Genomic DNA, 47,057 nt, shown 5'->3' on the forward strand with positions numbered 1-47,057 from the left:
TGTATAAGAGACAGCCCATAGACACCAGCCCATGCACTGTGCGCACACCCGTTCCGGACCGGCACGGCTCACGTCACACCCCGGGCAGGGGGCGATGGCGTCGCCGGCCGGCCCGTAGCCGGGCGCGCCGGCCGACGCCTTCACCGCCGAGCATCCGGGGGTGGCCCGCTCCCGTCCGCGTCGTCATCTCCGTCCTCGTCCGCGTCCTGACCCTTGGCCCGGACGTTCCTGGGAGTGGGTGCAGGGACGTTCCGCTGCTCTGCAGACCGCTCCCGTACTTCCTCGTCCGCCTCGGGGCTGTCGTTCTCGTCAGAGGTGCTCATGGCCCCATCCTCGCCCCATGCGTCGGGCCCGTCGCCTGCCACTGGGCCGATCGCACGACGCCGGCCGACCCGTCGTGCGGGACCGCGGGCACGGACCGGGGGCGAGGCTGTCCAGGACGGCCGGAGGCCTGCACGCAGCACTTCCCCAGGCGCCTCCGCCATCCGACACCTTCGAGCCCACCGGCGCAGGTCTGGGGACCGTAGACACCACGCCCTTCCGACCAAGGCCGCACGTCCCAGGTGTGGGCCGCCTCCCGAGGTCCCCGGTGATCCACCGAGGCAGACTGCAGGCATCACCCCGGGGCCGGGAAACGGACACCGCGAGATCACCCTCCTATCGGCCTAGGGCACCCGCTCCAGCGAGTGGACGAGGACACCGGAGATCGTCCTGGCCGACGGCTACACCGAGGCCATGAAACGGCACGGCCTCGGCGACGAGACGACGGTCTGCCGTACCGCCTGCTCCGACGAAGGCGGCTACAAAGCCGGCATGAGCCTGCTCACCGGTGAAGACCGGCCCACCGCCGCGCTGGGGTTGTCCTGCTGACGTGTCTCGTCCACATCACGGGACCAGCCATGCTGTCCCGTGCCCTTGCGGCGGCTCGGGCTCTGCCCCTGCGGCGGCTCGGACGATTGAGGTTCCCTCGCCATGGGGAGACCTGCCTGTTCGACGAGGGCAATGCCCGCACATCGCCGCAGTGAGTAAAATATCCTGCTTCATCCGTCATATATATGCTGCACCTACTCTGGGATGCCGTGTTTCCCCAAGGGGTGGACCGGCGCACCCCGAAGCACCCGCCCGTCCGCGCAGAGTGCGACCCGTGGCAGGGCCACTCCCAGGTCTGCTCCACCTTGCCTTTCAGGCAGGGTGGACGCTGCCGGGCAATTTGCGTGGGGCGGTTCAGATGCGTTGGGCACGATGGAGCAGGGTGCGCAGTCCGCAGTGCCCGAGCGCGGCCCGGGCGGCGTTCGCCCCGGGAGCACCGTGGACTCCTCCCCCGGGGTGGGCGGCCGCGGAGGCGAGGTAGAGGCCCTTGACGGGGGTCTCGGGGCGGCCTGTACCGGGGACGGGACGGAAGATCGCCTGCTGGTGCAGGGCGGTGGTGCCGTTGTTGATGGCGCCGTTGTGGAGGTTCTCGTCCATCGCCTGGAGCGTGGTGGGAGCCAGGATCCGGCGGGCGAGGATCCGTGTACGGAAGCCGGGCGCGAACCGTTCCACCTGGGCCTCGATACGGTCCGCCATGGCCTCCTGTTCGGCCGCGTCCCAGCGGCCGGTGATGCGGTCGGGGCCGGCGTCGGAGGTGATGTGCTGCGGAACATGGGTGTACGACCAGGCCGACTCCGTACCGGCCGGCGAGCGGCTGGGATCCGCGGTGGTCATCTGCCCGAACAGCGCGAACGGCTCGTCGGGGACCTGCCCCATGGCGATCTGCGAAGCAAACCGGGTCAAGCCGTCGACACCGTCGGCCACGTGGACCGTCCCTGCTCCGGCGGCTTGCGCGGCCGTCCACGGCACCGGGCCGGTCAGCGCCCAGTCGACCTTGAAGGTCGCGAAGTCCCACTGGAAACGTTCCAGGTCCCGCAGGAGGCGGCCGGGGAGATGTTCCTCGTCCACGAGCTCGCGGTACAGGACGGGCGCCGAAGTGTCCGCCAGCACGGCGCGCCGCGCGATGACGCTCTCCCCGCCGGCGGTCCTGACGCCCACGGCCCTGCCGCCTCGTACGGCAACGGACGCGACCCGCTCCCCGCAGCGCAGAACACCCCCACTGCGCTCCAGGCGGCTCACGAGCGCCGCGGTCAGGGCACCGGCTCCGCCGACGGGCACCGGGAAGCCATGGCTCTGGCCGACCATCGACATCAGCCAGCCGAATGCCCCACTGCCCGCCGCCTCGGGAGCCACGTCCGCGTGCAAGGCGTTCCCGGCCAGTAGAAGTCGACCGCCGTCGCCACGGAACTCCTCGTCGCCCAGGCGGCGTACCGGCAGTGCCAGGGTCCGCGCCAACCGCAGCCCGCCCGCGGCCCGGAATTTCGCCGCCAGGCGGAGCGCGGGGCGGACCGGGGGGAAGGGCGTGAACAGGGCTTGCACCAGGTCCGACCCGACGCGGCTCCACATTCCGTACATGTTCAGCCAGGCAGCACCGTCACCCGACGCGAACGCTTCCAACCCGGATACGGTCTCCTGCACACGCCGCTCCAGCAGGGCGCATCTGCCGTCCCGCAGCGGGTGGGCCACCACCGACGGGGCGTGACTCCAGCGCAGTCCCTCCGCGGCGAGATCGAAGCGGGCGAGGACCGGAGATACGGCGGCCAGAGGGTAGAAGGAGCTGAAGAGATCGGAGACGTATTCGGGGTGCACACCCCGGTCGCTGCGCACGGCCCCTCCAGGCTCCGGCTGTGCCTCCAGCACTTCCACGCTCCACCCGGCGTACGCCAGCAGATTGGCCGCCACCAGCCCGTTGGGACCCGCGCCGATCACCACTGCGTCAGGCATGCCGGGCCCCGGCGCACTCCTGCTCCACAAGGCCGGCCAATCGGCCCAGCATGCCCCGGTGCCGCAGCTGGAGCAACGCTTCACTCGCAGCGTTGTGGAGGGTGCTTCCCAGGCCACGCAGGGGGTGCTCGTCGCATACGACGAGGGTTTCCTCATCACCCCACTGTCTGAGCTGGAGGAAGATCCTCGCGGTGCCCAGCGACTTAAACGAGGCCTCCAGTTCCAGCTCTCGTCCGGATTCCTTGTGGCGGACGGTCGTCACGCCGTCGGCCGACCAGGGCCCCAGTCGCACGGTGTAGCGGAGCCGGGATCCCACATCGGGCCAGGCGTCGTCGAGGGGCGTGGACCCGGAGGGCCCCACCACCCACTCCCCGTACCTGGTCGGATCGGCAAGCACTGCCCAGACCGCAGGCACAGGACGCCGGACCAGCTGATGACGTACGGCCATGGAAGGAACCCCTTCTACCGGAATGGACGGTGTGCGGCACAGCCACGCCCTGCGGCACTCGGAACGCCTGCTCGTCCCCCGAACGATGCGTCTTCGCGAGCTGCTGCTGCTGCTTGGTCAGTGGAACAGCGTTCCATGCCGCAGAGGAACCGTTTCTCTCACTCAGTGTTCCGATATATCAGACCTATCGCCCGACTCTCCATGGTGCGCGCACTCGAATGCCCTCGCATCTCGCTTGCACCGGAGGAGAGTCCGACTTTCGGTGTGCACCTGGCGATCTTCGACTACGCCTGGGCCGAGGGCTCCGCCTGAGGCGTTGGGACGGGGTCCGGCCGCCGTGGAGGCGTGGGGGTCGTGCCCCCTCACCTCTCGAGCAAGCCCGTGCGCGGCGTGGTGAGCCGCTGGTCCCAGAACCTCGTAGCGTACGACCTGCTCGCGGACGGCGTCGGCCTCGACGAGGTCGGCGCAGAAGGACGCACTCGATGTGACCTGGCGTCACCTGGCCGAGGTGGCCAATCTGTCCTCGTCGTCGGTGCCGCATGTGCTGCGCGACACCCTGGCCTACTGGTCGGCTGCCGGACCGAGGTACGCCAGCCGCCCGACCGTTCTTGCCTGCCCTGGCCTGGCCGGTACCGGCCGTGCCGGGGGGCGCTCATGCGCTGCTGTGGTGGTGCATCAACTCCCTGGGACCCCGTTGGAACACCCGGGTGATCGTCGCATTCGGCCGGCCACTGGTGACGAGTCGCCCCTACTGGTGGCGGTGGCTACGGCATCCGAACTACGTGGCCGTCGTCGCAGAAGGCGTGGCCCTGCCGCTGGCGCACAGTGCCTGGGTCACCGCGGCCGGTGCGAATGACCTAACTCCGCCGTGCAGCAGTCTTCTTGGCGGTCGACTTCTTCGCTGGGGTCTTCTTCTTGCCCGTCGTTGTCTTCTTCGCAGGAGGCGACGACTTCTTCGCCGTCTTCCTCGCCGTCCGCGGCTCCGCAGCCTTCCTTGCCGGAGCCGCCTTCTTTGCCGCCGCCTTCTTTGCAGCCGCCTTCTCGGCCGCAGGCCGCTGCGCTGCCGCCTTCTTCCCCGACGCCCCCTCCCCAGCAGGAGTAGCCTTCTCGGCAGCAGACTTCTTCGCAGGAGGCGACGATTTCTTCGCCGTCTTCCTCGCCGTCCGCGACTCCGCAGCCTTCCTTGCCGGAGCCGCCTTCTTTGCCGCCGCCTTCTTGGCAGCCGCCTTCTCGGCCGCAGGCCGCTGCGCTGCCGCCTTCTTCCCCGACGCCCCCTCCCCAGCAGGAGCAGCCTTCTCGGCAGCCCCCTTGCGGGGATGGGGTTCGGTCGTCCGCTCGCTCGTAGCAGTGCCCTTGGGACCGCGGCGTCGCGGCCGCTCCGCCTCGGCCCCGCCCTCCGGCTCTTCCGGCTCTTCCGGCCCTTCCGGCTCCTGATCCTCTTCCCCCTCCCCCTCTTCGTCCTCGTTCTCCTTCCCCCCGCTCCGCGAGCGTTCACGGAGGGAATCGGCAAGGTCACCGAGGCGTCGATCGGCGGTAGCAGCAAGTGCTTTGCGTCCAGCGCCCAGCAGTTCGTCGCGCAGCTGCTCGCTCAGCTCGGCCACCCCTGGCACTTCTCCAAGTGTCTTCAGGCCCTCGGTCGCAAGCTGTCGAGGATCGAGTCCGAATTGCCGGCCGGCGAAATAGGTCGCTACAGCAAAGGCAAGACGTGCCTTCTTCGTACGCCCGAGCACATAGCCACCAGCGAGCCCAGCGGCGAGAGCGATCTTGGTCGTGTTTTTCATGAACCCGTTCCCTTCGGAAAGGGCGAGAAGGAAGGCTCCGGCATCCAAGCAGACACCCCCGGCCCGGTCGGCACGGTCGAGAAGGAGCGGAATCACACGCGCGGTGTCGCCGGCGCGGTGCGAGCGCGCGGCTGTCGGACACGGTCGCCGAGCGGGCTTCCGCAGAGCCACTCTCCACCAATGGGGGCTATGCCCCTATATGATGGAATTGTATGTTCGTGCGTGGCATCTGGCGCCCGATCCGACCACCGGAGAGATCATGGCCCCAGCAGAACCCGCCAAGCGACGTGCCGCCGGCAGCCGGAGCAGCAGCCGAAGTTCCGCCGATCCAAGCCGACGCCGTCCTGTTAAGCGCAACGCGGCCTGGGCCATGCGCACCGCGGCGGAACAGCTCACGGAGCTGCTCGGGCGGATTCCCGAGTCGGTCTCGGCACTGAAACCCACGAATGACGGATGGGAGGCCGACATCGAGGTACTCGAACTGGAACGCGTCCCCGAAACCACGAGCGTGATGGCCACCTACCGGGTCACGCTCGACGAAGAGGGCGATCTCGTGGCGTACGAGAGAACGCGCCGCTACACCCGGGGGCAAATCGACCGGCGGGGCTGAAAGTTGGCCGACGTGGCCGGCGAGGGAAGGAGGCACCATGACTGTGGTGCCGCAAGGTGGAGGCGGTGTCGCGCGGGGCGGTGGCGGCGGCAGTCTCTACGACGTCCTGGAGCTCATTCTTGATCGCGGACTCGTGATCGATGTCTTCATCCGCGTGTCGCTGGTGGGGATCGAGATCCTGAAGATTGACGCTCGCATCGTCGTGGCCAGCGTCGACACGTATTTGCGCTTTGCCGAGGCGTGCAACCGTCTCGATCTCGAATCCGGAAGAAAAGCACCTGCTCAGTTGACCGACATCGTCGGTGACACGATGGAGAGCGGAGCCAAGGGCAAGTCCAAGGGCGCCCTGACCGGCGCCGTGGAAGCGGTCACCGATTCACTCAAGGGCGTCACCGAACGTGACACCGGTGACGAGGAGGAGGACGAAGACGAGGACGCGGAAAGGGAACCCGTGGAGAGGCGACGACGTCCGGCTCGGCGTACTGCCTCTCGGCATGAGACGGGTTCGTCCCGCAAGAAGGAATGAGCCATGGCCGTATACATCTATTCCATCACGGGCAAGCAGCACCCTCTGCGCCTCGACGATCTGCACGGGGTCGGTGAGTCTCCGGCCGATCTTCGAGTTCTGAACGCCGGGCCACTGTGTGCCGTGGTCAGCGACGCGCCAGAGGATCTGCGTCCCAAGCGCCGTGACATCACTGCGCACCAAGAGGTGCAGGAGCGGCTCATGGCCGACGGCACCGTGCTGCCCCTGAGATTCGGCCTCATCGCAGCGGACGACGCGTCCGTCCAGGCCGTCCTGGAGGAGCGTGCCGAGGAATATACGAACAGGCTCGATGCGCTCGACGCTTGCGCTGAATACCACTTGAAGGCGTCACAGGACGAGGAAGCCCTGCTGCGCGAGATCCTCCTGGATTCGGCCGAGGCACGGCAGCTCAACGATGCGATCCGCGCGGGTACCGCGGATGCCGAGGCCCCCGTCAGGCTCGGCGAGCTGGTGGCCCAGGAGGTACAGGCACGCCAGGAGGCACTGGCCGCGGGTGTGATCGAGGCACTGCGCCCGCTCACCCGGGAGCTCGATTCCTCCCAGCCGACCGGATCGGACTTCCTGAGCGTCTCGTTCCTGGTGGCAGACGATCAGGAAGAGGCTTTCCTGACAACGGAGTTGAGTGTCGCCAACCAGCTGGGCGACGACTTCGAGTTCCGGCTCAACGGTCCCCTTCCTCCCTACAGCTTCGTCTGAGGAGTCCTCATGGGCCTGTTCACACAGCTCGTCACACTCCCCCTGGCGCCGGTGCGCGGAGTCGGGTGGGTCGTCGACCGCGTCCTGGAAGCAGCCGAGAACGAGTACTACGACCCGGCGCCCGTGCATCGCGGCCTCGCCGAGCTCGAACGGCAACTACTTGCGGGGGAGATCGACGAAGAGACGTTCGACAGGCGCGAGGACGAACTGCTCGACCGGCTGGACGAGATCCGGGCCCATGGGCAGGGCGGACAGCCCTGATCCGGCACGAGGGAACACGAGGCCAGCACCGTGACTGAACCTTTGGCCAACAGGCTCGGCTCCTACCCTTCCAGAGCAGCACCGCCGTACGGACAGGGCTCCTCCGCCAATCTCGCCGACATCCTTGAGCGGGTACTCGACAAGGGCATCGTGATCGCGGGCGACATTCAGATCAATCTCCTCGACATCGAATTGTTGACGATTAAGATCCGCCTTCTGGTCGCTTCGGTCGACAAGGCGAAGGAGATGGGGATCGACTGGTGGGAGCATGACCCCTCGCTGTCGTCACGGAGCAGGGCCGAGCCGCTGCCGTCACGGAGCAGGGGCGAGCGGTCACTCGCCGACGAGAACAGACAACTCCGGGCCGAGATCGATGCGTTGCGGCGGAACGAGGAGGCCATCCCCGAGGAGGAGGCCATCCCCGAGTACGAAGAAGAGCCGCGCGACGGGCGCCGCCGAGGACGTGCCCGCGATGAATGACCTGGTCACCTACGCATACGCCGTGGCACGCGCTGACGACATGCTGCACGTGCGCGCCGCCGTGCTCAAGGGAGTCGCCGACTCCCCGGTCCACCTCGTACCCGGCAGCCACGACGACACCCTGGTGCTCGTAGTGAGTCATGTACCCGCGCAGGACTTCCAGGAAGACGCCCTCAAACTACATCTCGAAGACCTGGATTGGCTCGAGGCGGTGGCGCGCGCGCACCACGGCGTCATCGAAGCCATGGCCGTGCACACCACCGTGCTCCCACTGCGCCTGGCAACGGTGTACCTCGACGACACCAGGGCTCGGGATGTCCTGGATGCCCGTCGGGCCCTCTTCGCGGAACGTCTGGCCCACCTGGCCGAGCACGTCGAATGGGGGGTCAAGATTCACGTCGAGCCGTCCTCGGCCCCAGCCGCGCCCGCTCCCCAGCGGGGGGAGGCCCTCTCCCCGGGGCGCGCCTACCTGCGCGACCGCAGGCAGCAGCAGAGCGTCCGGGACAGCGTCTACCAGGATGCCCGGCAGGCCGCCGAGACGATCGAGGCACTGGGGCGCAGATACGCCGTCGAGAGGGCCCGACACCGGGTGCAACAGGGTGTCCTCGCCGGCCCGGTGGGCGAGAACGTCGTCAACGACGCCTACCTCGTACCGAGGGAGCACTGCGAGAAGTTCCGGTCCGAGGTCCTGCATGCCGCTGACGGACTGCGGGGCGTCCGCATAGAGGTCACCGGCCCATGGGCGCCGTACTCCTTCGCCATGCCATCCGTGGTAGCCGACGACGCAGCGGCAGGTACGGAGCCATGACCACGCCCAGCCCGTCGTCCTCGGCCGAGCCACTGGCGCAGCGCCAGGTCGCTCTCATCGATCTGCTGGACCGCCTGCTGAGCGGTGGCGCCGTGCTCACCGGCGATGTGGTGCTGTCCATCGCCGACATCGATCTTGTGCGGGTTTCGCTGCGGGCTCTGATCGTCTCCATCAGCGCGCAGAACCCCTCACCCTGGGCAGAGACGATGTCGCCGCGAGGTACCCATGGCGGATGACGGGACGAGAAGCCCGACCCGCCGCCTTGACGAGGTCGCGGAGGCCGCCGAGCGGGCCTTCCGCCTCCTGCCCGCGGCGCCCGGCGAGCTGTCGATGTCCGGCGAACGGTCACGTTCGCCCGCCCGTCGGATCAGCTCCGATCCCGACACCGTGGAGCGGGACCTCATCCGCCTGGTCCTCACTCTGGTGGAACTGCTGCGCCAGCTCATGGAGCGCCAGGCGTTGCACCGCGTCGACCAGGGAGATCTCAGCGAAGAGCAGGAGGAACGGCTGGGAGCGACACTCATGATCCTGCATGACCGAATGAGCGAGCTGTGTACGCAGTACGGCCTGACCATGCAGGACCTCAACCTCGACCTCGGTCCGCTGGGCACACTACTGCCGCCGGGCGACTGAGGAGACCTCGCCGCGCAGACCTCCGAGCCGTTCTCGCTCTCAGCGCACCGTTCTCGCACCGGGCAAGAAGCATCGGTTCGCACGGCCGGTCCGGAGGGATACCGGACGGGAAGGCCGTCAAGCCACGCGGTGGGCCCGGTGGCGGACTGTGCGGAGGCAGACCGTGGCCGGGAGGCTGCTCAGGCTCGCGGACTCCCGGGCGTGGCGCAGCGCCTGCCGGCTCAGTTGCTGCACGGCCTTCGCCGGTTCGGCGTGTGCTTCGAGTTCTAGATTCACGCGCGCGACAGGTCGTGTGGGCCTGCCCGTCAGTCGTACGTGTGACTGCGCGATGCCATCCGTGGCTTCCGCCTCGGCAGACAGGGCAGTCTCCAGGGCACTCCCGAGCAGTCGTGCCGACTCCCCGTCATCGCTGTCGACGAGCGTCACGGCGAGGTGGTGCCTGCGCAGTTGGCTCAGCAGCCACCACAGCAGAAGGATCAGCAGCAGGCTCAGTACGGCGATGACAACGGGCCACCACCACCAGTCGTCCTGGAACCGGGTGCGCCCCTCGGCTCCGATCACCACGTCCCGAGGTCCCCGGAAGGGCCACCACGTGGGCACTTCGAAGTCCCACCGGCGCTGGAGGTCCAATCCACCGAGCAACACCGCAGCGCCCAGCGCGAACAGGCCGGCACCGATCAGCCCCAGGAGCACCCGGTTGACCGTCCTGACCATGTGACATCACCTCTTCCTCGGGCGCCGGACACGGAGGGACAGCGCTGGTGTGCGCGCGAGGCCGAGTTGCCGCACGCCGTTCTCCAGTGCCGTTTCCAGGTCGGCCCGGACCTCTTCGAGATCGCGGAAGTGGGACCGCACCCTTGCTCTTATCCTGTGGCGACCCACATCGACCCGGGCCGACTGAACGCCCGCTATCTCCATGGCCCGGTCGCGCAGTATGAGTGCGGCGGCGGAGCGGTCGAGTCCGGCCCGAACCTCGCCGGCGCGCCCGTCAGCGGGCGGCTGCATCGGCAGCAGCCGGCGTAGCCCGGGGGTCACCGCGAGGATCAGCAGCACCAGGCCGACGGTCATCGCCAGCGCGGCACCACCGATCATCCAGCCGGTCCCGAGGGGGCGGGTCGCCAATTCGTCAGCCAGACGGCGCCGCCAGCTCATCGCGGGCCGGCCGGCCCGGACGGCCACCACGTCGTACAGAAGGAGTCCGGTGCCCGCAGCGGCAAGCAAGGCCACGATGGCGGCAGGCACACGCCGTGCGGACCAGAACCGGCGCACATGCTGGCCACGACCAGAAGCCGGTACGCCCGGTCCGGGCCGGTCCGCCCTGGTGGCACGGTCCTCCTCGGTCTCGCTGCTCGTCACACGCTGGGTGGCAGCCTCCGCGTTCCCTTCTCTCACCTCGTCCTCCCCGTGATCACTCCCCGCGAGTGCCTCGGGTACAGCCGCTCGACCGTTACTACGACCTCCTGCACTTTCATGCCTGCCAGCCGGCTCACCTGATTGCTGACCGCGCGACGGACTGCGCCGCATTGGCCGCCGATGTCGGACGGATACCCCAGCTCCAGCCCGATGCGCACCCCCGCCTGACCAAACGCTTCCTCCCTGTCAGGCGCGGGACGTACCGACACACTCGCACGCGGCCTCGACTGGCCGCGAGGAGCGGACGGTTCGGATCCGCCGGAACTGCGCAAGGCCTCACACGCCGCTTGGGCGGCAATCTTCGCGACGACTCGATCGGCAACGCGGGTCGCACCACGAGCGCCTCTGGGCAGCCGCGAGGAGGCGGTCTCTGGCTGCGACACGGTTCACCGCCGCCGGTCTACGCGATCACGAGTCCGGACGAAGTGTCCGACTTCAAGGTCGCCTTCCAGCAGCCGCCCGGCGACGAAACCGACGGCGCCGAGCGCGGCTACCAGGAGAAATGCTCCGAAGCCGCCGAAATAGCCGGCGAAGCCAAGCCCCATTCCGGCAATCAACCCCAGCGCGGCCATACTCATCACGGCCTCCTCAGTGGTTCATCAGGCCGCCTATTGCAGCCGCGGCTGTTCTTCCTCTGCGTCCTCTTCATCGGGAAGCTTCACGTCGCTGACCGCGATGTTGACTTCAACGACTTCCAGGCTCGTCATCCACTCGACGGCCGAGATCACGCTCTCTCGCACGGCGCCCGCCACATCCGCGACCGAGACCCCGTAGTCGACGACGATTTCCAGGTCAATGGCCGTCTGAGTCTCACCCACTTCGACCTTGACGCCGCGGGAGACGGACTTGCTGGTACCGGGCACGCGTTCCCGCGCGGCACCCAAGGCCCTGGAAACCCCGCTGCCCATCGCGTGAACTCCGACCACGTCGCGGGCGGCTATCCCGGCAATCTTCTCGACGACACCATCGGCGATGGTGGTCCGGCCCCGAGTGCCGGGGTCTCCACGCCCCGCCACAGCGTTCTTCCTGGCGGTTCCCTCCGCGACATCCGCTCCGAACGACCCGGGCTGGTTCTGCTGTCCCGTTTCGGTCATAACCGTCGCCCCTTCTCAGATGAAGTACCCTTTAGCCGACTTCCCACGTTAAGGTCCATTAGTCGCCAATATGGGCACATGGGGCACATCTAGCTCTCTCCACGCTCCGCGAGGGCGTCAGGACTGGGCAGCACCAGAGCGACTCGACGGCCTGGACACGACACGGAATTCGGGGTGATGACCAATGGCGCCCGAGAGGCAGACGGCAACCATGCGGCAGGTCGGCCTCGGCCGCCTGCTCCCGCTCGGCAGGCTCGAGCACGGCACCTGGATCACCGAGAGCGCCGCGTGCGGGGTGCTGAGCCGTGCCACCAACGGCCTATCCGGAATCCGAGTGGGCACAATGCGCATCCGCCTGGTGGACCCGCAAGCAGCGTCGGAGCCTTCCGTTCCTGCACCCTTCACCGCGCTCCCGCCAGGACTGCTGCGCATCGAGGCGGAATTCTCCGCCCCCGCCTCCCAGCCCCTGCCAGACTCCGCGGAGGGGCTGCGCGAGGCACTGTTCACAGCGGCAAGCGAGCGCCTCGGACTGGAGGCTGGTGCGATCGACCTGCACGTGACAAACCTGCTGGAGAACCCGACCCCGAAGGCCGGGCCGCGCCCCGACACCACTTTCCCGCCGCCCATGCCGGAACCAGGCACCCCGGGTCGCAGCCACCAGGGCCATGCGTGCATCGCCGGTCAGCAAGCCAGCACGAGCACCGGCCACAGGCTGGCCGCTCTGGCAGCGGCCGTACCAGGCGTGAGCCTCATGCCCGGCCTTGCCGGAACGCCCATGCCTCGCATCGGGCAAACCTCTGCCCCCTCTGTCCGCATCACGGACAGCAACGATCCCCCTGGCCGACACGTCCAGATCGAGTTGGCGACCGACGAGACGCATCGCGCCCTCGATGTCGCGCTGTCCGTCCGCACGGCCGTGGCCACGGCGGCGACGGCCGACGCTCCTGGTCCTGTGACGGTCGCCATCCTCGTCACAGCAATTGAACCTGCCAAGGAATGACGAACGTCGACAAGGCCCGCTACCTCGACCTCGCACCGTTGCCCTTTTCACCCTCGTCCTCTTCGTCCTCTTCGTACTCCTCGTCCTCGTCCTCCTCGCTCTGGTCCTGGTCCTCGCCCTCGACCTGGTCCTGGTCCTGGTCCTCGACCTCGTCCTCGTAGTTCTCGTAGTTCTCGTCGTCCTCGTCGTCCTCGTAGTTCTCGTCGTCCTCGTCTTCGGGGTATTCGTCCTCAGCGCCTTCCTCGTCGGCGGCCTGCTCCTGCTCCTCCTCGTCGGCAGCCTGCTCCTGCTCCTCTTCCTCAATGGCCTCCTCGTGAGTGCGCACCACCTCCCCGTCACGCACCTCCCCGCGCCAACCCTCCGGTTCCTGGTCGGTCAGAGTGACGTAGCGTTGGAAGTTCTTGAAGTCCAGCCGCAAGCGACGTCCTTGAGCCCGCCAAATGTTGCCGGTCTTCTCGAACAATCCGGAGGGGTAATACTCGACGACGAGCACGATGCGGGTGAGCGTGGGGGTCAACTCGTGAAAGCTGACGCAGCCACGAGTGGTGCCCTTGGCGCCCTCCGAGGTCCACACGATTCGTTCGTCCGGCACCTGTTCCTGGACCGTCGCCTTCCAACCTCGGGTCGACGGGCCCACCTTGACCTTCCAGTCGCTGTCGGTGTCCTTGCCCTTTGACACACTGCGGACACCTTTGGTGAAGGTGCTGAACTTCTCGTACTGAGTCCAGTGGTCGTAGGCCGTACGAAGCGGTATCCCGACGTCCAGTACTTCGATGATGTTCATGACCTTGGGGGTGCCGGACCCACGGCCTTTTCCGCCTCCCCCGCCGCCGAACGCCCCCTTGACCTTGTCGACTACGTTGTCCTTGATGCTTTTGGCCTTCTCGCCGATCAGAGCCTTGACCGGTGAGTCACCTTGAAGCATACGCAGACCCGCCTTGGGGAGGACGCCGCCGCTTTCCGCGACGTCTGTGAGTCCGTCGGTGATGTCACCCAGTTTGTCGCCGGCCTTGTCGGCCAGGTTTCCTATCTGTGCTCCCAGGAAGCTCATGAACTCGTCGCGCAGCCGGTCCAAGCCCGAGCCCTGATCGCTTTCGGTGTCGCGTGTTGTGCTGGGCATGGGTTCACCTCCGCCGTGCGGTTGCCTTCCTCGCGGGCGTGGCCTTCTTGGCAGCCGTCTTCTTCGCGGGCGCTGAAGACCTCTTCGCCGGGGACGACTTCTTCGCGGGCGCCGTCTTCTTCGCAGCCGCCTTCTTCGCAGGGGCCGGGGACGACTTCTTCGCGCGTGCTGCCTTCTTGGCGGCTGTCTTGCGCGCAGGTGCCTTTTGGGTGGCAGCCGGCTGTCGCGCTTCACGCCGACGCCTGGGAGCAGGCTCTTCCCTCTCTTCCTCTTCCGGTTCCTCCTCTTCTTCCGGCTCTTCCTCCTCGTCCTCTTCGTACTCTCCCTCGGGCTCCTCCTCTTCCTCCTCTTCCTCCTCTTCCTCGTCGTACTCGCCCTCGGGCTCCTTCCCGTTCTCTTCTCCTTCTTCCTCTTCCTCCTCGGGCTCTTCCTCCTCCGGCTCTTCCTCCTCGCCCGCTTCGTACTCGCCCTCGGAATCCCCCTCTTCTTCCTCACCCTTGCTGCCTATGCGGGCCGTGCGTTCGTGGAGCGAGTCAGCCAACTCGGAGAGTTTGCGGTCGGCCAAAGCACCCATCGCCTTGCGTCCGGCCTCGAGTACCTGACCGCGCAGCTGCTCGTTGAGCTCCTCGAACTGAGGAAGCTCGCGCAGCTTCTTGACCCCTTCCGTCAGCAGCTGTTGTGGCTCCAACCCGAACCGACGGCCGGCCAGGTAAGTTGCCATCGCGAAGGCAGCCTTTCCCTTTTTCGTTCGGCCGAGGACATACCCCCCGGCAACCGCGGCGGCAAGAGCGACCTTGGATACATCATTCATCAGCTTTCCCTTCGAAGGGCTGCCGAGCAGCCTTTCCGCCTGGCGCGCGTGCTGGCCTCAGATGAGCCAAGTGCCGCCTGGACAGAGCTTTTCATTGAAGCAGCGACCAGTGGCGCGCTGACCATACCGGCCCCTTCTTCCAAGTCTGGGCCGTGCTTCCAGTGGTCGCATGCGGAGGGCAGTAGGCCACCGGTTGGACATTGATCCTCGTCACGGCAGCGAGGGAAACTCCGTGAATGAGTGAGCACGCCCCATGATCCGTGCAGTCAGTCCGCGTCGGTACGGACCGAACAGGGATGACGCGCAGTGGCCGGATAGACACCGGGGCCCCGTCTGCGCCGTGCCCACCGGCGACGCTCGCACTGCAATCCTGGCGAAAGCGGTCGACTTGAGGCGATGGAGCCGTTCACGCCGCAGCAGCGCCGGCTGCATACACGCAGGACCTTTCTTCGCCCCACTGATCGCCGACATCACCTGGCTCGCGAATTTCGCGGGAGTGACCTGTCACCCTGGAAGGGACGGTTACCAGTAGTGTCGACGACCACCCACGGCGTGGCCAACAGAGCCAAGCACCCAGAGGATGACTCCAATGACCAACAGGACGATTCCGATCGTCCACAGGATGCCGATTCCCAAGAGGAATCCGACGACAAGCAGGATGACCCCAAGGACAATCATCTTGGCCTCCAGGAGAGATAGACCCTTGCGACCCGACTACCCCGTACTGGAGAAGCAACACGGTCAGGGCCCGTCACTCACCAGGTCAGAGGAGCGGCCCCTGCACAAGTGGGGGTCCTGTACGTCACCGGCATAACCTTCGGTCCTGGCCGCTCCTCGGGGCCCGCACAGGCTCCGCGGCCGCGAGCGGAACCCCGCCGCCCAGACAAGGTCTATACGTTCAGTCGAAGAGTTGGCGTTGTCACATGCCACGCAGCCGGGACCAAGGACAGGGCAAAGACGCCGACTCGCATCGCAACGGTCGCAGCCAAGCTCTTCCCTGAACACTGTGCGAGGACGTTAACAACGAGGTTCCCTGGCTCGTTGGTTGAGGCGGCGGTTAGCAACTGGCGTTCTTCAATTACGCATAGGTGGCGGTTCTCTGCTTGAGGCGATCGCAAGGGGTCTGTCCGCCGTGGGAGCGACGGTAGTTGCAGTAGTCGTCCGGCTCGCGCAGTTCGTCGTTGAAGACCTCGCCGTCGTCTGCCGCCCCCTTTGCCGCGGCCCCGGCGCCGCAGAATCGCGGACGCCCGGCAACCGGTCAGGGTGCGTCGTGATCTTCGACGGCCGACGCCGCGGGCCGCTTGGAGTCGTGTCGGACCAGGATCGAGAGCAGGTCGGCAACGGTGGCCGGGGTGTCCGCGGGATGGCGCAGGAGCGTGTCGGGGGCGACGCGGTACACGTTCGAGCGGCCTTCCCGGACGTGAGTGAGATACCCACCCTCTTCCAGGTCAGCGATGATCTTCTGTACGGCCCGCTCGGTGAGTCGGCAGCGGGCAGCGATGTCGCGGACGCGTGTGGTGCGGTCTTCGGCGATGGCGGCCAGCACCCGGGAGTGGTTGGTGACAAACGTCCAGCCTGAATGCGGTTCCGGCACACGATCCATGACACCAGGATACGAGTCAAGATTCACGCATTCAAAATGCTGAACTGCTTTTCATGTTTTGATTGACGGGTAATGAGCCACGGGGAGATCCTGGGGGTACCCGAAGATGACGGCATGCGCGGGAGCCTGAAATGGTCCATCACCCGACGCCTCCCTCAGGCAAGGGGCCACGCTCTGAGTGCGGCACCGCATTCGCAGCAGCACGGACGCCGGTCTCCTTGAATGTCACCTCGGCCGGCGACCGGCTCGTGGTCACGGTGTCCGGTGAGCTCGACCTGGACTGCACACAGCAGCTGCACCGGACGTTGAGTCATGCGCTCGAGCACGCCGACGCAGACCTGGAACTGGATCTTGCAGGCGTCGCCTTCTGTGACTGCTCCGCGCTCAACGTACTGCTGCACATACGCCGTCTCGCCCACACGGACGCCAAGAGCCTCATCCTGCGCGCCACCAGGCCGGCCGTGAAACGGCTGATGACCCTCACCGACACCCTCCCGCTCTTCGCCCCGGACTCCGCAGGGTCGGACGAAGGTCTGGCCGCCCCCTCAAAACCCGCACATCCGACATATTCATCCAGCGATCTCGCAGCGGAGAACGCGCAACTGCGCCGGGCGCTGCGGACCCGGGCAACGATCGACATGGCCAGAGGCATGCTCATGTCTTCTTTTCATCTGACCCCCCAGCAGTCCTGGCAGGTCCTGGTGACGACATCCCAGCACAGCAACACGAAACTGCACCTCATCGCCAACGCCCTCCTGCAAACCGCCGACGGCCGGACGCTGCCAGACCCCCTCGCCGGGCACCTCGCCACGGCGGTACAGGCACACGGCAACCCGGCGGCTTAGACACGTCCGGATCCGGGCGAACATCCCCTCCAGCGGTCGCGTCCGGGCCGGATCTATTCCGTCCGGCAGTCAGTGATTCCCCACCCGGAAGCGCCCGCACAACCGTCGGCAGAGTCCACCCGCCCGGCCGTCGAGACGCATTTGCACGAGGTGCTCACCCCTTCATGACACCGGGAGACAACCTCGGCCGCGAACCGATGGGGGGCGTGGAGGAGGTGGGCTCCGGCGTACCCGACCTCTCTGTGGGCGACCGGGTCGTGGCGCCGTTCCAGGTCGCCTGCGGCGCCTGGTGGATGTGTCTGCTCGGGCTGCCGACCCAGTGCGAGGCCACACAGGTGACCGGTGAGGCCATGGGCGCCGCCCTCTTCGGCTACACCCGCCTGTACGGCGCGGTCCCGGAGTAACTGCGCGTCCCGCAGGCACAGTACGGCCCGACGATCAAGATACTGATGCGGCCGTGACCGTAACCTGATCCGGGTCACGCTGCCCACCCGCGCAGGCACGTCGTCGCGCGCCGGGGCCGCTACCCACGTATCGCTGCCCGGTACCCGGGAAGGGCTTCGCTCTCCACGACGGCGGAGAACACCGCGCGCGTCGGCCCGCCTTCGAGACCGCGGTCACCTTCGACGCACTCGCACCGTGAAACTCCGGGCACACAGCGTTGCGGAACCGGTGAAGCACCCCACATGACGCACGTCACCCACTACTCACGATAGTGGACGAAAAGCGACATGTTTAGACGCGCATCCATGCCTTGACCTGCGGATTGAGAGCCAGCTCACATAGGGCCTGGACACCCAGAATGCGGTCACAACTAGTAAAAGAGGTCATTGCGGACATCGGTCGGGGCTGGTTGTCTTGAGGACGTCGCCAGGCACCACGGCCCCCCAGGGGTCACGGTGCCTCCGCATGCCAGGACCGACGAGCACCACACGGTCCCCCGCCCGGCGAGCGAGCGACCCCCTGTCCCCGAAGAACGAGGTTCTCTGTGTCCGTCTCCGCCATCCGCCGCATCGCCAGCCCGAAGAAGGCCCTCTCCGTCGTCGCCGTCGCCGCCGCAACCGCGGGCATGGCCCTCGCCGCGGCCCCGGCCCAGGCCAGCACGACGTCCGCCTCCTCCGCCCAGGCGATCGCCCACCGGATGATCCCGGACACGGCCCAGTACAACGCCTTCAACCAGATCGTCACCCACGAGAGCGGCTGGAACCACACCGCCACCAACTCCTCCTCCGGCGCCTACGGCCTCGTCCAGGCCCTGCCCGGCTCGAAGATGGCCACCGCCGGCTCCGACTGGAAGACCAACCCCGCCACCCAGATCAAGTGGGGCCTGGACTACATGAACTCCCGCTACGGCAGCCCCGCCCAGGCCTGGGACTTCTGGCAGACCCACCACTGGTACTAAAACAACCAGCGCCGGACCACATCCGAAGGCGGCGGTCCCCATCCCGGGACCGCCGCCTTCGGATGTGGCGTGCTGCGGCGTGACGTCACACGGGGCTCGAGCGAGATCACGACTGTGCCTGTGCTTCACGGCCCCGATCACTGCCGGCGCCTTCCCGCGCTCCTGACAGTGGCGTGCGCAACGCGCTGTGTCCCCTTGCCCAGGCCGCGCCGATGCGGTCGGCGAGACGATCCTCCAACAGCACGGTGGCCGCGCAGCCGAAGGCGATGTCGGCCTCGAGCGCCGGCTCGTCGGCGAGCAGCCCACCGATGACCTCGTGACGTACGACCTGCTCGTGGACCGCGTCGGCCTCCACGTGTTCGGCGTAGAAGTGCTCGGCTGCCTTTCCCGCCCCGCAGCGATGCATCGCCTTGGCCAGACGCCGGGAGCCCGGGGACGAGGTGACCTCGACACAGGCGAAGTGGCCGACGAGAGCGGCCCGCCGGGCCCGGTGAAGCCCGAAGAGGGACATCAGATTCACGGTGGCGAGCAGGGACGCGGGGGCCTGGTCCAGATAGTGGCCGTACGCGGGATCCAGGCCCAGATCCACCATGAGGTCCGCGAAGAGCCGCGCGTGGATGCGATCGGCGTGGCCGGCGCCGAACTCGTCGTACTCGATCGCGACCATCGCCGCCTTGGCCCGGCCGGTGAGGCGGGGGATCACCCAGGCGTGCGGGTCGGCCTCCTTCAGGTGGTAGAGGGAGCGTAGGGCAGCGTATTCACGTAGCTGCCAGAGCTCCCCCTCGGTCTCAAGGTGGCGGCTGAGGCTGCCGGTGAGGTCGAGGGGCTCCACGAGGAGCGGGGCGAAGGCCTCCTCGACGGTGCGCGGGGCGTCGGACAGCTCGGTGTTCAGGACGTGCATGACGCGGGCTTCCATCGCCTCCCGCAGCCGCAGGAGGTCCGGATCCCATTCACGCGCGTCGGGCACGCCTTCGAAGCCGCGATAGTGGAGCTCGTAGAGGAGGTAGAGCGCGAGCTGGAGGTCCTCACCCCACGGATTGGCCTCCTGTACGGTGCCGATGCCGTACGCCGGGGACCGGTTCGACCGAAGAGCCTCGATCACGGCAGAGGACAGCTCTCCGCGTGCTTCGACCAGGCAGGATCCGCAGTGAGCAGCCGTGGTGTTCGGCCTGGGAGGCGTCATGACGGCTTCCATTCCTCGGTCGGCGAGGCGACTCGCTCACGGCGACGATGACTCGTGTCGCACCATGGGTAGGTGCGACTGCGCCGGCACGTGCAGATCGCGACCATGAAGCGGTCGGACCGGACGATCGTGCCGTCGGCGAGGACGATCTCGACCGGTCCCTCCACCAGGACAGGGCCCTGCGGAAACACAGTCACCCGACGGGCCGGCGCTGCCGCAGGAACCGGTCCCGGAGTGTCATCGGTGTCACCTGGCACGGATGACCACCAGCTCTTCCGTTTCCTCGGCCTCGATGGCCAGGCCCTGCCGCTCCAGCCAGCCCCGCCTCGATCGCAGGACGGGCCCCCAGGGCACCGAGGTCCTCGTGATGACCTCCGCGGCCAGCCCGGCCTCGGTCAGCCGGTCGACGGTCTCCCGGGCCCCGCACATCCCCGAATGCACCATGAGCAGAACTCCGCCGGGGCGGAGCATGAACGGAGCGATCATGCAGATCCGGTTGATCACGTCGCGCCCGTCGGGGCCGGCCTCCCACGCGCGTTCCGGCCCGTGGGAGAGCAGTCGATTCTCCGGGGACGGGACGTAGGGCGGATTCGACATGACCAGGTCGAAGCTGCGGCCCGCGGCGCGTGCCGCGAAATCACCGTGCACGACGTGCAAGGGCACTCGCCGACGACCGGCGTTGAGTCGGGCGCTGGCGACGGCGGGCCATGAGACGTCGACCGCCATGACTCGCGCTCCCCTGTCTGCTGCCTGGAGTGCCAGCACGCCGGTACCCGTGCCGATCTCCAGGACCTCCGTACGGGGCCCCAGGTCCTCGTGGGCGAGAGCCTGGGCGAGCAGGTGGGTGTCCGTCTGCGGCCGGTACACGCCCGGCAGGGTGATCAGACCTGATGGCCGCGTCCCCCGGATCAGGGCCGTGCTGGACACGGTGCGCCTCCTTGCCCGATGCGACGGGCCGACAGTCGCCGACCCCTCACTCCGACTCCCCCCGGAGGATCACTTCATCCACGAATTCGGCGAGCTTCAGACCCCGGACGGGAATCGGCCTTGTGGATCCAGGCCAGATGGGCTGCTTTCCCATGAGCCGCCATCCCGCCGGAACGTGAACGAACACGGCGCCGACCGGTGGCATGCATGCCCTGCTCTCCTGGTCACCGTCGGCGACGGCGCCGGCTTCCCCACCGCCGTCCGCCTCGCCTCCTACGCCGACCTCGCCCCCCCACCAGGCAGTCCGGGACCGCCGTCCACGGCGAACACGCACCCCGAGGCGGAAACCGGCAGCTCGAACGCGCCATGTTCCTCTCCGCCCTCGCCTGCGTGAACGCCGACCGCGCTTCCCCCACCTGTACGGGTGCCTTGCCGGAAGACACGGAAGCACCCCTCCGCAACCGCGGCGTGCGGGCGCCCGAGTCCGGTTCCATGCTGGAAACCAGGGGCGAGACGACGGAGGGAGTGGTGGGGATGCAGACCGTTGTGGATCTCACGCGCTGCCAGGGCTATGCGCAGTGCGTCTTCCTCGCGCCCGAGGTGTTCGAGCTGCACGGCGAGGAAGGGTTGCTGTACGCCACGGCCGTCCCCGACGACCAGGTCGAGCGCGTGCGCCAGGCCGCGGCGGCGTGCCCGGTCCAGGCCATCCTCCTCGGCGAGGAGGTGGGCACCGGTGCCCGGTGACCTCAAGGACGGACGTATGGTCATCGTCGGCGCGTCGCTGGCCGGGCTCAGGGCCGCGGAGGCATTGCGCGAAGAAGGCTTCACCGGCTCCCTGACCGTGGTCGGGGACGAGCCTCACCCGCCCTACGACCGGCCGCCGCTGTCCAAGCAGGTGCTGCTCGGCCAGGCGACGGCGGACACGACCGGACTGCCGACGCGCCGGGACCCGGACGCCGACTGGCGGCTGGGCGTGCGCGCCACCGGCGTGGACCTGCTCGCGAAACAGGTTCTGCTGGAGAGCGGCGAGTCACTGCCGTACGACCGGCTGCTGATCGCCACCGGAACCCGGGCGCGGCCCTGGCCCAACCCGGAGGAAGCCACCCTGGACGGGGTGTTCACCCTGCGCACCCGCGAGGACGCCGGAGGACTGGCCCGTCGGCTGGCCGCCGGACCGGAGCGCGTGCTGGTGATCGGCGGCGGCTTCACGGGCTCGGAGATCGCCTCGGCCTGCCGGGAACGGGGACTGGAGGTCACCGTTGCCGAACGCGGCCCCGCACCTCTGGTGGGGGCGCTCGGTGGCACCCTGGGAAAGCTCGCGGCCGCCATGCAGCGCAACCACGGCGTGGACCTGCGCACGGGGGTGACTGTCACCGCCCTGCGCGGGAACGGCAGCTTCACTGGTGCGGAGCTGTCCGACGGCAGCCGCGTCGAAGCCGACGTGTGCGTCGTGGCCCTCGGCGCGGTACGCAACGTCGAGTGGCTGGCGGAGTCCGGACTGGCGGCGGGTCCGCGCGGGATCGCCTGCGACGCCGGGTGCCGGGCCTTCAACATGTACGGAATCGTCACCGACGACGTCTTCGTGGCCGGTGACGTCTCCCGCTTCCCCCACCCGCTGTTCGGTTACCAGATGCTCTCCCTGGAACATTGGGGCAACGCGGTCGAGCAAGCCGGGGTGGCGGCACACAACATGCTCAATCCGGGGCCCCTGCAGCGCCCGCACCTGACCGTCCCGTCGTTCTGGTCGACCCAGTTCGGGCTCAACATCAAATCGGTGGGCGTACCCACCTACTCCGACCACGTGATCATCGCCCAGGGCTCCCTGGAGGCGCGTCGTCTGGCCATGGTCTACGGCTACCAGGGACGGGTCACCGCCGCCGTCACCGTCGACATGGCCAAGTCGCTCGACTACTACCGGCACCTGATCGAGACGGCTGCTCCATTCCCGCCCCCGCCCGGCGCCCAGGATCGTGCGATCGCAGCCGACATCCCGATTCCGTCCGACGTGCCGGATCCCAAAGGGCTGTCGCACGGCCCCACCGTCGCAGTCACCGGTTACCTGCCGGATCGCCGACTGACGCTGGTGCAGCCCGGCTGACCCACGTCCCGCCCCACCGCAAGGAGCCACCATGGCCTCCGACACCCTGCTGGCCCGGATCACCGACTATGCCAACCGCCCCGACCCCTACCCGCTGTACGCCGAACTCCGCGAGGCGGGGCCCGCGGTGCGGCAGGCGGACGGCAGCTACCTGATCGGCACCTACCACGAGATCGTCCGTCTGCTGCACGACCCCAGGATGAGTGCCGATCCGCGCTCGCGAACCGCTCCCGCTCCGTGCACGGTGAATCAGCAACCGCCGTTCCTGCGGCTCGACGACCCCGAGCACCACCGGCTGCGCAACTCGACCATGCGGCCGTTCGGGCCGCCGCACAGTCCGGGCCGGGTCGACTCCATGCGCGGCGAGATCATCCAGCTGACCAAGGAACTGGCGGAAGTGTTCCAGGAAGGCAAGCAGATCGACGTCGTCGACGACTTCGCCTACCCCCTGCCCGTGACCGTGATCTGCCGCCTGCTCGGCATCCCGCACACGGACGAACAGCTCTTCCAGGACTGGACCGACATGCTCGTCGCGTCCGCCGACATCGGACCCGAAGGTGACACCGCCGAACGGGAGCAGGCCGCCGACCAGGCGCGGCAGGAGATGGGCCTGTACCTGCTCCGACTCGCCGAACAGCGCCGCGGTCGGCCCACCGGCGACATGCTCTCCGACCTCGTCAACGAACCGGACCCGGCCGTACGTCTCAGCGAGGAAGACCTGGCGATCAACACCATCCTGCTGTTCATCGCCGGACACGAGACCACGGTCAATCTGATCACCAACGGTGTCCTCACCCTGTTGCGCCAGCCCGACCAGCTGCACCGTCTGCGCGAAGACCCCGGCCTGCTGCCGCGAGCAGTGGAGGAACTGCTGCGCTACGAGCCACCGGTCCACATGCGCGAGCGGGTTCCCCTCGTCGACATCGACGTCGCCGGCACCACGATCCCCGGCGGCACGTCCGTCATCCTGGCGCTGGCCTCGGGCAGCCGCGACCCCATGCGGTTCAGCGAACCCGACCGGTTCGACCCCACCCGCCCGGACAACCAGCACGTCGGCTTCGGCAGCGGTATCCACCTGTGCTTCGGCGCGCCACTCGCCCGTATCGAAGCCGAGGCCGCACTCGGCGCGCTGATCCCCCATCTCAGCACGGCACACCTGGTCCAGGACCCGCCCCCCTACCGGCAGAACGCCATGCTTCGCGGCCCCCGCCACCTGCCCATCCAACTCTGAGGCCGAGGAGGCGGGAGTCGGCTGGAGAGCCCCTGCTGCGGACTCCCTGACCTGGCGCCGGCTCGACTTCCTCGTCGGGCAGATGCCGGCCTGCACCGTCTGTGGCGAAGCGGCCGGCACGGCTCCCTCTCCGGGGACAACCGCGCCCAGAACCAGGGCTCGCACCCAACGGGAAACGCGGACGGGGCCCGGCAAGCGCCGGGCCCCGTCTTCTCGTAGCGGGGACAGGATTTGAACCTGCGACCTCTGGGTTATGAGCCCAGCGAGCTACCGAGCTGCTCCACCCCGCGTCGGTAATGCCACTCTACACGGTGGTCAAGGCGGGACGGTCGCTCTTCCTCGGTCCACTGACCCTTGGCGGCTTCCTTCAGCTTGCATCCGGCGCAGACCTCCACATCGACGAGGCTCCCTCAGCACACGGCCGCCCCTTGAACGAAAGCGGCCGAAACGGAAGAGTCGGCACGTCGAGCACGTTCATGGCGACCTGGCACAACCAAAGCCATCCGCTGTGAACCGGAACCGCTTGACCTTGTCGCGGCGACAACGTTTCTACTGGTGCCATGAGAATCGGAGAGCTCGCCGGCGTCGTCGGCATCACCACCCGTGCCGTGCGGCACTACCACCGCATCGGGCTGCTGCCCGAGCCGCCGCGCCAGCCCAACGGATACCGTGAGTACACGCTGCGCGACGCCGTCGAACTGGCCCGCGTCCGCCGGCTGACCGAGCTCGGCCTGAGCCTGGACGAAGTCAAGGACGTACTGGCGGACGACCTCGGCAAGGATCTCGTCGAGATCCTCACCGAGCTGGACGCCGACCTGGCCCGACAAGAGGAGGACATCCGCCGGCGCCGCGTCCGCCTGGGCCGACTGCTCGAGCAGGCCGAGCGGACCGGGCGATTGCCCGCCGAGGCCCCGATCTCCCCTGAACTCGCCACCCTCTTCGACACCATGGCCCGTGCCTCGGCGCAGCTTCCCGGACCGGAGCCCGCAATGGCGGCCAAGGAGCGAGAGCTGCTGGCCCTGCTGGAGACCGGCTCGCCGGACGGCGACCGCGACTGGCTCTACGCCATGGGGCAGAGTCTGAGCACCGACGCCGAGGCCGTGCGGCGCACCTACTCGGTCTACGCCCGGATGGACGCACTGGCCGAGGCAGCCGCAGACGATCCACGGGTGGAAAGTACCGCCCGGGCCATCGTCGAGAGCATCCCGCACGAGGCGGTGCAGGCGATCACCGCTGCGGAGGACAAGGGTGGATCAGGTGAGAAGGACGGTTTCGCGGACGCCCTTTTCGCGGAGTTCCCTGCCGCCCAGGCCGCAGCCGCGCGCCGCGCCATCGAGCTGCTCAGGGAGCGTGCCGGGTGCAGACGCTGAGCAAGGCTGTGCGCTGGGCTTCGCCGCGCTCGCATCCTGCGAACTCGCTGCTGTCCACGAGTGGTTGTATCGGGCGCAGTCGCCCGTACCGCTGTCTACAGGCTGATCCAGTAGCGGCGCTTGACGCCCGCCTCGGTGGTGCGAACGTCTTCCAAGACACCACCGTTGCGTTCGATGCTGCGTGCGGACGCGGTGTTGGCGTCGTCGCAGGTGACAAGGACTCGGTCCAGGCCGAGTGCGCGCGCCTCGGGCAGCACGGCCCCGAGAGCCCAGGTGGCCAGGCCGCGCCTTCGGAAGGACGGGCGCACGCTGTAGCCGATGTGCCCGCCGATGTCGAGCAGAACGGCGTTCAGATAGTGCCGCAGATCTATGGCTCCTAGATAGCTGTCGCCCTCGACGATCCACCAATGCGTGGCATGGACGCGCCCTTCTCCCACGGCGGCCGCCCTGTCCGACTGCCGTCGCAGACGTTCGGTCCACTCCGAGAAGACCTCGGGGTCGGCGAGGTCTGCATCCGGCGCGAGACGCAGGCCCGCTCCGTCCTGGTGAGCGCCTGGAGACCACTCGGCCCGGGCCGCGAGCCATGAGGCGTGCAACCGGTGCGTGGGGGCGCTCAGTTCAGGCATGCGGGCGAGGCTAGCACTCGTCCGCCCCCCGTCATCAGGCGGTTTCCGGCGTCGGCCCGGACCTGCCGGTCACCACCATCGCCGCTCCGCTGGACCCGGTATCGGCGCAGACTCCGCGAGTGCTGCACGGGCCGTCGGCGTATTGATGAAGGCTTCCAGGCCGGCCTTGTGGCATCGGTTGATCAGCGCGGAGGCGATGAAGCTGTCGAGCTCGTTGAACCCGCGAAGGTGACCACCGCAGCCTGCATCGCGACTCCTTCATGAACGGCAAGAGATCTTCAGTGTCCCGGGCGCGTTGTTCCGTGGCGAGGGCATGTCAGCGCCTGGCGGCTTGGCTGGCGCGCGTGCTCGAAGCCGGTCGGCGCCGTCGGCAGGTTGCACCGCAGCCGCCGGGCTCGCGGGTACATCACCGGACATCGACTCTCGTCGGAGTCAAGAGGCCTGGCCGCGAAGCTGCTCGATCAGCTCCGTGTCGGCACCGGGGTCAGCGCACCACAGCAAGCGCTCAGGCAGATGTTCGACATGCCGCACGGTCGACCGTGCCGGTTGCGGCATGCATCTTCGAGAAATCGGCAAGGCTGATGGCCAAGGAACACGCCAAGGTGAAGCAGGTCATGGGCAAAATGAAGGAGACTCTCGGCAAGGCCCTGGGCAACAAGTCCATGCAGAAGTCAGGCCGCCGGGAGCAGCTGCGCGCCAAGGCACACGAGATGACCGAACGGGCCACCGACCAGATCCGCAAGCGGACCGGACGCTGCCCTCGAGCCCACGGCAGCCATCAGGCATCCCCGGAACTTGCGCGGACCACTTTCTCGCGGGCGACAGCTGCGTGCCGGGCGGCCGGACACGGATGTCCGACGCGCTTGCGCGAAGGCGTTCACCATCAAGGCGACACAGGTGGGGCCCGCTCGCCCGTCACCGTGCCGGAGGCCGTCCATGAGGGTCAGGCCAACGCCTTGGCGGGGGCGGCGGGCAGACCTCGGAAGTCAGGACATCGCTCTGGCGGCAGCCGTGACCAGCTCGTCCGTCGCCGCGATGGCGGCCTCGCGGCGGGAGGCCGGGTCGGAGTGGTCGGCGGCGTCACGCAGGTTGAACGCGGCCAGGGCCGCCTGCCGAGCCGGCTCGGCCAGGGACTGCTCGAGAACGGACACCGTGACCAGCGGGCCGCTCACGGCCGAGCTCGTGGCGCGGGAGGCCGTGCGGGCTGCCTCGACGGCTTCCTCACTCACTCGGTCCAGGCGCAGGACTTCGCGATGCCACAGAGCCCGCCGGTGGTCGCCCAGGGCTGCCACCAGTTCGCCCAGCGCCCTGCGCAGCGCCTCTTCCCTCTGCTCGGCGCGGGCGGCGTTCTGGGCCATCCGCGCACTCTTGATCTGCAGCAGCCCGGTGAGCGCGCCCCCTAGCAAGGTGCCGACGACAGCAATGATGCTGGACCACATCGCGGCGTCCTCCCCGGACAGCGAGTAGTGAGGCGGCTGTGCGACAGCCGCGGCGTCAGTGTCACCTTCCGGCGTACGTACCTGGGTGCGACACCGAGACGGACGGCGTCGGGCCAGAACACCCGCCGGACACAGCACCTGGCAGGCGTGCCCCCGGTCGACTGCCGGTGCCCTTGATGAGACGTTCCGCCGGCAGGTCCGGTTGCCGATGCCGCCCGTCCGGCACATACAACGGCGCCATTCGCCTCCGCAGGCGGTGACACCGGCATGCACGCTGAGGGCGGCGAGCCTCACGTGCACGTCGGCGGGCCCCGCGATGGTCTTCCCTCGCAAGCTGCCCGTCACACTCGCTGTTCCAGGGCTCGTCCTTCCCCTCCGGAGGATGGAAGGCGCACGCGGTCGCGGTCGGATGGCCCTCAGTAGGTTCCGGACATGAGTAGAAGTTGGCCACGCCGATCGCCTTGGCCACGCCCTCCCGGTTGGTAGGCCTCCGGAGTCCGGTCGAGGAGGAAGGTCTGGTCGAAGACACGGCCGGGGGCGATCGTGCCGTCCAGGACGTCGGGCAGCAGCTGCTCGACGTAGGCGCGAGCGGGGCCGGCACCGGCACAGTCGCCCCTCACCGGGCGATGAAACCCAGGACGACCACAACACCCGGTAAGGCCGGCGGCGCTGGATCATCCGCGAGGCCGAGAACTCTCTCGGTGCGTCCTTCTGATCCTGGCTGGACGGTCGCTGAAACGAGTCGGCGGGCCGGGAAGCCATGGCGGCTTCCCGGCCCGCCGGGTGATGCTGGATCAAGCGCCGGTGGCTGCGGCGTATCGGGCTGCGACGTCTTCCCAGTTGACCAGGTCCCAGAGCTTGGTGACGTAGTCGGGACGGACGTTCTTGTATTGCAGGTAGTAGGCGTGCTCCCAGGCGTCGAAGACCAGCAGCGGGGTTGTGCCCTGACCGACGTTGCCGTGGTGGTCGTAGACCTGCTCGATGATCGGACGCTGGCCGAGGGGTTCCCAGGCGAGGACGCCCCAGCCGGAGCCCTGGACGGACGTGGTCGCGACGGTGAGCTGCCGCTTGAACGCCTCGAAGCCGCCGAGGTGCTCGTCGATGGCGTCGGCGAGGGCGCCGTCGGGACGGTCGCCGCCGTCCGGGGAGAGGTTCTGCCAGAAGATCGGGTGCAGGACGTGGCCGGAGAGGTTGAAGGCGAAGGTCTTCTCCAGGCCGACCAGCACTGACCGCCTACGATCACTGACCCCTGGACTAGATCATCTGGGGAGTGACCTGGAGGAGATACCCGCCGATTGGACTGCGGTGCCGACCGTGGAGGCCAGCGGAACAGCCAATAACGCTACTGTAAGCACTTGATATTGATCCTGGGGACTCGGAAGTCCGACTGAACCACTGGCTACCCGCCTGCCAGGCTCTTCACGTGTGTTCGAGGGCATTCAGCCGTGCTCTTCCTCCTCGGCCTCCATGTGTCGGATTCCCTCGTGGGTGAGGGTGACCATCGCGGGGGTGTTGCCGGGTTCCCAGTCGACGGTGATCAGTCCTTCGCCCGCCAGGTAGGTGCAGGCGGCGGCCAGGTCCTGTTCCGGTACGTGGAGGTCGCGCCGCAGCTGTGCTCCGGTGATGCCGAGGAGGCGGTTGCCTTCGACGGCCTCGTACAGGACCCGGAGCACCTGTTCGCGGTAGGTCTTGCGTTCGCGCAGTGTGGCCACGACTGCGTCCTCTCCTGTGCGGGTGCGGGCTCCGGGGCCGTCGGGCCTCTCAGATCTCGTCGGAGTGGGCGCCGGTGCCGACGGGGGTCCGGCTGGTGGCCAGCCAGGAGCGGGCGGGGCCGGCGGGTGTTGCCGTGTCCACGGTGAGGTGGAGGCGGGTGTCGCCGTCGAGGCCGGGGTAGCTGCGCTGTTCCGCTCCAGCGAAGCAGCCGCGAAGGGCTTCCGCGACCGCGCGGGCGGCTTCGGGCGTGTGCGCGGTGATCCGTACCTCGGCGTGCCCGAGCGATGGCAGTGTCTGGGTCTCGATGTGCTTCACCTGGGCGTGTTCCCTTCAGGGTGGGTGAGAGGCTGGCGGGTCGGGGCGCCGTGGCGCCCCGACCGCTGCCCCCGGTCGGAGGAAGGCCTGTTCCTCACCGGTCGGCATCTGTGTGGTGGGCTCGACGACCGATGTCGTCCGGCAGACCGGGAGGTCTCGGCAGGGGGTCACTGAAGTGGTAGGCCGCGATCCGCGCATCGTGCTGGGCGTTCAGCAGGTGGATCCAGCGCATTCCGATGGCGATCGCGACGAAGATCACTGCGATGAGGACGACAGTCTCCACGGATCTCACCTCCAGCCGTTTCCGGGCAGCGGGAGGGCGCTTCGGTCCATCGGGTTCCCGAAGGGGGACAGGCAGGCCCCGCCTTCGCCCTCCCAGGTGGCTTCGCGGCGACGGGCGTCTCGGATGCCGCGCCCGATGACGGTTTCGTCGGCCATGAGGACGCCTGCCGTCAGGGCGCTGCCCGGGATCGCGGCGGCGGCCATCAGGCGGGCGGCGGCTGCGGGATCGGTCTCGGGCGGGATGACGAGTAGGTCCCAGCGGCCGACGGTGTAGCCGAGCAGGATCAGTTTGTCGGGGTCCTGCTCGGTGAACCACCCCACGTGCAGTGTGTGCCCGTCCACGGCGACCGTGTGCGGTATCACGGGCCAGCGCGTGGGGTTCACCGTGACGCGGGTGACGCGGCCCCAGGGCTCCGCCAGGGCGGCGACGAGCGCCGGGAGCTCGGCTTCGAGGTCGCGCGAGCGGGGCCACCAGGCCCCGTCCAACTGGCCGGCGACGGTGGTCTTCGGGGTGAGGGACAAGCGGGCCGGAAGCTCTGAGACAAGGTCGCGGGGCGCGTTCCGGTCGAGGATGGTGGTCATGATGCGACCCTGCCCCCGGGCTGCCCGTCGGCAGCCCGGTTTTTAGGCGATCGCCGGAGATGGCACCTGCATGAAAGCCGGTGCGCGAAGTACCTCCGGTGCTTTCACTGTACGCCCGCTTGACGGGTAATATCCGGTGTGACCAGGTATATTCCGGTGGAGGCGCTGTGGAGGGCGGCGGTGCGGGCGACGGGAGTACCGTGAAACGACGCAGGCTCGCGTTACGTCGTCGGCCGGGCACCGGTGCTGACCTGCGACGAGCCACGGCCGCACTCCGTTGACGGGCGGATCCACATGGCTGACTCCGACATTCCCCACAGGCCGCCCCTGCTCCTGCCGGATGCGATCCACCAGGCGGTCAAACCTGGCGCGGCCCTGCTGCGGCTGGAGACCACACGGTCCCGGGAGGGGCGCCTGGACGGCGCGTGGTGGCCCCGCACCCGCGACATCGAGACCGAGCTGCCGGCGCTGATCAGCGTGTTGACCGGGCACCTCGGGCCGATCACCCGTGTGGGCGTGGACGCATCCGCCTGGAACGGCCTCCCGACCCGCCTGGTCATCGACGACCAGGTCGTGCACCTCGACTCCGATCCGGTCGGCGACGACACCGTCCTCATCACCCGCGGCCACAACGACCACTTCGCCCTGCTGGTGGTTCCCCCGGACACCACCGCGGACGCCGCCCGCGAAGCGATGGCCCGCGCCGTCCGCGCCGACAACATCACCGAGGCCGCTCAGATCCTCATCGCCGCCACAGCCGAACCTGAATAGGACCAGGTCGTTGACCTGGTAGTTCACTGAAGAGCGGATTGAACCGTTCCGGGTTCGGTGGAGACTCGATTCCATGAAAGGATCGAGTCATGGCACGTCCCTCCTCCTACCCCGCTGAGCTGCGTAAACGAGCAGTCCGTATGGTCACCGAAGTCCGTGGTGACTACCCGAACGAGTCGGCCGCGTTGCGGGCGGTCGCGCAGAAGCTCGGCATCGGCTCTGCCGAGACGCTGCGCAACTGGGTCAGGCGGGACGAGATCGACTCCGGGCAGCGTCCGGGGACGACCACGGAGGAGTCCGCGGCAATGAAGGCGCTGAAGAAGGAGAACGCCGAGCTCAAGCGGGCCAACGAGATCCTGAAGGCAGCGGCCTTAGATTCAACCGGTCAGAGCAACAGTGCTGGTTGAGGACGGTTTACGTGGCGAGAATGGGTCGACCGGGGATGTCGGACGAGATGAAGGCCGACCTGTGGCGGCGGTGGAGGGCCGGGGAGTCGATCAGCGTCATCTCAAGGCAGATCGGCAAGCCGCCCGGCTCGGTGTTCACCGTCCTCAAGCATCACGGAGGGATCGCTCCCGAACCCCGCAAAGCGCGCGTCGGAAGCTTGACCATGGGCGAGCGGGAGGAGATCTCGCGCAGGCTTTGTGCCGGAGAGTCCTACCGGGCCATCGCCGGCCTCCTGAGGCGTGCGGTGTCGACGATCAGCCGTGAAGTCAGCAACAACGGCGGACGCGATGTCTACCGGGCGATCGCCGCGCAGGAACGGGCACTTGACCGCGCCCGGCGCCCGAAGCAGTGCCTGCTCGCCCGCAGGCCCGCGTTGAGGCAGACGGTGCTGACCCTGCTGAAGGAGGAGTGGTCGCCGGAACAGATCGTCGGCCACCTGCGTCTGCACCACGGTGACGACCCGGCGATGGAGATCAGCCACGAGACGATCTACCGATCGGTCTACACCACCCGTTGGAAGGTGGTCCCCCGCGAGCTGTGCAAGCGCCTGCGAACCGGCCGCCCGATCCGGAAGAACAAGCGCCACACGGTGAAGGGACAGTGGCGCTCACAGATCGTCGATGCCCGACCGATCGAGGAGCGGCCCAAAGCGGCGGGAGACCGCAGCGAGTTCGGGCATCTGGAAGGCGATCTGGTGATCGGCTCGAACAACAGCCAGGTCGCCACGCTGGTCGACCGGAAGTCACGGTTCCTCACGGTCGTGAAACTCGCCAGCCGCCACACCACCGTGGTCGTTCCCGCTCTGACCCAGACCTACGAACGCATGGATCCTCGACTGCGCAGCACGCTGACCTGGGATCGCGGCATGGAACTGGCAGCTCACAAGCGGTTCACCGACGACACCGGTGTCGACGTGTTCTTCGCAGCCCCGCGCAGCCCCTGGCAACGTGGCACCAACGAGAACACCAACAAGCTGCTCCGGCAGTACCTGCCCAAAGGCACGAACCTGTCGACGTTCAGCCAGGACGACCTTGACGCCATCGCGGCGAAGCTCAACAACCGTCCGCGCAAGTGTCTGGGATTCCGCACACCAGCCGAGAGTGTTGCCTTGACCGGTTGAATCTAAGGCGTCTTTCTTCGCGGCCGAGCTCGACCGGCCACACACACGCTCGTAGCGTTCATCGACGAGCACAAGGACCGCTTCGGCGGCGTCGAGCCGATCTGCCGGGTCCTGACCGACCACGACTGCAAGATCGCACCGTCCACCTACTACGCCCACCACAAACGCCGGGCCGCACCCTCTGCCCGCACCGTCCGCGACGCCGAACTGAAGACCTTGATCACTCAGGCGTACGAGGCCAACTACCGTGTCTACGGCGCCCGGAAGATCTGGCGGCACCTGAACCGGCAGAACGTTCTGGTGGCTCGCTGCACCGTCGAACGGCTCATGCGCGACCTTGGCATCACCGGAGCGGTCCGCGGCAAGAAGGTGATCACCACGATCCCCGATGCGAGTGCTCAGCGGGCCCCGGACCTGGTGGACCGTGACTTCGTCGCCCCGGCCCCGAACCGCTGCTGGGTCGCCGATTTCACCCATGTCGCCACCTTCGCCGGCGTCGTCTACGTGGCCTTCGTCGTGGACACCTTCTCCCGCCGCATCGTCGGCTGGTCGGCAGCCACCTCGAAGGAGACACGCCTCGTCCTGGACGCCCTCGAGATGGCCCTGTGGCAACGCGACCGCGACCAACACACCTACGAGAAAGGCGAGTTGATACATCACAGCGATGCCGGGTCGCAGTACACGTCGTTCGCGCTCGCCGAACACCTCGACCGGGCCGGCATCGCCGCTTCGATCGGATCGGTCGGCGACGCCTACGACAACTCCCTGATGGAGTCCACGATCGGACTCTTCAAAACCGAGCTGATCAAGCCCCGACGGCCTTGGAAGACGCTCTCCGAGGTCGAGCTGGCCACCGCCGAGTGGGTCGACTGGTACTGCCACCGCCGACTCCACGGTGAAATAGGGCACATCCCACCCGCCGAATACGAGACCAACTACTACAGCGAGACTGCAAAACACCAGGTCACAGTCAAGATCTAGAGTCTCGATCAAACCCGGAGCGGTTCAGAAGGCGATCAGGGCTCGGGCTTGGACCGGCTGCGCGGCGAGTTCATGAGCTTCCTGGGAGCGCAGATAGGGAACCTGGCCGACAAGGCCGGGGACAAACTGGGTGACGTCACCGACGGACTCACAGGCGTCGCGGAAAGCGGCGGCGTCCTCCCCAAGGCGGGTCTGCGGATGCTTCAAGGTGACTCACCGGTCAAGGCTCTGATCGGTGAGAAGGCCAAAAGCATCAAGGACAACGTAGTCGACAAGGTCAAGGGGGCGTTCGGCGGGGGAGGCGGAAAAGGCCGTGGGTCCGGCACCCCCAAGGTCATGAACATCATCGAAGTACTGGACGTCGGGATACCGCTTCGCACGGCCTACGACCACTGGACTCAGTACGAGAAGTTCAGCACCTTCACCAAAGGTGTCCGCAGCGTGTCAAAGGGCAAGGACACCGACAGCGACTGGAAGGTCAAGGTGGGCCCGTCGACGCGAGGTTGGAAGGCGACGGTCCAGGAACAGGTGCCCGACGAACGAATCGCGTGGACCTCGGAGGGCGCCAAGGGCACCACTCGTGGCTGCGTCAGCTTCCACGAGTTGACCCCCACGCTCACGCGCATCGTGCTCGTCGTCGAGTACTACCCCTCCGGACTCTTCGAGAAGACCGGCAACATTTGGCGGGCTCAAGGACGTCGCCTGCGGCTGGACTTCAAGAACTTCCAACGCTACGTCACCCTGACCGACCAGGAGCCGGAGGGCTGGCGCGGGGAGGTGCGTGACGGGGAGGTGGTCCGCACCCACGAGGAGGCCATTGAGGAAGAGGAGCAGGAGCAGGCTGCCGACGAGGAGGAGCAGGAGCAGGCCGCCGACGAGGAAGGCGCTGAGGACGAATACCCCGAAGACGAGGACGAGGACTACGAGGACGAGGACCAAGACCAGGTCGAGGACGAGGACGAAGACGAGGACCAGGTCGAAGGCGAGGACAGGGACCAGGGCGAGGACGAGGACGAGGTGTACGAGGAGGACGAAGAGGGCGAGGGCGAGGGCGACAAGGGCAAGGGCGCGAGGTCGAGGTAGGGGGCCTTGTCGAAGTTCGTCATTCCTTGGCAGCTTCAATTGCTGTGACGAGGATGGCGACCGTCACAGGACCAGGAGCGTCGGCCGTCGCCGCCGTGGTCACGGCCGTGCGGACGGACAATGCGACATCGAGGGCGCGATGCGTCTCGTCGGTCGCCAACTCGATCTGGACGTGCCGGCCAGGGGGATCGTTGCCGTCCGTGATGCGGACGGAGGGGGCAGGCGTTTGCCCGATCCGAGGCGCGGGCGTTCCGGCAGCGCCGGGCATGAGGCACACGCCGGGTACGGCCGCTGCCAGAGCGGCCAGCCTGTGGCCGGTGCCCGTCCAGGCTTGCTGACCAGTGATACACGCATGGTCCTGGCGGCTGCGACTCGGGGTGCCTGGTTCCGGCATGGGCGGCGGGAAAGAGGTGCCGGGGCATGGCCCGGCCTTCGGAGCCGGGTTCTCCAGCAGGTCCGGGTCGTACCCTCTGGAACTCTCCCCGGGGGCGGACCGCGGCGCAGCCCTCCATCAAGGCCCGCAAGGCGGCCAAGAAGACGCGGTACGCCACCGAGCCGGCGCGGGCGGCGCTGGACAACCTGCCAGACGGCTCGGCAAGCACATCAAGGCTGTGCAGCAGGTGCTCGGAGAGCATCAGACAGCGCCGTGGCGCGGCACGCCCTCGAGGATCTGACGGTGGCGGCACACGCGGCGGGAGAGCCCAGCTTCACCTGGGGCCTGTTGTACGCCAAGAGCGAGCCGTGGCGCAATCCCGCGAACAGGAGTTGCGGGCCGCGTGGGCGGACGCGTCGCAGGTCGGACTGCGCGAGGCGATCGTCCGCTGAGAGGTTGGCTCGCTCGTCGAGGTTTGGACGGCTGGCCGTTCCGAGCACGGTCACGCACGACGGCGTTGCCTTTTGGGTGACGGTCCCCTTCGGCAGGTGAGCCGTTCGAGTGCAGTCGATGCCACAGTGGGGTGGCGGTCTGTGTGGCGCCGGGTAGGCGTCGTGTATGAACGCAGATAACCTCGGCACCTCGCCCACGGCCGGGCGGACCACGGCACTCGGCAGCGCATCGGCATGGTGGCTGACCACCCTGGGCCGGCTCGAACGGACTACCGTGGCCGATCCGATGATCAACGCCCTGCAGCGCAAAATCCGTTCCCTTCCCCTGGGCGGCTTGCGAGATTTGCTGCGGGGCAGGCCCCTGGGCCACCCCGTGCATCCCGTCCTTGTGCAGGTGCCGATCGGTTGCTGGCTGTCGTCCACTGTGTTGGACGTCCTACCAGCGACGCAACGGGCGGCAACGTCTCTCACGGCCGTCGGACTGGCCGGGGTGGCCCCCGCAGCGCTCGCTGGCTGGGCGGACTGGGCGGACCTGCCGCCCGAGCAGGCCCGGGTCGGTCTGGTCCACGCGATCTCCAACGTGGCCGCAGTGGCCTGCTACGCCGCGGCCCTGACGGCACGCCTGCGCGGCCGCTCCACGAGAGGAACACTCTGGTCTTTGGGCGGCCTCACGGCTGTCGCCGTCAGCGGTGCGCTGGGCGGCCACGTAAGCTACCGGCAGTCCGTGGGAGCGTATCCAGCGACCTGAGCGGACTCGGCAGGCCCTCATGCCCAGTCAGGGATACCGTCCTGGCCCTCTGTGAAAGAGGCCGTTAGCCATGTGGGGCTTTCGGTCCGTTGGACGGTGGAGCAAGGTTGGCCGTCCGCAGAGTCACAGCCTGGCTCGGGCGACGTTCGCCCCGGGAGCACCGTGGACTTCTCCGTCGGGGTGGGCGGGCGCGGAGGCCAGGCAGACGCCGAGCGGCGCCGTGGAAGCCGTCCCCGGCTCCCTCAAGAGGGTCACCGAACGTGACACCGGCGACCGGGAGGAGGACGACGGACGGACGCGGAAGGAGAACCCGCCGAGAGACGACAGCGGCCGACTCGGTGCACCTCTCGACGCGAAAGGGGCTCGTCGCGCTGTCGGTTGCGCGCCTCCCATGCCGAAGTGACACTGCTCCTCGGTACCCCGTTGGCCGCTCTGTGCAAGCGGCGCGGGAGGCAACCAGCGAAGCCATGCAGCCGCGTCCGGGTCCGTGAGCAGCTCCGTACGCCGGGAATCACCGTCGAAGCGTCCTGTTGCCGTCACTCCCAAAGCCGCGCTCGTACGTGCGATGGTCGTAGGTACGCCCATACGGTCACCGCCGCCACAGCGATGAGTCCGGCCGCTGGTATCCGCGCAGCTCCAGTGATCTCGAAGGCGACCAGGCCGGTGGCCACCGCTCCGCAGATCATGATCACGCGGCTGACGAAGCGGTGCCGTGGCGACTGCGGTTCTTCGCAGTCCTTGAGATCGTGCAGGGCGTCTCGGGCCGGGTGTCCGGATCCGCGCCGGGCGCGCGCCCGGTACTCCAGCCCGTAACTGATTACTGCGTACAGCGCGACAGCGCCCAGAGCTCAGAGCCAGCCCTCCGGGCCATCACTCGATCCATGCGCCAGATCCACAACGACTCATCCTTCCCACCGCCACACGGATGCCGATACTCCGTTCCCGACCCCGTCGGGCACAGGCCCCTGGATACAGGCAGAACCCGGCGCTGCATGTGATCGCCTCGGCCGGAGCCGACACGGATCATCCGCCGCCGTGCCGGTCCGCGCCGAACGGACGGAAGCACGCCGCCACGGTCTTGCCATGCCGCTGACCCGTCGTCCCCCAACTCATCGACGAACGTCCCCGCAATCCCCGTCCCGCGGCCGATTCCCCGCCTCCGTGTCACGCTGCCGCGGCAGCGTCGGATCCTCGTCGTGGACGCTCACATGCAGACAAGCACTATCCCAAGCAAGAACGAGCTGTGCGCCGTGTGCGTGGAAGTGACCACGGGTGAGCAGCTCCGACAACCTCAGGACGACAGCGTCCACTGTCTCCGGCCCGGCAGCGGCCCACGGCAAGGACCCCAAACTCTAGGGCCACTGCTGCCCTGCCGGCACGCCTCCCGACACGGGAACGAGCGCGCCCAGCCAACGTCTTGACCGCCACCGACCTCACTCCCGTCCATCGTTGGCTCCCTCTCGTACACCCGGCTACCCTGCATCTGCCTCCACGGGCCGGTGCAGAAGCCTCGGCGTCCGGCCGTGCGGTACCCCCATTGCGGGGTACAGGGCATGTGTGGGTGAATCCATGCGCTTGTAGGGATCTCCTGACGCGGGCTCGTCCGGCGTCACGGAGTAGACTCCGCTCCCCTCGACGAGCACCCCACGCAAGGACTTTCGCCTTCATGAAGAGCCGCGTCGAAGCCCGGACCAGGCATCCCAGACACGAGCGCCGCGGCGAAGCCCGGCTGCCTGGCGTGGTCGCGACGCTCATCGCCGTCATCCTGTACGTGGGCCTGCCGCAACAACTCCTGCTCACACCACGCTATGTGCTGCCCGCCCTGGAACTGCTTCTTCTGGTGCCGCTGATCGCGATCAATCCCAAGCGGCTCACTCGGCAGACCACGGCCTTTCGGTTCCTGTCGCTGACTCTCGTTCTTCTCATCGCGGCCAGCAATCTGACCGCGCTGGGCATCCTCATTCGCGAACTGGTCCACGCCGATGTGAAAGACAGCCGCTCCCTGTTGGTCGCCGCACTACAGGTCTGGCTGACCAACATCATCGCCTTCGGCCTCGCCTACTGGGAACTGGACCGGGGTGGCCCTGTCGCACGAACCCAGGCCTCCCGCGAAGATCTTCCACTGGCGGACTTCCGCTTCTCGCAGGACGAGAACGACGACGTGGTGGAGGAAGTCGCCGACGGCGCCAGCGGCACTTCCGACTGGGTCCCGACCCTCGTGGACTATCTGTACATCTCCGTGACCAACTCGACAGCCTTCAGCCCGACCGACACGATGCCGCTGTCAACACGCGCGAAGCTGCTGATGAGTGTCCAGAGCGTTGCCGCCCTCCTGACATCCCTCCTGGTCATCGCCCGCGCGGTGAGCGTTCTTCACTGACTGGCCCACTGCATCGAGGTGCTGCGAAGCAAAGCGAGACTTGCCCGGCGTCGGCGACGATACGGTCGCCGGCCCGGCGATACGGTGGCCCCGACCTTCCAGGTCACGGAGTCCACGCCGCGCAGGAGACAGCCGGCTGCTTCGCCTGGCAACTCGTCACCGACAGCGCAGGGACTCCGCGCTGGGCGTGTCCACCCCGGTGGAGTACGAACTCCGCACCCCGCCAGCGGCCTGAAACCGAGTAACTCCCGTCATCGCTTCGGCCGCCTGGCGCTGACTGCGCTCCGCGCCGGGAATTGGAGGGCGGCGACGCCGAGAGCGTGCTGCCGGGCGTCGCAGGCGCGCGGTGGGTGAGGGCGCGGGCGCGAGCGGCCGACCGACGGGCGGCGGCTTCGAGGTCCGTGGGGTTGAGCTGATCATCAAGGGCTGGAGCGTCGAACTGCATGGCCCCCGTCGGCGCCTGCTGCTGACTGCGGCGATTGGCGGCCGGCAACATGTCCCCGCGGCGCGGCTGGCCCCCATTCAAGCCCGCCGAACTCGACTGCGATGCGCCTTACGGACCTCATGGCTGCTCCGCACCGACAGTGCGGGCGAGGGCAGCGGACGAATTCCGGGCCGTGTGGCTCTGCGTTCGGGAATGGATGCAGCGGGTCGATGCCGCCGCCGACACAACACGGTAGCCCGGTCCCGAGCCGCAGGCTGACGAGTGAGAGCCCGCGAATCGGAGTGATAACGGGCCTCCAACTGTCACGCATGTACAGGGAAAGCGCTGCGTGATGCCTGTGGGCAACGACGATCGCTGCCCACAGGCCCTCCACTGCGGCAGCTCGTATGCGGCAGGGCTGCCCTTGGGTCCTTCTTGCTGCGCGAGCTGGCCGACCCGACAGGGGAAATGCCGTGGCTACTGGTCGGCGCTGGGGACGGCCAGCGGGTCGTCCGGGGACTTCTGCTTCGCCTTCTCCATCTGTTCGCCGAGGTCGGTGAGGCGGTTGCGGCCCATGGCCTTGCGGACTTCGGGGAACCACTCCTTCTCTTCTTCCTCGAAGTGGTGGCGCACGTTCTCGATGAGGACGGTCATCTTGGCGTCGAACCGCTCGTCGGCCGGATCGAGGTCCTTGAGCTCGGAAAGCATCCACAGCACGACGTGGTGCTCCTCAACGCTTTCCAGGACGTGATCCTTGGTGTCCGGCGCGGCTTCCCGGGCAGCGGGGTAGAAGATTTCCTCCTCGATCCAGGTGTGGGCGGTGAACTCCTCGATCACCTGGTCGGCGATCTTCCGCTTCTCGGCGTGGGCATTTTCGCCGGCCTTCTCGAACTGTTTGAACAGCTTCTCGACCGTCCTGTGGTCTTCCTTGAGCAGCACGATCCCGTCCACCGTGATCTCCCTTACGTACGTCATCGAGGGAAGCGGGTCTTCCGCCCTGACGCCGTGTACCCGATACACGGATAGGGAGTCCGTTCACTGCGGAGTTGTGGCCCTGACAGGCGAGCCTCCTAGCCCGAACGCCCGAACCCCTCAGATGACGGGCTTCAGAGCAGCGCGACAGTCCGGCCGCCGCCGCTCTGCGGGCATAGAGCCGTTACTGTGAGACGTCTCGGCCGCCGGGGATGCGGTTTCTGTCCACCGCGGCGCATGGCGAAACCGGACGCGGGTCTCGTACAAGCAGATGACCGGACCGTCGGACGGCAAGCTGGAGACGGCCACGCTGACGTACGCGTTCGAACGTGCTGCTCATCCGCGATCACCACGTCGGACCAGTGGAAGTGCCGGATACCTTCAGCACCAGGACACGGTCGGCCCGTGCCCGGTCTCTTTGTGTGTGGACAGGGATGAGGGCCCGAGACCGGGCGGGGATCGAACTTCCACGGTCGGCAGGCCTGCTGCGCCGACGGGACTGCCCTAATTCGGGCCGAGTTCGAGCGTTGGTCGCGACTGGGCGTTGCCGACGGCTGTTGCCGGTGCAGATCGGCAGCTGCAGCCGGCCTGTGGCGGTCTGCTCGTACGGCAAGGTGGTCGATTGTCGTCCGGCTGCGTGCTTCACGCGCCGACGGCCTGCGGCTTGAACCCATGACCGGCTGATCTGGCGGTTTCGGCCGCCCGGGCGCTGCCTGCGGACGCAGGTGCGCGGATCAGCGGAAGCCGCCCTGCGGTGGGCGGCAATCTGTCCCTTCAGTCGCATCTCATGCGGATTGCCTCGATGGCGCGTTGCGTAGGCCTTCGGTCGGCGTTCTAGCATATCTCGCGGATATGGTGAATCCGCCGTGTTCCGAGGAGTGCCCCGGGGTTCTTATGCCGTCCGGGCGTGGGAGGCGAGGCGGTGGTAGTCCAGGTCTGGTGCCGAGGTAGATTGCACGGGCAGCAATTGGCTGCCGTCGAGCGTGTCCCGCAGGGCGGTGTGAGCGTGGCCGTAGGCGGCTTTGTGCCGGGGAGCTGCTCCTTGGGGCAGCCAGGAAATCAGAAGAATCTTATTCTGGCGCGTGCCGTCCCCGGCGGCAAAGGGCAGGTCATAGATGACGAGCCGGGGTTCGTCCGCGGGCAGTGCGAGCATGAGTTCGTCGTGCGTCAGATTTCCTTCGTGTTCGACGACACACCTATCCAAGAGATCGTTGAGACGGCAGATCACCGTGTTGATATCTCGCTTCGACTTCAGCTTCCAGAATGCGCTGATGCAACTGTCGTCCACGGCTATGTTTATGCTCACGGTGCTCCCCTTGCGCCCATGTCTCGGATGCGAGGACGGAAGTTCGATTAGGGCAGGGGTGTGCCCCCCGTGGCATTGACGATTTCCGCAGTGATGAAGCTGGCTCGTGGAGAGGCGAGGAAGACGTAGGCGGGCGCCATCTCCGCGGGCTGAGCAGGCCGGCCGAGGGGAGCCTGCTTGCCGAACTCGGTGGTGTCCGGCATCGTTGCGGGGATCAGCGGCGTCCACACGGGGCCGGGTGCCACCGCGTTGACGCGGATGCCGTCGCCCGCCACCATCTGGGCCAGGCCCTGTGTAAAGGTAACGATGGCGCCCTTGGTGGTGGCGTAGTCCAGCAGGTGCGGGCTCGGCTTGTAGGCCTGTACGGACGTGGTGTTTATGATCGAGCCACCTGCCGGTATGTGGGGAAGAGCCATTTTGCAGAGCCAGAACATGCCGTACAGGTTCGTGCGCACCACCCGGTCGAACTGCTCGGTCGAGATTGCGGCGATGCCGTCCGGCTGAGACATCTGGTATGCGGCGTTATTGACGAGAATGTCGATTCGCCCGAACTCTTCGACCGTTCGTTCCACCAGACGGCGGCATTGATCCTCATCGCGTATGTCGCATGCGACAGCGATGGCCCTGCGTCCTGCCTGTTCGACGAGCTTGGTGGTTTCGGCCGCATCATCCGTTTCCTGGGAAAGGTGGGTGAACACGACGTCTGCGCCCTCGCGTGCATATGCGAGGGCCACGGCACGGCCGATACCGGAGTCGCCACCCGTCACCAAGGCCTTTCGGTCCGTGAGTAGTCCGCTGCCCTCATAGGAGTCTTCACCGTGGTCGGGCGGCGGGTCCATGGGGCCCGTCCATCCAGGATGGTCCTGGTCCTGTTGCGGAAGGTCGGGGCGGGGATGCTTGTCTACAGGATTGTCGGGCATGGACCGCCTCCGGAGATGTTGGGGCAGCAAAGTCTGTTATTTCCTGGCTGCAGGCGGTGACAGGTCGCCGTCTGCACGGCCAGAGGCCTGAGCCCGTCGGATAGTGACGTCGATCGAGACAACGAGTACCCCCGCCACCCACGTCATGCGCGGTTGGCGGTTTCGGGCGTCACTGTCACCGACCACCCCGGGCCCGGTTCCGCCCCCCAGGGAGCGGTTCGCGTGGGCGGGCTTTCGCACAGCGACGCAGAACGTGCAGTGATCTGGTGGACTTCGGCGCTGGTTGGCTGCCTCGCGTCTAGTGCGACCGCGATGCGGCGGCTTTTCGGCTGGCCATGCTTCCCCGACTCCTGACCTTGTGCTGGCGGTGCAACCGACTGCGGCGGAGTCCTGCGGGCCACGGCGCAGGACCTTGCTGGGTGCGCAGCGCGGCGCCCCGTTCATGCCGGCGGGCGGGTATAGGGTGTCGGCCGCCGCAGCGGTCTGCGCAACATCGCCGAACGTGCCGAACAGCTCGGCGGAAAAATGGAGTTGAACACCCCCGACGGCGGCGGCACCGCTCTGGTCTGGTGGGTCCCGGTACCGGCCGAGTAGAGCCGCACCGGCGACGACGGCGTGTGCCCGCGCTCCGACGACGCCTTCAACGGTAAGAGCCCGCACCACACTTGGGGCGCGCTGCCCCGATGTGACGATCCGCCGTGCCGCACCGGCCCGGGTGTCGTCGCGGCTGTTCGCGGTGGCCGCGAGTGTCAAATCGCCACCAATGATCATGATTGTGTATGAATGGTGCATGCGGGAACCCGAGGAGTGAACATCACTACTCCTCGAGGAGCGTGCGGCTATGTCGACAGGAACGCTTCTGGCGATCATCATCGCGATCGTGGTGGTGGTTGCCTTGGTCGCCGTGACGGTCTCCCTCATGCAGCGTCGTCGTCACCTCCGTGAGAGGTTCGGCCCGGAATACGAGAGGACGGTCGGCGAGTCCGACAGCCGGCGCGCGGCCGAGCGGGAGCTCAAGGACCGCGAGCAACGGCACGATTCGCTGGAGATCACGCCACTGGCCCCTGGATCACGGGACCGCTACCTGCGGGAGTGGGACACGGTCCAGGGAGAGTTCGTGGACCGGCCGGTGCACGCGGTACATGACGCCGACCGGCTGGTGACCTCCCTGATGCACGAGCGCGGGTACCCGACCGAGGGGTTCGAGCAGCAGATGAAGGACCTCTCGGTGGAACACGGCCGCACGCTGGACCACTATCGCGCCGCACACGACGTGGAGACCCTCAGCACCCGCAGCCAGGCGACGACCGAGCAGTTGCGGGGTGCCATGGTGCACTACCGCACCCTGTTCGAGGAGTTGCTCTCCGACGGCGGCCGGGCGCAGCCCGCCCGGTCCTGACGTCACGACGACCACGACGCCACGACTCGCATGGAGGAAACCATGCACGGCAACGAGGAAACGAATCGCACGACCGGAGGCCTGACCACCGACGATCTGGCCCGACCGTCCGGATCGGACACCGGAGCGCCGCAAGGAACAGGCGAGACCGCCCCGAACGCCCCGATCTACCCGGGTGAGAGCACCGGGTCGGACGATGCGGAGCGCCCGGGCGCCGGGTCTGCTCCCGGCTCCTCGGATGTCACGGACACGGACACGGAGCGTGCCGCGGGTGCCCCCGACACCGCGGGTGCTCCCGACACCGCGGGTGCCACGGGCGAGAGCACTACGGGTGCTTCGGACGACGAGGTTCCCCAGCTGCTGACGGACGACGAGGAGGACGGCTACCGCGAACGCTGGCAGCGGATTCAGAGCAGGTTCGTGGACGACCCCCGCGACGCCGTGCACGACGCCGATGCCCTCGTGGCGGAAGTCATGCAGACGCTGGCCGCCACCTTCGCCCAGCACAAGAAGGACCTGGAAGGCCAGTGGGGCCAGGGCGAGCGGGTGAGTACCGAGGAACTGCGCGGCGCACTGCGCCGATACCGCTCCTTCTTCAACCGGCTGCTCAGTACGTGAGAGGTATGCCGGCTGCTCGGCACGTAAGAGGTGCGTGAGAAGTACGTGAGAGCGCGGGACGCGAGTGAGTGTTCTTCGCTTCCGCGGGGTTAGGAAGTCAGCCCCTGAGCGGGGCTCTGAGCCGTCCGACGGCGTGGAGCCCTGCTTTTCTGTGCGGGGACGTCAGTGCGGCCGGCGACGGCGTGTCCCATCGCCCCGAGGATCCACAGGACCGCTCCGAGGATCAGCAGGATGATCCCGATGGTCCACAGGATGGATATCCCGGTGAGGAAGCCGATGACGAGCAGAATGACGCCCAGGATGATCATGGTCGCTCCGATGGCGGGGTGTCGGGTCGTGCGGTGCGTCTGCGATGCCGCACGCGGACGACGGTGCGACAGGGCGCGCTGGGGCGAGCCGGTCTCACTGGTCGTCGACGACGGTCGTGAAGCCGTCCTGTACCCGTTGGGGTCGCGGAAGCGGACGCTCGCGCGGGCTCGGCTGCGTCGGCGGCGCTTCCGGACGCGATCTGTACCGACACCGGGTACCCGCATCGCGGCGTCTCGGAACAGAACCACGGCGCACGGACGACGGACTTCGCCCGTGCGGGACACTCTCCGCTCAGCGCGTGCCGCGGCCCCCGGCGCACAGGGCGTGGTCGACCAGGGCGCTGCCCGCGCTCTCCTGCTCCCGGATGTGTTCCAGGGTGTCGCCGCGGGCCTCGGACATGGAGACCACGACGCTTCGGCTGCCGTCCTCGGTGACGCCGTTGAGGGTGATGTACCCGCCGTCTCCGCCCTCGTGGCTCCAGTAGGATCCACCGCAGCCCAGGGGACGTTCGACCAGACCGAGTCCGTACCGGCCGCCGGGCCAGAGCCGCTCGACCTCCGCGCTCACGGGGACGGTCCGCTTCATCTGCGCCAACTGCCGGGCCGGCAGCAGACGGCCCGCGAGCAGAGCGCGCAGGAACTCGTTCTCGTCCCGCGTGGTCGTGACGAACGACAGGATCGTGTGGTCCACCGGTGTCTGGTCGGTGACGTCCACCCGGGAACCGGGACCGAAGAACTGATAGGCCTGCGCGTGCGGCCGGGGCAGCGTGGGCGAGGTGCCCAGCCATCGGGTCCGGTCGAGGCCGAGCGGGCGCAGGACACGGTTCTCGATCTCCTCGTGGGCGGGCCGGCCGGTGACCTTCTCGATGATCATGCCCAGTACGACGTAGCCGGTGTTGGAGTACCCCCAGCCCTCGCCGGGCGGGAAGTCGGGCGTGTGGGCCATGGCGCGGGCCACCAGTTGCCCGGGGCTGTAGACGTCGTGGCGCTGCCGGTAGTACTCCTCCGGCGTGGTGTATCCGGGTACGTCGTCGTGGATGCCGCTGGTGTGCTGGAGCAGTTGGCGGACGGTGATCCGCCTCTCGCACGGAGTCCGCGATCGGGGCGTCGAACGCCCTGAGCCGGTCCCGTCCCGGGCCACCGTCGCCATCTGCTTTACCGTCGGCGGCAGAAGGTGTGCGATCGATCGGTCCGGCAGGGTGCCCAGGAAGCGCACGGCCGACACGGCGCCCGGCACCGCTGTGGCGAGCAGGGAGCCGATCTACCCGGAACGCCGTCACGGCCGTGCCCATGTGGGCGCCCTCCACCACCTCGAAGGCAGCGGCCGTCAAACGGGCACCCCCACTCTGCTGCCTGTCCCCGCCAGCACCAGACCGAGCGCGGTGACTGGATGCGCATCGACGATGCGCGCGCCACCAGCAACAGTGTCCACAGTCCGTATGCAACGGCCTAGTGCTGGATTCCTCAAACTCTGTACACATATCGGCGTCGTAGTCGTCGGGTTGGCGGTGCCGGCCTGCCCCAGGTCCATGGCTTCGCGCGGGAGTTGAGTTGGCTGGTCGCGAGAGCGGTGGCGTATGTGATGTCGTCGGGGTTGGCGAAGGAGCAGCCGGCGAGGGCGGCTTTGCGGAAGATGCGCCACCAGCCTTCCTGGAGATTGAGCCAGCAGGCGCCGACGGGGATGAAGGCGTGGTGGATGCGGGGATGGTCCTCGAGCCAGGTCCGGGTGGACAGGCTGTTGTGACTGGACAGGTTGTCGGTGACGATCCAGATCTGACCGGTCGGATTGGCGTCCTCGATCCGCTGCAGGAACTGCTGGTAGAAGACGCTGTTGCGGGAGGACGCGGTCATGGTCAGGGCCTGGCCGTCGGAGGGTCGCAGGCCGCCGTAGACCCACGTCTTCTGCGGTCCGCGGCTGTAGTCGAGCTCCGCCTTGACCCGGTGCCCGTCAGGTGACCAGGCGGGTGCGGGCGGGAAGGTTCGGGGGATCACGGGCCCCAGCTCGTCGGCGCAGATCACCGTCACGTCGTCGGGCGGCTGGGTGTAGAGGCCGATGATCCTTGTCCTTTTGGGACGAAGTCCGGGTCCTTCGACCGCATCCAGGACCGGGTGCGGCGCCAGCGCACGCCCTCGGCGAGCAGGATGCGGCGCACCTGCGAGCGGCCCACCTCGATCCCTTCGGCCTGTGCTGCCGCGGCCAGGGAATCCAGCGTCCACTCGGCCGGTCCCGACTCGTCGAAGGCCCACAATTCCCCGACGGGCTCCCACCGCAGCCGCCCCGGCGGCACGGTCTTGACCAGGGAGATGATCCGGGACCGCTCCTCCTCGGTGATCCGCCGCTTGCGGCCCTGCCCGCCCAGATCATCCAGTCCCTGCAGGCCCAGACGGTTGAAGCGGTGCAGCCAGCAGCGGACCGTCTTCTGACTGCAGCCAAGCTCCATAGCGATCGCCGGCACCCGCAGCCCCGACCAGCTCAACTCGATCATCCGGGCCCGCATCACCACATCCCGAGGCGCCTTCCGCGCCCTCGCCAGCCGGCGAACGACAGCCCGCTCATCCTCGCCACGCTCCGGCCGTGCCCATAAAACCATCGCCCAGCACCCGCCCCCGAGCACCCCCAACT

Annotated in this window: 51 protein-coding genes, 1 tRNA gene and 9 pseudogenes; 29 read left to right on the plus strand and 32 right to left on the minus strand. The window is 67.8% G+C overall.

What is annotated here, in order from left to right; genetic code table 11:
- Positions 1-140 precede the first annotated feature (140 nt).
- Positions 141-323 (minus strand): hypothetical protein, encoded by a 183-nt coding sequence (locus tag FNH09_RS14285; RefSeq protein ID WP_152887800.1) that lies wholly within the window; start codon positions 321-323, stop codon positions 141-143.
- A gap of 412 nt (positions 324-735) precedes the next feature.
- Between FNH09_RS14285 and FNH09_RS49480 the strand changes: the two genes are divergently transcribed.
- Entirely contained in the window at positions 736-870 is a 135-nt protein-coding gene (locus FNH09_RS49480; RefSeq protein ID WP_274390223.1) for a hypothetical protein, read from the plus strand.
- Between the two features lie 354 nt (positions 871-1,224).
- Here FNH09_RS49480 and FNH09_RS14290 read toward each other — a convergent pair whose 3' ends face one another.
- A complete protein-coding gene (locus FNH09_RS14290) occupies positions 1,225-2,814 on the minus strand; it encodes a phytoene desaturase family protein (protein ID WP_152887802.1) in 1,590 nt (529 codons plus the stop codon).
- A complete protein-coding gene (locus tag FNH09_RS14295) occupies positions 2,807-3,211 on the minus strand; it encodes an SRPBCC family protein (RefSeq protein ID WP_338017571.1) in 405 nt (134 codons plus the stop codon). The genes FNH09_RS14290 and FNH09_RS14295 overlap by 8 nt, the downstream gene beginning before the upstream one ends.
- Before the next feature lie 588 nt (positions 3,212-3,799).
- On the opposite strand from FNH09_RS14295, the pseudogene FNH09_RS14300 reads away from it, so the two are divergent.
- Positions 3,800-4,104, plus strand: a pseudogene (locus tag FNH09_RS14300) (isoprenylcysteine carboxylmethyltransferase family protein); the annotation flags it as partial.
- A gap of 15 nt (positions 4,105-4,119) precedes the next feature.
- On the opposite strand, the gene FNH09_RS14305 reads toward FNH09_RS14300, so the two are convergent.
- Positions 4,120-5,043, minus strand: a complete 924-nt coding sequence (locus FNH09_RS14305; protein ID WP_152887806.1) for a histone protein — start codon at positions 5,041-5,043, stop codon at positions 4,120-4,122.
- Positions 5,044-5,302: 259 nt separating this feature from the next.
- Here FNH09_RS14305 and FNH09_RS14310 point away from each other — a divergent pair, with 259 nt between their 5' ends.
- From FNH09_RS14310 to FNH09_RS14345, 8 genes are read left to right on the plus strand one after another with little or no spacing between them, the layout of a single operon-like run.
- Positions 5,303-5,653 carry a gas vesicle protein GvpO gene (locus FNH09_RS14310; protein WP_152887874.1) on the plus strand — a complete coding sequence of 117 codons (351 nt, stop codon included), beginning with the start codon at positions 5,303-5,305 and terminating at the stop codon, positions 5,651-5,653.
- Between the two features lie 37 nt (positions 5,654-5,690).
- A complete protein-coding gene (locus tag FNH09_RS14315) occupies positions 5,691-6,179 on the plus strand; it encodes a gas vesicle structural protein GvpA (RefSeq protein WP_152887808.1) in 489 nt (162 codons plus the stop codon).
- A 3-nt stretch (positions 6,180-6,182) separates the two neighbouring features.
- On the plus strand, positions 6,183-6,896 hold the full coding sequence (locus FNH09_RS14320; RefSeq protein ID WP_152887810.1) for a GvpL/GvpF family gas vesicle protein: 714 nt from the start codon (positions 6,183-6,185) through the stop codon (positions 6,894-6,896).
- A 9-nt stretch (positions 6,897-6,905) separates the two neighbouring features.
- Complete coding sequence (locus tag FNH09_RS14325; RefSeq protein WP_152887812.1) at positions 6,906-7,157, plus strand: gas vesicle protein GvpG; 252 nt, start codon at positions 6,906-6,908, stop codon at positions 7,155-7,157.
- A 30-nt stretch (positions 7,158-7,187) separates the two neighbouring features.
- On the plus strand, positions 7,188-7,637 hold the full coding sequence (locus FNH09_RS14330) for a gas vesicle protein GvpJ (protein WP_162468577.1): 450 nt from the start codon (positions 7,188-7,190) through the stop codon (positions 7,635-7,637).
- Positions 7,630-8,445, plus strand: a complete 816-nt coding sequence (locus tag FNH09_RS14335; protein WP_152887814.1) for a GvpL/GvpF family gas vesicle protein — start codon at positions 7,630-7,632, stop codon at positions 8,443-8,445. The genes FNH09_RS14330 and FNH09_RS14335 overlap by 8 nt, the downstream gene beginning before the upstream one ends.
- On the plus strand, positions 8,442-8,681 hold the full coding sequence (locus FNH09_RS14340; RefSeq protein ID WP_152887816.1) for a gas vesicle protein: 240 nt from the start codon (positions 8,442-8,444) through the stop codon (positions 8,679-8,681). The genes FNH09_RS14335 and FNH09_RS14340 overlap by 4 nt, the downstream gene beginning before the upstream one ends.
- The gene (locus tag FNH09_RS14345) at positions 8,671-9,078 is read left to right on the plus strand and encodes a gas vesicle protein K (RefSeq protein ID WP_152887819.1); all 408 of its coding nucleotides are present in this window, start codon (positions 8,671-8,673) and stop codon (positions 9,076-9,078) included. Before FNH09_RS14340 ends, FNH09_RS14345 begins: the two co-directional genes overlap by 11 nt.
- Positions 9,079-9,195: 117 nt before the next feature.
- On the opposite strand, the gene FNH09_RS14350 is transcribed toward FNH09_RS14345, so the two are convergent.
- The 4 genes from FNH09_RS14350 to FNH09_RS14370 all read right to left on the minus strand — a co-directional run bounded on the left by FNH09_RS14350 (position 9,196) and on the right by FNH09_RS14370 (position 11,585).
- The gene (locus FNH09_RS14350; RefSeq protein WP_152887821.1) at positions 9,196-9,792 is read right to left on the minus strand and encodes an alkaline shock response membrane anchor protein AmaP; all 597 of its coding nucleotides are present in this window, start codon (positions 9,790-9,792) and stop codon (positions 9,196-9,198) included.
- A gap of 6 nt (positions 9,793-9,798) precedes the next feature.
- The gene (locus FNH09_RS14355) at positions 9,799-10,470 is read right to left on the minus strand and encodes a DUF6286 domain-containing protein (RefSeq protein WP_420802754.1); all 672 of its coding nucleotides are present in this window, start codon (positions 10,468-10,470) and stop codon (positions 9,799-9,801) included.
- A gap of 407 nt (positions 10,471-10,877) precedes the next feature.
- Positions 10,878-11,069: a hypothetical protein gene (locus tag FNH09_RS14365; RefSeq protein WP_152887823.1), complete on the minus strand. Its 192-nt coding sequence runs from the start codon at positions 11,067-11,069 to the stop codon at positions 10,878-10,880.
- A gap of 30 nt (positions 11,070-11,099) precedes the next feature.
- Entirely contained in the window at positions 11,100-11,585 is a 486-nt protein-coding gene (locus FNH09_RS14370) for an Asp23/Gls24 family envelope stress response protein (protein ID WP_152887825.1), read from the minus strand.
- A gap of 211 nt (positions 11,586-11,796) precedes the next feature.
- On the opposite strand from FNH09_RS14370, the gene FNH09_RS14375 reads away from it, so the two are divergent.
- Positions 11,797-12,585, plus strand: a complete 789-nt coding sequence (locus FNH09_RS14375; protein ID WP_238426672.1) for a nucleopolyhedrovirus P10 family protein — start codon at positions 11,797-11,799, stop codon at positions 12,583-12,585.
- Between the two features lie 19 nt (positions 12,586-12,604).
- Here FNH09_RS14375 and FNH09_RS14380 read toward each other — a convergent pair whose 3' ends face one another.
- The 4 genes from FNH09_RS14380 to FNH09_RS14390 all read right to left on the minus strand — a co-directional run bounded on the left by FNH09_RS14380 (position 12,605) and on the right by FNH09_RS14390 (position 16,119).
- Positions 12,605-13,705 (minus strand): SRPBCC family protein, encoded by a 1,101-nt coding sequence (locus FNH09_RS14380; RefSeq protein ID WP_152887829.1) that lies wholly within the window; start codon positions 13,703-13,705, stop codon positions 12,605-12,607.
- Positions 13,706-13,709: 4 nt separating this feature from the next.
- Positions 13,710-14,516 (minus strand): histone protein, encoded by an 807-nt coding sequence (locus FNH09_RS46695; protein WP_156110818.1) that lies wholly within the window; start codon positions 14,514-14,516, stop codon positions 13,710-13,712.
- A gap of 522 nt (positions 14,517-15,038) precedes the next feature.
- Positions 15,039-15,194: a DUF6131 family protein gene (locus tag FNH09_RS48485; protein WP_238426673.1), complete on the minus strand. Its 156-nt coding sequence runs from the start codon at positions 15,192-15,194 to the stop codon at positions 15,039-15,041.
- Between the two features lie 580 nt (positions 15,195-15,774).
- Positions 15,775-16,119: a helix-turn-helix transcriptional regulator gene (locus tag FNH09_RS14390; RefSeq protein WP_152887831.1), complete on the minus strand. Its 345-nt coding sequence runs from the start codon at positions 16,117-16,119 to the stop codon at positions 15,775-15,777.
- A 218-nt stretch (positions 16,120-16,337) separates the two neighbouring features.
- Here FNH09_RS14390 and FNH09_RS14395 point away from each other — a divergent pair, with 218 nt between their 5' ends.
- From FNH09_RS14395 to FNH09_RS14405, 3 genes and pseudogenes are all read left to right on the plus strand, one after another.
- Entirely contained in the window at positions 16,338-16,964 is a 627-nt protein-coding gene (locus FNH09_RS14395) for an ANTAR domain-containing protein (RefSeq protein WP_238426674.1), read from the plus strand.
- A gap of 72 nt (positions 16,965-17,036) precedes the next feature.
- Positions 17,037-17,365 (plus strand): annotated as a pseudogene (locus FNH09_RS14400) (alcohol dehydrogenase catalytic domain-containing protein); the annotation flags it as partial.
- Positions 17,366-17,952: 587 nt separating this feature from the next.
- The gene (locus FNH09_RS14405) at positions 17,953-18,366 is read left to right on the plus strand and encodes an aggregation-promoting factor C-terminal-like domain-containing protein (RefSeq protein ID WP_162468578.1); all 414 of its coding nucleotides are present in this window, start codon (positions 17,953-17,955) and stop codon (positions 18,364-18,366) included.
- A gap of 106 nt (positions 18,367-18,472) precedes the next feature.
- On the opposite strand, the gene FNH09_RS14410 is transcribed toward FNH09_RS14405, so the two are convergent.
- The 3 genes from FNH09_RS14410 to FNH09_RS14420 are packed head-to-tail and all read right to left on the minus strand — an operon-like array spanning position 18,473 to position 20,476.
- Positions 18,473-19,549, minus strand: coding sequence for an iron-containing redox enzyme family protein (locus FNH09_RS14410; RefSeq protein WP_152887835.1), 1,077 nt, complete (start codon positions 19,547-19,549; stop codon positions 18,473-18,475).
- Entirely contained in the window at positions 19,546-19,806 is a 261-nt protein-coding gene (locus FNH09_RS14415; protein WP_162468579.1) for a CDGSH iron-sulfur domain-containing protein, read from the minus strand. Before FNH09_RS14415 ends, FNH09_RS14410 begins: the two co-directional genes overlap by 4 nt.
- Positions 19,796-20,476: a HemK2/MTQ2 family protein methyltransferase gene (locus FNH09_RS14420; protein WP_338017573.1), complete on the minus strand. Its 681-nt coding sequence runs from the start codon at positions 20,474-20,476 to the stop codon at positions 19,796-19,798. The genes FNH09_RS14415 and FNH09_RS14420 overlap by 11 nt, the downstream gene beginning before the upstream one ends.
- 217 nt (positions 20,477-20,693) lie before the next feature.
- On the opposite strand from FNH09_RS14420, the pseudogene FNH09_RS14425 reads away from it, so the two are divergent.
- From FNH09_RS14425 to FNH09_RS14440, 4 genes and pseudogenes are all read left to right on the plus strand, one after another.
- Positions 20,694-20,893 (plus strand): annotated as a pseudogene (locus tag FNH09_RS14425) (transposase); the annotation flags it as partial.
- Positions 20,894-21,010: 117 nt separating this feature from the next.
- Complete coding sequence (locus FNH09_RS14430) at positions 21,011-21,220, plus strand: ferredoxin (RefSeq protein WP_152887885.1); 210 nt, start codon at positions 21,011-21,013, stop codon at positions 21,218-21,220.
- Entirely contained in the window at positions 21,210-22,574 is a 1,365-nt protein-coding gene (locus FNH09_RS14435; RefSeq protein ID WP_162468580.1) for an FAD-dependent oxidoreductase, read from the plus strand. The genes FNH09_RS14430 and FNH09_RS14435 overlap by 11 nt, the downstream gene beginning before the upstream one ends.
- Before the next feature lie 31 nt (positions 22,575-22,605).
- Positions 22,606-23,805, plus strand: coding sequence for a cytochrome P450 (locus FNH09_RS14440; RefSeq protein ID WP_152887837.1), 1,200 nt, complete (start codon positions 22,606-22,608; stop codon positions 23,803-23,805).
- A 216-nt stretch (positions 23,806-24,021) separates the two neighbouring features.
- Here FNH09_RS14440 and FNH09_RS14445 read toward each other — a convergent pair.
- A tRNA-Met gene (locus FNH09_RS14445) sits at positions 24,022-24,095 on the minus strand.
- Between the two features lie 270 nt (positions 24,096-24,365).
- Between FNH09_RS14445 and FNH09_RS14450 the strand changes: the two genes are divergently transcribed.
- A complete protein-coding gene (locus FNH09_RS14450) occupies positions 24,366-25,175 on the plus strand; it encodes a MerR family transcriptional regulator (RefSeq protein WP_152887839.1) in 810 nt (269 codons plus the stop codon).
- Positions 25,176-25,270: 95 nt separating this feature from the next.
- Here FNH09_RS14450 and FNH09_RS14455 read toward each other — a convergent pair whose 3' ends face one another.
- Positions 25,271-25,801 (minus strand): GNAT family N-acetyltransferase, encoded by a 531-nt coding sequence (locus FNH09_RS14455; RefSeq protein WP_152887841.1) that lies wholly within the window; start codon positions 25,799-25,801, stop codon positions 25,271-25,273.
- A 132-nt stretch (positions 25,802-25,933) separates the two neighbouring features.
- Positions 25,934-26,049: pseudogene (locus tag FNH09_RS48490) on the minus strand (AraC family transcriptional regulator); the annotation flags it as partial.
- Between the two features lie 333 nt (positions 26,050-26,382).
- On the opposite strand from FNH09_RS48490, the pseudogene FNH09_RS49485 reads away from it, so the two are divergent.
- A pseudogene (locus FNH09_RS49485) lies at positions 26,383-26,532 on the plus strand (CsbD family protein); the annotation flags it as partial.
- A 255-nt stretch (positions 26,533-26,787) separates the two neighbouring features.
- Here the strand turns inward: FNH09_RS49485 and FNH09_RS14470 are convergent.
- The 7 genes and pseudogenes from FNH09_RS14470 to FNH09_RS14500 form a co-directional block, all read right to left on the minus strand.
- The gene (locus FNH09_RS14470) at positions 26,788-27,240 is read right to left on the minus strand and encodes a protein kilB (RefSeq protein ID WP_152887842.1); all 453 of its coding nucleotides are present in this window, start codon (positions 27,238-27,240) and stop codon (positions 26,788-26,790) included.
- 416 nt (positions 27,241-27,656) lie between these two features.
- Positions 27,657-27,842, minus strand: a pseudogene (locus FNH09_RS48500) (hypothetical protein); the annotation flags it as partial.
- A gap of 192 nt (positions 27,843-28,034) precedes the next feature.
- Positions 28,035-28,463, minus strand: a pseudogene (locus FNH09_RS14480) (superoxide dismutase); the annotation flags it as partial.
- A 216-nt stretch (positions 28,464-28,679) separates the two neighbouring features.
- Positions 28,680-28,952, minus strand: coding sequence for a hypothetical protein (locus FNH09_RS14485; protein ID WP_162468581.1), 273 nt, complete (start codon positions 28,950-28,952; stop codon positions 28,680-28,682).
- Positions 28,953-29,001: 49 nt separating this feature from the next.
- A complete protein-coding gene (locus tag FNH09_RS14490; protein WP_338017574.1) occupies positions 29,002-29,268 on the minus strand; it encodes a hypothetical protein in 267 nt (88 codons plus the stop codon).
- Positions 29,269-29,362: 94 nt separating this feature from the next.
- On the minus strand, positions 29,363-29,551 hold the full coding sequence (locus FNH09_RS14495) for a hypothetical protein (RefSeq protein WP_152887845.1): 189 nt from the start codon (positions 29,549-29,551) through the stop codon (positions 29,363-29,365).
- A 5-nt stretch (positions 29,552-29,556) separates the two neighbouring features.
- Positions 29,557-30,132 (minus strand): DUF5994 family protein, encoded by a 576-nt coding sequence (locus FNH09_RS14500; RefSeq protein ID WP_152887847.1) that lies wholly within the window; start codon positions 30,130-30,132, stop codon positions 29,557-29,559.
- 294 nt (positions 30,133-30,426) lie between these two features.
- Here FNH09_RS14500 and FNH09_RS14505 point away from each other — a divergent pair, with 294 nt between their 5' ends.
- The 7 genes and pseudogenes from FNH09_RS14505 (at position 30,427) to FNH09_RS14540 (ending at position 38,487) form a co-directional block, all read left to right on the plus strand.
- Positions 30,427-30,903, plus strand: a complete 477-nt coding sequence (locus FNH09_RS14505; RefSeq protein ID WP_152887849.1) for a DUF5994 family protein — start codon at positions 30,427-30,429, stop codon at positions 30,901-30,903.
- 89 nt (positions 30,904-30,992) lie between these two features.
- Positions 30,993-31,274: pseudogene (locus tag FNH09_RS14510) on the plus strand (transposase); the annotation flags it as partial.
- Positions 31,275-31,345: 71 nt separating this feature from the next.
- Positions 31,346-32,470: an IS30 family transposase gene (locus FNH09_RS14515; protein WP_238426675.1), complete on the plus strand. Its 1,125-nt coding sequence runs from the start codon at positions 31,346-31,348 to the stop codon at positions 32,468-32,470.
- Positions 32,471-32,521: 51 nt separating this feature from the next.
- Positions 32,522-33,451 (plus strand): annotated as a pseudogene (locus FNH09_RS14520) (IS3 family transposase); the annotation flags it as partial.
- Positions 33,452-33,523: 72 nt separating this feature from the next.
- A complete protein-coding gene (locus tag FNH09_RS14525; RefSeq protein WP_152887895.1) occupies positions 33,524-34,534 on the plus strand; it encodes an SRPBCC family protein in 1,011 nt (336 codons plus the stop codon).
- A gap of 991 nt (positions 34,535-35,525) precedes the next feature.
- Positions 35,526-36,107, plus strand: a complete 582-nt coding sequence (locus tag FNH09_RS14530) for a DUF2231 domain-containing protein (protein WP_152887856.1) — start codon at positions 35,526-35,528, stop codon at positions 36,105-36,107.
- 1,666 nt (positions 36,108-37,773) lie between these two features.
- Positions 37,774-38,487, plus strand: a complete 714-nt coding sequence (locus FNH09_RS14540) for a DUF1345 domain-containing protein (RefSeq protein WP_152887858.1) — start codon at positions 37,774-37,776, stop codon at positions 38,485-38,487.
- 901 nt (positions 38,488-39,388) lie between these two features.
- On the opposite strand, the gene FNH09_RS14545 is transcribed toward FNH09_RS14540, so the two are convergent.
- The 3 genes from FNH09_RS14545 to FNH09_RS14555 all read right to left on the minus strand — a co-directional run bounded on the left by FNH09_RS14545 (position 39,389) and on the right by FNH09_RS14555 (position 42,109).
- A complete protein-coding gene (locus FNH09_RS14545; protein WP_338017576.1) occupies positions 39,389-39,862 on the minus strand; it encodes a hemerythrin domain-containing protein in 474 nt (157 codons plus the stop codon).
- Positions 39,863-40,775: 913 nt separating this feature from the next.
- A complete protein-coding gene (locus tag FNH09_RS14550; RefSeq protein WP_152887862.1) occupies positions 40,776-41,189 on the minus strand; it encodes a hypothetical protein in 414 nt (137 codons plus the stop codon).
- 47 nt (positions 41,190-41,236) lie between these two features.
- A complete protein-coding gene (locus FNH09_RS14555) occupies positions 41,237-42,109 on the minus strand; it encodes an SDR family oxidoreductase (RefSeq protein WP_152887864.1) in 873 nt (290 codons plus the stop codon).
- Between the two features lie 841 nt (positions 42,110-42,950).
- On the opposite strand from FNH09_RS14555, the gene FNH09_RS14560 reads away from it, so the two are divergent.
- Together FNH09_RS14560 and FNH09_RS14565 are read left to right on the plus strand one after the other, a co-directional pair.
- Positions 42,951-43,508: a hypothetical protein gene (locus FNH09_RS14560; RefSeq protein WP_152887866.1), complete on the plus strand. Its 558-nt coding sequence runs from the start codon at positions 42,951-42,953 to the stop codon at positions 43,506-43,508.
- Between the two features lie 42 nt (positions 43,509-43,550).
- Positions 43,551-44,126 (plus strand): hypothetical protein, encoded by a 576-nt coding sequence (locus FNH09_RS14565; RefSeq protein ID WP_238426676.1) that lies wholly within the window; start codon positions 43,551-43,553, stop codon positions 44,124-44,126.
- Positions 44,127-44,215: 89 nt separating this feature from the next.
- Here the strand turns inward: FNH09_RS14565 and FNH09_RS14570 are convergent, their stop codons facing one another.
- The 4 genes from FNH09_RS14570 to FNH09_RS14585 all read right to left on the minus strand — a co-directional run bounded on the left by FNH09_RS14570 (position 44,216) and on the right by FNH09_RS14585 (position 47,049).
- Positions 44,216-44,434 (minus strand): hypothetical protein, encoded by a 219-nt coding sequence (locus tag FNH09_RS14570; RefSeq protein WP_152887870.1) that lies wholly within the window; start codon positions 44,432-44,434, stop codon positions 44,216-44,218.
- Between the two features lie 292 nt (positions 44,435-44,726).
- Complete coding sequence (locus FNH09_RS14575) at positions 44,727-45,584, minus strand: serine hydrolase domain-containing protein (protein ID WP_152887872.1); 858 nt, start codon at positions 45,582-45,584, stop codon at positions 44,727-44,729.
- Between the two features lie 314 nt (positions 45,585-45,898).
- The gene (locus FNH09_RS14580) at positions 45,899-46,459 is read right to left on the minus strand and encodes a transposase (RefSeq protein WP_338017575.1); all 561 of its coding nucleotides are present in this window, start codon (positions 46,457-46,459) and stop codon (positions 45,899-45,901) included.
- Complete coding sequence (locus tag FNH09_RS14585; RefSeq protein WP_338017577.1) at positions 46,456-47,049, minus strand: helix-turn-helix domain-containing protein; 594 nt, start codon at positions 47,047-47,049, stop codon at positions 46,456-46,458. Before FNH09_RS14585 ends, FNH09_RS14580 begins: the two co-directional genes overlap by 4 nt.
- Positions 47,050-47,057 lie beyond the last annotated feature (8 nt).

The sequence above is a fragment of the Streptomyces adustus genome (assembly GCF_009377175.1).
Taxonomy (GTDB): domain Bacteria; phylum Actinomycetota; class Actinomycetes; order Streptomycetales; family Streptomycetaceae; genus Streptomyces; species Streptomyces adustus.

Excerpts from the sequence above, each read along its gene's own strand:
- FNH09_RS14410 (WP_152887835.1), bottom strand. The coding sequence starts at position 19,549 with ATGACGCCTCCCAGGCCGAACACCACGGCTGCTCACTGCGGATCCTGC.
- FNH09_RS14515 (WP_238426675.1), top strand. The coding sequence starts at position 31,346 with ATGTCGGACGAGATGAAGGCCGACCTGTGGCGGCGGTGGAGGGCCGGG.
- FNH09_RS14290 (WP_152887802.1), bottom strand. The coding sequence starts at position 2,814 with ATGCCTGACGCAGTGGTGATCGGCGCGGGTCCCAACGGGCTGGTGGCG.
- FNH09_RS14540 (WP_152887858.1), top strand. The coding sequence starts at position 37,774 with ATGAAGAGCCGCGTCGAAGCCCGGACCAGGCATCCCAGACACGAGCGC.
- FNH09_RS14320 (WP_152887810.1), top strand. The coding sequence starts at position 6,183 with ATGGCCGTATACATCTATTCCATCACGGGCAAGCAGCACCCTCTGCGC.
- FNH09_RS14325 (WP_152887812.1), top strand. The coding sequence starts at position 6,906 with ATGGGCCTGTTCACACAGCTCGTCACACTCCCCCTGGCGCCGGTGCGC.
- FNH09_RS14345 (WP_152887819.1), top strand. The coding sequence starts at position 8,671 with ATGGCGGATGACGGGACGAGAAGCCCGACCCGCCGCCTTGACGAGGTC.
- FNH09_RS14450 (WP_152887839.1), top strand. The coding sequence starts at position 24,366 with ATGAGAATCGGAGAGCTCGCCGGCGTCGTCGGCATCACCACCCGTGCC.
- FNH09_RS49480 (WP_274390223.1), top strand. The coding sequence starts at position 736 with ATGAAACGGCACGGCCTCGGCGACGAGACGACGGTCTGCCGTACCGCC.
- FNH09_RS14455 (WP_152887841.1), bottom strand. The coding sequence starts at position 25,801 with ATGCCTGAACTGAGCGCCCCCACGCACCGGTTGCACGCCTCATGGCTC.
- FNH09_RS14575 (WP_152887872.1), bottom strand. The coding sequence starts at position 45,584 with ATGGCGACGGTGGCCCGGGACGGGACCGGCTCAGGGCGTTCGACGCCC.
- FNH09_RS14340 (WP_152887816.1), top strand. The coding sequence starts at position 8,442 with ATGACCACGCCCAGCCCGTCGTCCTCGGCCGAGCCACTGGCGCAGCGC.
- FNH09_RS14430 (WP_152887885.1), top strand. The coding sequence starts at position 21,011 with ATGCAGACCGTTGTGGATCTCACGCGCTGCCAGGGCTATGCGCAGTGC.
- FNH09_RS14380 (WP_152887829.1), bottom strand. The coding sequence starts at position 13,705 with ATGCCCAGCACAACACGCGACACCGAAAGCGATCAGGGCTCGGGCTTG.
- FNH09_RS14365 (WP_152887823.1), bottom strand. The coding sequence starts at position 11,069 with ATGAGTATGGCCGCGCTGGGGTTGATTGCCGGAATGGGGCTTGGCTTC.
- FNH09_RS14390 (WP_152887831.1), bottom strand. The coding sequence starts at position 16,119 with ATGGATCGTGTGCCGGAACCGCATTCAGGCTGGACGTTTGTCACCAAC.
- FNH09_RS14570 (WP_152887870.1), bottom strand. The coding sequence starts at position 44,434 with ATGATCATCCTGGGCGTCATTCTGCTCGTCATCGGCTTCCTCACCGGG.
- FNH09_RS14560 (WP_152887866.1), top strand. The coding sequence starts at position 42,951 with ATGTCGACAGGAACGCTTCTGGCGATCATCATCGCGATCGTGGTGGTG.
- FNH09_RS14350 (WP_152887821.1), bottom strand. The coding sequence starts at position 9,792 with ATGGTCAGGACGGTCAACCGGGTGCTCCTGGGGCTGATCGGTGCCGGC.
- FNH09_RS14530 (WP_152887856.1), top strand. The coding sequence starts at position 35,526 with ATGAACGCAGATAACCTCGGCACCTCGCCCACGGCCGGGCGGACCACG.
- FNH09_RS14335 (WP_152887814.1), top strand. The coding sequence starts at position 7,630 with ATGAATGACCTGGTCACCTACGCATACGCCGTGGCACGCGCTGACGAC.
- FNH09_RS14555 (WP_152887864.1), bottom strand. The coding sequence starts at position 42,109 with ATGCCCGACAATCCTGTAGACAAGCATCCCCGCCCCGACCTTCCGCAA.
- FNH09_RS14310 (WP_152887874.1), top strand. The coding sequence starts at position 5,303 with ATGGCCCCAGCAGAACCCGCCAAGCGACGTGCCGCCGGCAGCCGGAGC.
- FNH09_RS14525 (WP_152887895.1), top strand. The coding sequence starts at position 33,524 with ATGAGCTTCCTGGGAGCGCAGATAGGGAACCTGGCCGACAAGGCCGGG.
- FNH09_RS14440 (WP_152887837.1), top strand. The coding sequence starts at position 22,606 with ATGGCCTCCGACACCCTGCTGGCCCGGATCACCGACTATGCCAACCGC.
- FNH09_RS14500 (WP_152887847.1), bottom strand. The coding sequence starts at position 30,132 with ATGACCACCATCCTCGACCGGAACGCGCCCCGCGACCTTGTCTCAGAG.
- FNH09_RS14565 (WP_238426676.1), top strand. The coding sequence starts at position 43,551 with ATGCACGGCAACGAGGAAACGAATCGCACGACCGGAGGCCTGACCACC.
- FNH09_RS46695 (WP_156110818.1), bottom strand. The coding sequence starts at position 14,516 with ATGAATGATGTATCCAAGGTCGCTCTTGCCGCCGCGGTTGCCGGGGGG.
- FNH09_RS14285 (WP_152887800.1), bottom strand. The coding sequence starts at position 323 with ATGAGCACCTCTGACGAGAACGACAGCCCCGAGGCGGACGAGGAAGTA.
- FNH09_RS14370 (WP_152887825.1), bottom strand. The coding sequence starts at position 11,585 with ATGACCGAAACGGGACAGCAGAACCAGCCCGGGTCGTTCGGAGCGGAT.
- FNH09_RS48485 (WP_238426673.1), bottom strand. The coding sequence starts at position 15,194 with ATGATTGTCCTTGGGGTCATCCTGCTTGTCGTCGGATTCCTCTTGGGA.
- FNH09_RS14315 (WP_152887808.1), top strand. The coding sequence starts at position 5,691 with ATGACTGTGGTGCCGCAAGGTGGAGGCGGTGTCGCGCGGGGCGGTGGC.
- FNH09_RS14470 (WP_152887842.1), bottom strand. The coding sequence starts at position 27,240 with ATGTGGTCCAGCATCATTGCTGTCGTCGGCACCTTGCTAGGGGGCGCG.
- FNH09_RS14305 (WP_152887806.1), bottom strand. The coding sequence starts at position 5,043 with ATGAAAAACACGACCAAGATCGCTCTCGCCGCTGGGCTCGCTGGTGGC.
- FNH09_RS14375 (WP_238426672.1), top strand. The coding sequence starts at position 11,797 with ATGCGGCAGGTCGGCCTCGGCCGCCTGCTCCCGCTCGGCAGGCTCGAG.
- FNH09_RS14505 (WP_152887849.1), top strand. The coding sequence starts at position 30,427 with ATGGCTGACTCCGACATTCCCCACAGGCCGCCCCTGCTCCTGCCGGAT.